Here is a 47,815-nt window from a genome sequence, read left to right on the forward strand (position 1 = left end):
TAGCATCCTTGACAGGAATCTCGCACATGATGTTTTATCAACAAGCGGCTGATGAAAGAAAATGCCCCGGAAAAAATCCAGGGCAAATATTTCAATTATTTTGGGACATTTTCAAAAATGGTTGACATCCTTTTTTGATTTTTAATTTTCTTCTTTTAAAAAATGTAGATTTGGTGTATAGTAAGAAAGTACATTTGTTTTTATCATGGAGAAATAGTATGAAAAGTAAGATTGTTTTGATCGATGGTCACAGCATTTTGAACCGTGCATTTTATGGTTTGCCGGATCTCACAAATGCGGATGGTCTTCACACAAATGCTATATATGGATTTCTGACGATTATGTTCAAGCTTCTGGAAGAGGAGACCCCGGATTATCTTACGGTGGCCTTTGATGTACATGCGCCGACATTTCGGCACGAGATGTATGCGGAGTATAAGGGCACCCGAAAACCAATGGCCGATGAATTAAGACAGCAGGTTCCGGTGATCAAGGAAGTTCTGAGGGCAATGGGAATTAAGATCATTGAAGTAGCAGGACTTGAAGCAGATGATCTGATCGGAACGCTTTCAAAGAGATGTGAGAATCAGGGAATGGAAGTATCTGTGATATCCGGAGACAGGGATCTTCTGCAGCTTGCTACAGAGCATGTCAGGATCCGGATTCCGAAGACAAAGCAGGGACGGACAGAAGTGGAAGACTATTATGCATCGGACGTAAAGGCGCGATACCAGGTGACGCCGACAGAATTTATCGATCTGAAGGCACTGATGGGTGATACATCTGATAATATTCCGGGTGTCCCAAGCATTGGTGAAAAAACAGCAACAAAGATTATTACGGAATATCATTCAATAGAAGATGCATATGCACACGTAGATGAACTGAAACCGCCAAGAGCTGCAAAGGCACTCAAAGAACACTGGGACATGGCGGTGATGAGCAAGGTACTTGCAACGATCAATGTGGATGCGGATTTCGCTTATGAACTGGAAGAGGCAAAACTTGGTAATATCTATACAGAAGAAGCATATGCGTATTTTCAGAAACTGCAGTTTAAAAATCTGCTGTCAAGATTTGATGTAACTGCACCTTCCAACCAGATCGAAGATTCATTTCAGATAGTCACGGATCAGAAAGAGGCGCAAAAGGTATTTGAAAAGGCCAGGACATCAGTATGTACAGGTGCGTGTATCTTCAAAGACACCAGTAATGTACTGCCACTTTTTATTGATCAGGCCGGAATCGGAGGAATTGGAATCTGCTTTTCTGAACGCGAGATTTACTGCATCCGGACGGGCAATGGCATTGAACAGAGATGGCTTTTGGACGAACTTTCTGATGTAGCAATGAAGACAGAGCGTTTTGCTATGTTTGATCTGAAGCAAGCGATGGAATATGTGCAGATTCACAGGCAGGATAACTGCTTTGATACAGCTGTGGCGGCATATCTTCTGAATCCTTTAAAGAGTAATTATACGTATGAAGATGTAGCCAGAGAACAGTTGAATCTGATGATAGATGAAAAGCTGGAGAAAGAAATACGGGTATGTTATGAAGCGTACACGATCTATGCGTCCGTCGAAAAGCTGCTTGAAAAACTCAGAGAGTTCCAACTTGAGAGTCTGTTTACAGAAATAGAGATGCCGCTGGTATTCACTTTGTATGATATGGAACAAAACGGTATCCTTGTGGAGGCGGAGGCATTAAAGATCTATGGAGATCAGCTTGCGGTCAAGATCGTTGAACTTGAGAAAGATATATATGAAGAAGCGGGAGAGATATTCAACATTAATTCTCCAAAGCAGCTGGGAGTGGTTCTCTTTGAACATATGAAGCTTCCGGGTGGAAAGAAGACAAAAACAGGATATTCGACAGCGGCAGATGTGCTGGACAAGCTTGCACCGGATTATCCGATCGTCGCAAAGATTCTGGAGTATCGGCAGTATACAAAGCTGAAGTCCACGTATGCAGATGGGCTTGCGAATTATATAGGAGAGGATGGAAGAATCCACAGTAAGTTTAACCAGACGATCACAGCGACCGGGCGAATCAGCAGTACAGAACCAAATCTGCAGAATATTCCGGTACGGATGGAACTGGGAAGGCTGATCCGGAAAGTATTTATTCCGGAAGAAGGGTATGTGTTCGTGGATGCGGATTATTCACAGATTGAATTGCGTGTTCTGGCGCACTGCTCGGGAGACGGTCATCTGATTGATGCTTATAAAGAAAAAAGTGACATTCACAGAATCACTGCTTCTCAGGTGTTCCACGTACCGTTTGAAGAGGTAACAGATCAGCAGAGAAGGAATGCCAAGGCGGTGAATTTTGGAATTGTCTATGGAATCAGTTCCTTCGGACTGAGTCAGGATCTGAGTATTACCAGAAAAGAAGCTGCCAGATATATCGATGATTATTTTAAGACTTATCCGGGAATTAAGATATTTCTGGATGATACTGTGAAGCACGCGAAGGAAACGGGGTATGTAGTTACATTGTTTGGAAGACGTAGACCAGTTCCGGAACTGTCTTCCAGTAACTTTATGCAGCGGTCTTTTGGAGAACGTGTTGCGATGAATGCTCCGATACAGGGAACTGCAGCGGATATCATTAAGATTGCAATGGTTCGTGTCAACAGGCGGCTGAAGGAACAGAAGATGAAGTCAAGGCTGATTCTTCAGGTTCATGATGAACTATTGATTGAAGCATATAAGCCGGAGCTTGGCAGGGTGCAGGAGATTCTGAAAGAAGAGATGGAGCATGCGGCGAATCTGGATGTGCCGCTTGAAATAGATATGCATACAGGAGATAACTGGTACGAAGCAAAGTAAGAGGTGTGAAGGATGAAAATTATTGGAATTACAGGTGGAGTAGGAGCAGGAAAGACACAGATACTGGAGTATCTGAACAACAGATACGGAGCAACGGTCTGCCAGGCAGATGAAGTTGCAAAGAAGCTCCAGAAAAAGGGAACAGATTGCTTTGAAAGAATTGTAGAACATTTCGGTGATGGAATTCTGGATGCAAAAGGAGAACTCAACAGATCAGATCTTGCAGAGATCGTATTTGCCGACAAAGTGGAATTATCGGTGCTGAACAGTATCGTTCATCCGCTGGTCAAGGAAGAGATCCTGAAGAAGATCGCGAAAGAGGAAAGAAAGAATACGAATCTTATGATTATTGAAGGAGCGCTTCTGATTGAAGATCATTATGAAGAGATCTGTGATGAGCTATGGTATATCTATGTAGAAGATTCAATCCGTAAGAAAAGGCTGAAATATGCAAGAGGGTATGAGACGAAAAAGATTGATGAGATGTTTGCGGCTCAGCTCCCGAAAGATATGTTCATGAGACATTGTGACAGGGTGATTGATAACAGCGGTGTGTTCGAAGAGACGAAGATGCAGCTGGATAAGATTATTGCAGATTTATAAGAAAGGCAGATTACGAATAATATGAGATTATGCAGCATTGCCAGTGGAAGCAGTGGAAACTGTATCTATGTGGGAGATGATCACACCCATCTGCTGGTGGATACCGGTATCAGTAAGAAGAGGATTGATCAGGGTCTGACAACGCTTGGAATCAAGGGAGAGGACGTAGATGGAATACTGATTACCCATGAACATATTGATCATATTCAGGGACTGGGAGTATATTCCAGAAAGTATCAGGTTCCAATCTATGCGACCAAAGGTACGATTGCAGGAATCCGTGCCTGCAGATCACTCGGAAAGCTTCCGGATGGATTGCTTCATGAAGTGGATGTAGATCAAAGATTTACCATTGGAACACTTGATATTATACCGTTTGCAATATCCCATGATGCGAATGAACCTTCCGGGTATCGAGTGGAAAATGAGAAAAAGGCAGTTGCTGTTGCGACAGATCTTGGAAAATACGATCCATATATCGTGCAGAATCTGCGTGATCTTAATGCAGTTGTGCTGGAGGCAAATCATGATATACATATGCTGGAGGTAGGACCTTATCCTTATCCTCTGAAGCGAAGAGTGATGGGGGATAAGGGGCATCTTTCCAATGAATCATCAGGGAAGCTTTTATGTGATATTCTGCATGATGATCTGCAGTATGTAGTGCTCGGACATCTCAGCAAAGAGAATAATTATGAAGAACTGGCTTATGAGACAGTAAAGCTGGAGGTCAGCATCGGGGACAATCCTTACAGAGGAGATGATATCCCGATGATGGTTGCTAAGAGAGATCAGATATCTGATATCATTACACTATAATTTAATAACACAGACAGCGACAGGAGGATCATGCTATGAAGAAATGCGTAATTACAGTTGTAGGAAAAGATACCGTAGGTATTATTGCAAAGGTATGTACTTATCTTGCAGAGACGAATATCAATATTCTTGATATCTCACAGACCATCGTCGGTGGCTACTTTAATATGATGGCTATCGTTGATGTTACAGATGCAAACAAAGAAATTGTAACTGTTACAAAGGAACTGGAAGTACTCGGGATTTCTATCGGAGTCACCATCCACTGTCAAAGAGAAGAGATCTTTGAAAAAATGCATAGATTATAGCAGGATGAATCCAGAAAGGCCGGGTGTACAGTATGATTAACAGATATGAAGTCTATGAAACAAACCAGATGATCGAGCAGGAAAACCTGGATGTCAGAACGATAACCCTTGGAGTTAGTCTGCTCGACTGCATTGATTCGAATTTGGATCAATTGAATGAAAACATTTACAAAAAAATTACTACGGTGGCTGAGAATCTTGTAGCTACCGGAGAACAGATCGAAAAAGAATTTGGTATCCCGATTGTCAATAAACGAATTTCTATTACCCCGATCTCTCTGATCGGAGGGTCTGCATGTAAGAAACCGGAAGATTATATTACAATTGCACAGACACTCGATAAGGCCGCGAAAAAAGTAGGTGTTAATTTTATTGGCGGTTATTCTGCGCTTGTGTCCAAAGCTATGACGAAGAGTGAAGAAAATCTGATCCGATCTATCCCGGAGGCACTGGCATGTACAGATCGAGTTTGCAGTTCTGTGAATGTGGGCTCCACGAGAACTGGTATCAATATGGATGCTGTAAGGCTGTGTGGAGAGATCATAAAAGCAACTGCAGAAGCTACCAGGGACAATGATTCCCTTGGTTGTGCCAAACTGGTGGTGTTCTGTAATGCGCCGGACGATAATCCGTTTATGGCAGGGGCATTTCTGGGTGTTACCGAAGGAGATGCTGTGATCAATGTCGGTGTCAGTGGGCCGGGTGTTGTAAAGCATGCCATTGAGCAGGTAAGAGGAAAAGGATTTGAAGAATTGTGCGAAACCATCAAAAAGACGGCATTTAAAGTAACAAGAGTTGGACAGCTCGTTGCCGGAGAGGCGTCAAAACGTATGGGAATTCCTTTTGGTATTGTAGATCTGTCGCTTGCGCCGACTCCTGCAGTCGGAGACAGTGTGGCTGAGATTCTGGAAGAGATCGGCCTGGAGCGTGTGGGAGCGCCGGGGACAACGGCGGCACTTGCGATGTTGAATGATCAGGTGAAGAAAGGCGGTGTTATGGCATCTTCCTATGTTGGAGGCTTAAGTGGAGCATTTATTCCCGTCAGTGAAGATCAGGGAATGATTGATGCCGTCAACATCGGAGCATTGACGATTGAAAAGCTGGAAGCTATGACTTGTGTATGTTCTGTCGGATTGGATATGATCGCAATTCCGGGAAAGACAAAGGCATCAACCATATCCGGAATCATTGCTGACGAGATGGCAATCGGTATGGTCAATCAGAAGACAACGGCTGTTCGTCTGATCCCGGTTATTGGAAAAGATGTTGGGGATACCGCTGAATTTGGAGGACTTCTGGGCTATGCGCCAATCATACCCGTCAATGAGTATGACTGCAGCGCATTTGTGAACAGAAAGGGAAGAATTCCGGCTCCGATACACAGTTTTAAGAACTAGAATCTCAGATTCGCAGAATCTGCTGCTGATATTCGGTGCAGAAAGGAATCTGATATCTGTCTGTTCTGACACTTTCATACAGATCAGAAGCAAAGATATCCTGCTTCAGCATATGAAGTGCATATTCATCTAATTCCTGGCATTGCTTAAGCTTTGTCAGAAGAGGAATGGAAGAATGTTTTTTTATATATGAGAGAGATGCGGTGCTGTCGTTGCGAAAGCCAAGAATACGGGCATATCGACAGCCACCGCTTTTTTTGAATGTAACAATATCGTTTTTGGTAATTCGAAGAAGAATGTGAAGCAGGCTTCGGCTGATCCGACTGTATGTCAGTTCTTTGGTTTTCAGGAGTTCGCAAAATTGTTCGAATGCCTGAAAGTAGTTGCGGTTATTCCAGATGCGGTTGGCAAGATCTTCAGACACATCCTGATAACGACATAAAGTTTCCGGAGTTTCCTGTAAAAGTGCATATTTTAGCAGAAGTGAAAAATCATCCGCACAGATAAACTGCCGGTTTTGGATACTTTCCTGCATGAGGTCGCTGCATACGGGTGGAATCTGTGTCAGAACATCACAGGAACTGCCATAAAACAGTTCTTTGCGGATGGCGGTAGCAGAACTGAAACATTCGGTCAATTCTGTGTCGTGATACTTCGAATCTTTTCGGGCAATGGTATATGCTCTGATCTTACTGTTTCGGCGATACAGTGCCTTCAGGTATTCTATTCCAAGGATGTTATTCGGTTTTTCGAGTACCTGGCCGGATGATTCGCCCAGACATTGCACAAGTGCCATCTGTCTGGCTTTTGGATATGCATGTCCCTGATGAAGGGCTTCTTTTAAAGAGTTTCGATAATCGTCCGGTTCTTCAGCAAGGAGTCCGGCAAGTTCTTCTAACAAGGCAATATCGCCACATTCACTTCCAAAGCAGATTGAATCAATACAGCCTAACTGATCAAGAATAGAGACCGCTCCTTCGGCAAAGTATTCTGCGCTTCCGGCCGCATATGCAACAGGCAGCTCAATGACGACGGATACCCCCATATGCAGTGCCATTGAGGCGCGAAGACGCTTGGGTAGTATTGCAGGTGCACCCCGTTGGACATAGTTGCCGCTCATGACTGCAATTACGCTGTCGGCACCAGTCAGTCTGCGTGCTTCCTCAATGTGGTATAAATGTCCGTTGTGAAACGGATTATATTCCGTAATTAAGCCGACTATTTTCATAAGATTCTCCTCTTGTATATCTTTTTTAAATTGATTATACTATAGAGGGATTCTGGATGCAAATAAAGGGTAACAGATAAAAAATATAGAAATATTGGAAAGGGGGTACATGTTATGGAAAAAGAAACGAATATAAAAGAAGAGCACATGGAAAAGTCAGAAATTGAAGAAGTGATGGATTCTGAATGTGCGCCGGAAGAAGAGGAGTATGATTATCTGGAAGAACGGGAAGAACTGACAGAAGAACGTATTATGGATATGCTCGATGCCCGGCAGTACAAAGAACTGAAAGAAGAACTGGAGAATAACATGTATCCGGTCGATCTGGCTGAGATTCTGGAAGAATTTGATCAGAAACATATGGTAATGGTGTTCCGTCTGCTGGCGAAAGAAGAAGCGGCAGAGACCTTTACCTATATGAACAGCGATATGAGAGAACTTCTGATTAATGCACTGACGGACTCTGAGCTGGAAGAGGTCATGGAAGAAATGTATCTGGACGATACAGTCGACGTATTGGAAGAGATGCCGGCGAATGTTGTGGATCGTCTGTTGATGGCAACAGATGTAGAGAAGCGTGTGCAGATTAATCAGCTGTTGCAGTATCCGGAAGACAGTGCCGGAAGTGTCATGAATGTGGATTATATCGCACTCCGCAAAGAGATGACGGTAGCGGAATCCATATTGAAGATCCGACAGGTGGGTCTGAACCGCGAGACAATCTATACCTGTTATGTCACGGAAAAAAGGCATCTGATCGGCCAGGTGGATGTAAAGGAACTGCTGACAACCGGTGAATCCAAGACGATCGAAGAGATTATGGACACGAATCTGCTGTATGCACATACAACGGATGACCAGGAAGACGTGGCAAGAACGATTACCAAATACGGTCTGATTGCATTGCCGATTGTAGATCATGAGAACTGTATGGTCGGAATCGTTACGGTTGACGATGCCATGCAGGTATTGCAGGAAGAGACGACGGAAGATATCAGTATCATGGCCGGTGTTTCTCCGAATGAAGAATCGTATTTCGGAACGACGGTGTTTGAACATGTAAAAAGCCGTCTCCCCTGGTTATTGTTTCTGATGTTGTCAGCTACGGTTACACAGATGATCATGAACAGTTATGAAACGGCTCTGGCGGTTATGCCGCAGCTTGCCGGATTTGTCCCGATGCTGACCGGTACCGGAGGAAACTGCGGTTCCCAGAGTTCTACACTGGTTATTCGGGGGCTGGCAGTCGGAGAGATCGAGTTCCGGGATCTGTTTAAAGTGATCTGGAAAGAAGTCCGGATTGCAGTATGTATCAGCATGATTCTTTCTGTAGTCAATGGAATTCGTATTGTTCTGATGGGACAGGGAGATGCAACAATGGCATTTACCATCGGACTGACAATGGCATGTACCGTTATCATTGCGAAGGTAGTTGGCTGTACACTGCCTCTGATAGCAAAGAAGGTAGGACTTGATCCGGCAATCATGGCGACACCACTGATATCGACTCTGGTGGACATCAGTACGATCAGTGTGTACTTTGCAATTGTTAGCTATGTATTTCGGCTTTAACCGGGAATTGTATCCAAAAATAGACACAAGATTCCAAGAAGAGACCTTGTCTGCAAGGTCTCTTTGTATTATAATAAAAATACTGAGATTATATGGAAAGGAGTCTATCAATCATGGGATTTATAGATGAAATTAAGGCAAAAGCAAAGACTTGTAAAAAGACAATCGTTCTTCCGGAGACAGAAGATATCAGAACTTATGAAGCTGCAGAAGCTGTATTAAAAGAAGGCACTGCGAATCTGATTCTGATCGGAAGCGAAGAAGAGATTGCAAAGAACAAAGGGGATTTTGACATCAGTGGCGCTACAATCGTAGATCCTGCAACATATGAAAAGACAGATGCATACATCGCAAAACTTGTTGAATTAAGACAGAAAAAAGGTATGACAGAAGAACAGGCAAGAGAGCTTCTCCTTACAAATTACCTGTATTATGGTGTTATGATGGTTAAGCTGAAAGACGCTGACGGAATGGTATCAGGAGCATGCCACTCAACAGCCGACACATTAAGACCATGCTTACAGATCCTGAAGACAAAACCGGGTACAAAACTGGTATCTGCTTTCTTCGTAATTGTTGTACCGGATTGTGATATGGGAGCAGATGGAACATTTGTATTCGCAGATTCTGGTCTGGAACAGAATCCGGATCCTGAAAAACTGGCTGCAATCGCACTTTCATCTGCAGAGTCTTTCAGACTGTTGACCGGAAAAGAACCAATCGTAGCTATGTTGTCCCACTCTACAAAGGGAAGTGCAAAGCATCCTGACGTAGACAAAGTAGTTGAGGCAACACGTATTGCAAAGGAAAACGCACCGGAAGGACTTCTTCTGGACGGAGAATTCCAGCTGGATGCAGCGATCGTTCCGGAAGTAGGAGCATCCAAGGCACCTGGAAGTCCGGTGGCAGGAAAAGCAAACGTTCTTGTATTCCCGGATCTGGATGCGGGAAATATCGGATACAAACTTGCACAGAGACTTGGAAAAGCAGAAGCTTACGGCCCGTTAACACAGGGTATTGCAGCTCCTGTCAATGACCTGTCCCGTGGATGCAGCGCAAAAGATATCGAGGGTGTTGTAGCAATTACAGCTGTTCAGTGCATGACAGAAGAATAAGTTTCATGTTCATAAACAACATATAATGGAGAGGTAACAAAAATGAATGTATTAGTAATTAACTGTGGAAGTTCATCATTGAAGTTTCAATTGATTAATTCTGAGTCCGAACAGGTACTGGCAAAAGGTCTCTGTGAAAGAATCGGAATTGACGGAAGTCTTACTTATCAGCCGGCCGGCGGAGAAAAAGTAAAATCTGAAAAAGCTATGCCGACACATACAGAGGCAATCCAGTTTGTAATTGATGCATTGACAGATGCAGAGACTGGTGTTGTTAAGAGTCTGGATGAGATTGGTGCAGTTGGACATCGTGTTGTACATGGCGGAGAAAAGTTTGCACAGTCTGTAGTAATTACAGATGAAGTCAAGAAGGCAATTGAAGAGTGTAATGATCTTGCACCACTTCACAATCCTGCAAACCTGATCGGTATCAACGCATGTCAGGAATTAATGCCGGGGACACCGATGGTTGCTGTATTTGATACCGCTTTCCATCAGACAATGCCTGAAAAAGCATATATGTACGGACTTCCATACGAATACTATGAGAAGTATAAAGTAAGACGTTATGGGTTCCACGGAACCAGCCACAGCTTCGTATCCAAGAGAGCTGCAGAACTTGCCGGAAAGCCATATGATCAGTTGAAAACAATCGTATGCCACCTTGGAAATGGTGCAAGTATCTGTGCAGTAGAAAACGGAAAATCAATCGATACTTCCATGGGCTTGACTCCTCTGGAAGGACTTGTAATGGGAACACGTTCCGGAGATATTGACCCGGCAATTCTTGAATTCATTGCAAAGAAAGAGGATCTGGATATTGCAGGTCTTATGACAATGCTGAACAAGAAATCCGGTGTGTATGGACTTTCCAATAACTTATCCAGTGATTTCCGTGATCTGGATGCGGCTGCAACAGAAGGAAACAAAGAAGCAGCAATTGCTCTTGATGTATTCTGCTACCGTGTTGCAAAATACGTAGGAAGCTATGTAGCAGCAATGAACGGTGTAGATGTGATTGCATTTACAGCAGGTATCGGTGAGAATGCCGGAAATGTTCGCGAGAAAGTAGTAGCATATCTTGGATATCTGGGTATCGAACTGAACAAAGAAGCGAATGGCGTTCGTGGAGAAGAAATTACCATCTCTACTCCGGATTCCAAGGTAACTGTAATGGTAATTCCTACAAATGAGGAATTAGCAATTGCACGCGAAACAGTTGCATTAGTTTAGAAGATTTTTGTTGACAAGATCATAATATGTGATATAATAGTCTAGTGTGTGAATAGGAGTAATTAGATATGATATTAAACCTATCCGACGTTCTGTCTGAACAGCATAAAGCGATCGAGGAGTCTGTTCCTGTTGAAATGACGAGGTTTCGTTCAGAGATGGGAAGCTTTGATATTATCAAAAAGACACCGCTTGCTATTAAGATTGAATATGCAGGAGAGAAAAAACTGAAAGTCTGTGGACAGGCTGAGATTACAGCCGTTGCACCATGCGACAGATGTCTGACGGACGTAGAAGTAGTGGTTCCGATGATATTTGATCATGAAGTAAGTACAGATCCGGAAGCTTTGGAACAGGCAGATGAATTAGACGAGAATAACTATATTGACGGATATAGCTTAGACGTAGAGCAGTTGATCTACAACGAGTTATTGGTAGGGTGGCCGACGAAGATTCTATGCAGCGATGACTGTAGAGGTATTTGCAACGTATGTGGTCAGAACCTGAATGAAGGTACCTGTAATTGTGAAGATACGGGGCTCGACCCTAGAATGTCAGTTATCCGCGATGTATTTAAGAATTTTAAGGAGGTGTAACCTATGTCAATTTGTCCAAAGAATAAATCTTCAAAAGCAAGAAGAGACAAAAGAAGAGCAAACTGGAAAATGAGCGCACCAAACCTGGTAAAATGCAGCAAATGTGGTGAATTAATGATGCCTCACAGAGTTTGCAAAGCCTGCGGTTCTTACAACAAAAAAGAAATCATCCCACAGGACTAATTATGAAAATGAATTGAAAGTAAGGCCTGCCGAATGTTGGCAGGTCTTATTTTATTTAAAGATATTGATTTTTGAGAAGATGTCTAGTAGAATGAACCTAGTAATGCTAGGAGGAGTTAAAATGTCAGAAATTACAAAAATAGCATTGGATGCCATGGGCGGAGACAACGCCCCGGGCGAAATGATAAAGGGCGCGATCGATGCACTTGGCCGCGAAAAAGATATCAAAGTATTTTTGATTGGCAAAGAAGAAGTAGTAAATGCAGAATTGAGCCAATATACTTATGATAAAGAAAGAATAGAAGTGGTGAATGCAACGGAAGTGATCGAAACTGCGGAGCCTCCGGTGAATGCCATCCGAAAAAAGAAGGATTCATCAATTGTAGTTGGAATGAAGATGGTAAAAGAAGGAAGGGCGGATGCATTTGTATCTGCAGGAAGTTCCGGAGCAATTCTGGTAGGCGGTCAGGTCATCGTCGGCAGAATCAAAGGTGTGGAGAGACCACCACTTGCACCGCTGATCCCTACTGAAAAAGGAGTCAGCCTTTTGATTGACTGCGGAGCCAACGTAGATGCAAGACCGTCGCATCTGGTACAGTTTGCCAAGATGGGATCCATATATATGGAACATGTGCTCGGTGTTCAGAATCCAAAGGTTGGAATTGTCAATATCGGGGCAGAAGAAGAAAAGGGTAACGCACTGGTAAAAGAGACGTTTCCACTTCTGAAGGAAGCAAAAGATATCAACTTTATCGGAAGTGTAGAGGCAAGAGAGATTCCGCATGGTCAGGCAGATGTTGTAGTCTGTGAAGCGTTTGCCGGAAACATCATTCTGAAGTTATATGAAGGTGTTGGATCTGTATTGATCAGCAAGGTGAAATCAGGATTGATGACCAGTCTGCGCAGTAAGATCGGAGCACTTTTGATCAAACCGGCACTTCGGTCTACTTTGAAGTCATTTGATGCAAGCGAATATGGCGGCGCACCGCTGCTTGGTCTGAACGGTCTGGTCGTAAAGACACACGGAAGCGCAAAAGCAAAAGAAGTGACAAATACGCTGATTCAGTGTGTGACATTCAAAAAACAGAAAATCAATGAAAAAATCAGAGAGAGTATTCAAGCAGAAGTAAAAGCTGCTGAATAATACATTACTAACTATTAGAAAAGGAGAACGGGTTATGGAACTGGAAAAATTAAAGGAAATCATTGCAGATGTATTGAATGTGGATGCAGATGATATTACAGAGGACACAACATTTGTGGATGATCTGGGAGCTGACTCTCTGGACATCTTCCAGATTATAATGGGAATAGAAGAAACATTTGATATTGAAATTGATAATGACGATGCAGAAAATATTGCAACAGTGGGAGATGCTGTTGAACAGATCAAGAACGCAACAAATAACTAGGCAAAATACAAAGAAGAACGAAAGAGCCCGGTTGGGCTTTTTCGCTTTTCTGATCGCATAAGAAAGGCAAGAACATGTAGATGGTGCATGGTATGGGAAGAGACTTAAGAATATTAGAAAAAAATATCGGATATAAATTTCAGGATTTTCAATTACTCAAAAAAGCGATGATACACAGTTCTTATGCAAATGAGATGCATCTTCCTAAGTATGAGTGCAATGAACGTCTGGAATTTCTGGGAGATGCTGTGCTGGAATTGGTATCCAGTGAATTTTTATTTTATCATGATCATAAGATGCCGGAAGGAGAGCTTACAAAAACGCGGGCAAGCATGGTATGCGAGCCGGCATTGGCTTTTTGTGCCCGGGATATTGAACTGGGCAGATATCTTTTCCTGGGAAAAGGGGAAGAGGCAACCGGAGGACGAAAGAGAGAATCCATCACATCAGATGCAATGGAAGCATTGATCGGAGCGATATATATTGACGGTGGTTTTGCTAGTGCAAAAGAGTTTATTCATCGATTTATACTTCAGGATCTGGAAAATAAAAAGCTCTTTTATGATAGCAAGACTATCTTGCAGGAGATTGTTCAGGCGAATTTTAAAGATACCATCTCTTATCATTTGATTGGAGAAGAAGGTCCGGATCATAATAAGTCTTTTCAGGTGGCATTATTTATCGGAGAGACGGAATATGGAGTCGGTACCGGTCGTACAAAAAAGGCGGCAGAACAGGATGCGGCTTATCAGAGCATCTTGAAACTGCATGCACAGAATATAAAGTAGGTGAAGAATGTATTTAAAAAGCATAGAAGTGCAGGGATTTAAATCATTTGCCCATAAGATCAAGTTTGACTTTCACAATGGAATTACCGGGATTGTAGGACCCAACGGAAGCGGGAAAAGCAATGTTGCTGATGCAGTTAGATGGGTTCTGGGAGAACAGAGAATAAAACAGCTGAGAGGCGGCACCATGCAGGATGTCATATTTTCGGGAACAGAGAATCGCAAACCTCTAAGCTATGCCTCTGTTGCGATTACACTGGATAATTCGGATCACAAACTTCCTATTGAATATGAGGAAGTAACGGTAGCAAGAAAACTCTATCGTTCAGGGGAGAGTGAGTATCTGATCAATGGAAGCCCCTGCAGATTAAAAGATGTGAATGAGCTGTTTTATGATACGGGAATCGGAAAAGAAGGATACTCGATCATCGGGCAGGGACAGATCGATAAGATCTTAAGTGGTAAACCAGAAGAACGCAGAGAGTTATTTGATGAGGCGGCCGGAATTGTAAAGTTTAAGCGGCGGAAGAGTATGTCTGTGAAAAAGTTGGAAGAAGAAAGACAGAATCTTCTTCGAGTGAATGATATTCTGGCGGAACTTGAGAAACAGGTTGGTCCATTGGAGAAACAGGCGGAGACCGCAAAAGAATACTTAAAGAAAAAGGAACAGCTGAAAACTTACGATATCAACATGTTCCTTCTGGAAACAGAAAGAATTCAGGATCAGATCCGAAGTGCAGAAGAGAAGCTGAACATCACCAGGCAGGAACTGGCGGATACCAGTTGCCAATATGATGATATGAAAGCCGAATATGAGGCAATTGAAGAACAAGTTGACAGTATTGATGCACTGATCGAAAAGTCCAAAAGTCAACTCAACGAAACCACGATATTAAAACAACAGCTTCAGAATCAGATTGAACTTCTAAAAGAGCAGATTCACAGTTCCCGTATGAATGATGAACATTATGACCAGCGTGCAAGGACCATTGATTCTGAGATACGTGTGAGGGAAGGTCAGCTCGATAACCTGCAGGGCGAACAGAGAACAATCCGCCGGAAGATGGAAGAACATCTTCAGAAAGAGAATCTGGCGAGGGAAGCGTTGATTGATGTTCAGACAAGGATTGCAGGTGTTACAGATTCTGTTGATCAGAAAAAGAATGACATCATGGAAATTCTGAATAATCGGGCTTCTACCAAGGCAAAGATTCAGAAATATGATACCATGCTGGAACAGATTCAGGTTCGTCGGGCGCAGATCAGCCGTCAGATCATCGAAACTGAAAGTGATGCAGACAAAGAGAATGCAGAACTGACAAGATATCGTCAGGAATTAAAAGAAATATCCTGCAGAATCATCGCATTAGCAGAACAGAATACACAGTATGAAGAAAAGATAAAGAAACTGCAGGAGATCATATCAAAACAGACAGAACAGTTCCGTCTGGGACAGACGGCATATCACAGGGAGCAGTCCAGACTGGATTCTCTGAAAAACATCACCGAGCGATATGACGGATATGGGAACAGTATACGTAAGGTCATGGATAACAGAGACCGAGAAAAAGGTCTCCTGGGTGTTGTTGCTGATATTATAAAGGTCTCCAAAGAGTATGAGATTGCAGTTGAGACCGCTTTGGGCGGAAATATACAAAATATTGTAACCGCGGATGAAGAAACTGCAAAACGGATGATTCAGTTTCTGAAGAAGAATAAACATGGACGTGCGACATTCCTTCCGCTGACATCCATCAGAGCGAATGCAGGAATCAGTCATCCGGAAGCTTTGAAAGAGACAGGAGTGATCGGAGCTGCCAATCAGCTGGTAAAGGTCGAAGAAAGGTATCAGATTCTTGCGGATTATCTTCTTGGTCGTACGCTGGTGGTGGATCATATTGATCATGGAACCGCAATTGCAAGAAAATATCATCAGACGATCCGGATTGTAACGCTGGAAGGTGAGCTGATTAACCCGGGTGGTTCCATGACAGGAGGAGCATTTAAAAATACCAGTAATCTTTTGAGCAGGCGGCGGGAGATTGAGGAGTTTGAAAAAACAGTCCGTAAGCTGAAGCAGGAAATGGATGAGATGGAAGTTTCCACAGAGAAACTTCGGAAAGAGCGTGCCGGGTATTATGAAAAGATAGATGGAATCAGCAGTGAATTACAGAAGGCATATGTGATTCAGAACACGGCAAAAATGAATGCGGATCAGGCGGAATCCAGAATCAGAAATGCAAAAGATACAGAGCGGAATCTGAAAGAAGAAGATGAAAAGCTGATTGCGCAGATTGCCGATATCATGGATAATCAGGAATCGATCAATGTAGAACTGGATACTTCGGAAAGTCTTGAGAAGGAACTGACGAAAAAGATTCAAGATGAGCAGAAATTGTTGGATGCAGAGCATGAGGAAGAAACAAAACGCATAAAAGCGGCAGAAGAGATTCATCTGATCTATGCAAATCTGGAACAAAAATTAAATTTCGTAGTAGAAAATATAACTCGTATTCGTGAAGAAAATGAAAAGTTTCATGCAGAGCTTGCAAAGCTGGAAGAAAATAAAAGTGATACTTCCAGAGAAATCGAAGAAAAAGAAGCACAGATCGCTGAACTGAGACAGACCATAGAGGATTCCAAGGATCTGTTTGATGAGATTCAGAAAGAGATCGACAAATCCAGGAGGCAGCGTGAAGAACTGAATAATCAGCATAAAGTATTCCTGCAAAAGAGAGAGGATCTTGCAAAGCACATGGCAGATCTCGATAAGGAAGTTTATCGTCTGGAAAGTCAGAAGGCGGGATATGAAGAGGCCGCTGAAAAGCAGATCAATTATATGTGGGAAGAATATGAGATCACCTACAATCATGCAAAAGAGCTAAGAGATATGAATCTGACAGATCTTGCCAAAATGAAAAAACGTATTCAGGAGCTGAAGTCGGAAATACGTTCTCTGGGAAATGTCAATGTGAATGCAATCGAAGAATATAAACAGGTTTCTGAACGCTATGAATTTCTGAAAAATCAGCATGACGATCTGGTAGAGGCAGAGGCAACACTGGAACAGATTATTGCAGAACTTGACGAAGCCATGCGCAAACAGTTTAAAGAGCAGTTTGCAATGATTGCAGAAGAGTTTGATGCAGTATTTAAAGAATTATTCGGTGGTGGCAAGGGAACACTGGAACTGATGGAAGACGAGGATGTTCTGGATGCGGGAATCCGGATTATTGCACAGCCGCCGGGAAAGAAGCTTCAGAATATGATGCAGCTCTCAGGAGGCGAGAAAGCCCTTACGGCGATTGCCTTATTATTTGCAATTCAGAATCAGAAGCCATCGCCATTCTGTCTTCTGGATGAGATTGAGGCTGCACTGGACGATAATAATGTAGTCAGATTTGCACAGTATCTGCATAAGCTGACGAAAAATACACAGTTTATTGTGATTACACACAGGCGTGGTACAATGACCGCGGCAGACAGACTGTATGGTATTACTATGCAGGAGAAAGGCGTTTCAACGCTGGTATCTGTAAGTCTTCTGGAAAATGAACTGGAACAATAGGAGGGTGTCATGGCAGAAGAACAAAAAGAAAAGATAGGATTTTTTAGGAAACTTGTATCAGGACTCAGTAAGACAAGAGACAATATTGTTTCCGGAATGGACAGTATCTTTCATGGATTTTCACAGATCGATGATGATTTTTATGAAGAACTGGAAGAAGTTCTGATTATGGGAGATCTGGGAGTACAGGCAACTGACGATATTCTGGAAGATCTGAAGGCAAAGGTAAAAGAGCAGCATATCAAAGAACCAGTTCAATGCAGAGAAATCTTAATTGAAAGTATCAAAGAACAGATGGATGTCGGTGAAGCAGCATATGAATTTGAGGAGAAGACATCTGTGGTTATGGTGATCGGTGTCAACGGTGTTGGAAAGACAACGACGATCGGCAAACTTGCAGGCAAACTTCGTGCCCAGGGAAAGAAGGTAGTTCTTGCAGCTGCAGATACTTTCCGTGCGGCTGCAGGAGAACAGCTGAAGGAATGGGCTCATCGTGCACAGGCTGATCTGATCGGAGGTCAGGAGGGATCTGATCCGGCTTCCGTGGTATTTGATGCAGTGGCATCCGCAAAAGCAAAGCATGCGGATGTTCTCCTGATTGATACTGCCGGAAGACTGCACAATAAAAAGAATCTGATGGAAGAACTTAAGAAGATGAATCGGATTATTGACAGAGAATATCCGGATGCACATCGGGAAACGTTGGTGGTTCTTGATGCAACTACGGGACAGAATGCACTTCAGCAGGCGAAAGAATTTAACGAAGTGGCAGATATTACCGGAATTGTTCTGACTAAGATGGATGGAACCGCCAAAGGAGGCATTGCTGTCGCAATACAGGCAGAACTTGAAATTCCGGTAAAATATATCGGTGTTGGAGAGACCATTGATGACCTGCAGAAGTTTGATTCGGATACTTTTGTAAATGCATTATTCAACGTGGAATAAAATGGCATATGATACGAGAAGAGGAGATATGAAGGATGTTGACATTAGAAAAGTTTGAACAGGCAAGTGAAATGGTGAAAAACGTTACACTTCCGACCAAGCTGGTATACAGTGAATATCTGAGCCAGCAGACCGGCGGCAAGATCTATCTGAAACCGGAAAATATGCAGTATACAGGAGCATATAAAGTAAGAGGATCCTATTATAAGATCAGTACAATGACAGAGGAAGAGCGAGAAAAGGGACTCATCGCGGCTTCTGCAGGAAACCATGCACAAGGTGTTGCATACGCTGCGCAGAAATTCGGGTGTAAGGCAACGATCGTTATGCCAACGGTTACTCCGCTTATTAAAGTGAATCGTACGAAGAATTATGGAGCAGAGGTTATTCTTCATGGAGACGTCTATGATGACGCCTGCGCATATGCACAAAAGCTTGCGGAAGAAAGAGGGTGTACCTTTGTTCATCCGTTCGACGATCTGGATATTGCGACAGGACAGGGAACGATCGCAATGGAGATTGTACAGGAGCTTCCTACTGTAGACTATATATTTGTACCGGTTGGAGGCGGTGGACTGGTAACGGGTGTATCTACACTTGCCAAGATGCTGAATCCAAAGATTAAAGTTATCGGGGTAGAACCGGCTTCTGCAGCGAGTATGACAGCAGCTCTTCAGATGGGAGAGCCGGTTACGCTGGAAAGTGCTAATACGATTGCAGATGGCACAGCCGTAAAACGTGTTGGAGAAAAGATCTTTCCGTACGCACAGGAGAACATTGACCAGATTCTTACGGTAGAGGATGATGAACTGATCGGTGCATTCCTGGATATGGTGGAGAATCATAAGATGATCGTTGAAAATTCCGGTCTTCTTACGGTTGCCGCTTTGAAACAGATGGATCTGAAAGGAAAAAAGGCAGTCGCTATATTAAGCGGCGGAAATATGGATGTCATCACGATGTCATCGATTGTACAGCATGGACTGATCCAGAGAGACCGTATCTTTTCTGTATCCGTACTTCTTCCGGATAAAGCAGGTGAGCTTGTACGTGTAGCAACAACGATTGCAAATGCAAATGGCAATGTTATTAAACTTGAACATAACCAGTTTGTCAGCACCAATCGTAATGCCGCAGTGGAGCTTCGTATTACAATGGAGGCATTTGGCACGGATCACAAGCATCAGATTTTAAATGCACTGGAAGAGGGAGGATTCCGTCCGAGAGAAATCGGTGCAAAACTGTATTAAAAATAAATTGACAAAGGGGTCATGATTTTCATTGAGTATTATGAAAGTCATGGCCTGTTTCTATTTTCTGTAAAAAACTTGTTGACACTGAATGTATAATTGTATACAATTATACATGTTTAGTTTAGTGCTTTATCTTACTAAAATATTGGAAAGTGAGCGAGTAAAATGGATAATAGAAAAGTATATCTGAATGAGCATACAAATTTATTGCAGCTGGAGGAGCATATGTATCCATTGGTTGATGTGGATACACCAAACGTATTCAGGAATCTTTTTCATTACGATGAGATTCCGAAAATTGCATTTAATGATCGAATTGTGCCGCATCACATGCCGGATGAAATATGGATCACGGATACGACATTCCGCGATGGTCAGCAGTCACGGGCACCTTACAGTACGGAACAGATTGTAAAAATATATGATTATTTCCATCGCCTTGGAGGCCCAAACGGAAAGATCCGCCAGTGTGAATTTTTCCTGTATAGTAAAAAAGACCGGGATGCAGTATACAGATGTATGGAAAAGGACTATAAATTTCCAGAGATTACAAGCTGGATCCGGGCAAGTAAAAAAGATTTTGATCTGGTAAAAGAGATTGGAATGAAGGAAACGGGTGTGCTGGTCAGCTGTTCGGATTATCATATTTTTTATAAATTAAAAATGACGCGCCGTCAGGCAATGGAACACTATCTGTCTATTGTCAGAGAGTGTCTCGAGACTGGAATCAGTCCAAGATGCCACCTGGAAGATATTACCAGATCCGATATCTATGGATTTGTGATTCCGTTCTGTCTGGAACTGATGAGACTGATGGACGAATATAAGATTCCTGTGAAAGTACGAGTATGTGATACAATGGGCTATGGCGTGAATTATCCGGGTGCAGTGATACCGAGATCCATTCCGGGAATCATCTACGGAATCCGGGTACATGCAGGAGTACCAAGCGAATTGATTGAATTCCACGGACACAATGATTTTTATAAGGCAGTAAGCAACTCTTCAACTGCGTGGCTGTATGGAGCAAGCGGTGTGAATTGTTCCATTTTCGGAATCGGAGAGCGCACCGGCAATACTCCGTTGGAGGCAATGGTATTTGAGTATGCACAGCTTCGCGGTACGCTGGATGGCATGGATACACGCGTGATCACGGAACTGTCAGAATATTATGAAAAAGAGATTGGCTATGAGATCCCGTCAAGGACTCCGTTTGTCGGTAAGAACTTTAATGTTACAAGAGCGGGAATACACGCAGATGGACTGCTGAAAAATGAAGAAATCTACAATATCTTTGATACAGGAAAGTTTCTGAATCGTCCGCCGCTAGTGGCAGTATCCAATACTTCAGGGCTGGCAGGGATCGCACACTGGATCAATTCCTACTTCAGTCTTCCGGAAGAAAAACAGGTGGATAAGAACTCAGAACTTGTATGTCGTGTAAAAGACTGGGTAGATCATGAATATGAAGATGGACGAGTTACCGTTTTGACAGACGAAGAACTATTACAGGTGATTGAAGAAAATTGTAAGAAGCTCGGAATCAGTCTGGTCAGATAGAGGTGAAAATATGGAGGAATATCGTGATGGATCTTTACGGGGAAAGGTTTTTCAACGATTAAGAGAAGATATTTTAAATGGAGTTTATCAGGAACACGAAGAATTAAGAGAGATTACGATCGGAGAAGAGCTTGGAGTGAGCAGGACTCCGGTCAGGGAAGCACTCAGGCAGCTTGAGCTGGAAGGACTTGTTACGATCATCCCGAATAAAGGAGCCTACGTAACAGGAATTACCGCAAAAGATGTGGAAGATATCTATAAGATTCGTTCCCAGCTGGAGGGATTATGTGCAAGATGGGCTACGAAAAACATTACAGATGAGCAGATAGAAGAACTGGAGGAGATCATACTCCTGTCGGAATATCATTTGCACAAAAAAAAGAATGGACAGGCGGAACAGGTGTCAGAGATGGATGGGAAGTTCCATAAGATCTTGTATGAAGCGTCCGATAGTCGTATACTGGAACATGTATTAAAAGATTTTCACAAATATGTACAGATGGCCAGGACGATGTCGGTAGAAGCACCGACACGCGCCCGGCAGTCGATTGAAGAACATCGCGAAATATTAAATGCGATCAGAGAAAAGGATGCAGATCTGGCAGAAAAGCTTGCAAATCAGCATATCATCAATGTCATGAAGAATCTGCATCTGAATGAAACATAGAACTATCAGCCTACGGAAACAGCAACTAAGATTCAAACAGGAGGAAGATGTAAAGATGGCAAAAATTAAGATGACAACACCTATTGTAGAGATGGACGGAGATGAGATGACCAGAATTCTCTGGAAAATGATTAAAGAAAATCTGCTGGAACCATTTATTGAACTGAATACCGAATACTATGATCTTGGTCTTGAATGTCGTAATGAGACGAATGATCAGATTACTGTTGATGCGGCCAATGCAACAAAGAAGTATAAAGTTGCTGTAAAATGTGCAACGATCACTCCAAATGCAGCACGTATGACAGAATATAATCTGAAAGAGATGTGGAAGAGTCCGAATGGTACGATTCGTGCGATTCTGGATGGAACGGTATTTCGTGCACCAATCGTAGTAAAAGGTATTGAACCATGTGTAAAGAATTGGAAGAAACCAATTACAATCGCAAGACATGCGTACGGTGATGTATATAAAAACACAGAGATGAAGATTCCAGGACCTGGAAAGGTAGAGCTTGTATATACGGCAGAAGATGGAACTGAGACCAGAGAACTGGTACATAACTATGCAGGTGCCGGAGTGGCGCAGGGAATGCATAATCTTTGTGGTTCCATTGAAAGCTTTGCAAGAAGCTGTTTTAACTATGCGCTGGATACCAGACAGGATCTGTGGTTCGCTACAAAGGATACAATATCAAAGAAATATGACCATACATTCAAAGATATTTTCCAGGAGATCTATGATGCAGAATATGCTGAGAAGTTTGAAAAAGCAGGTATTGTATACTTTTACACATTGATTGATGATGCGGTAGCCCGTGTCATGAAGTCCGAAGGCGGATATATCTGGGCCTGCAAGAACTATGACGGAGACGTTATGAGTGATATGGTGTCTTCAGCGTTTGGTTCACTTGCCATGATGACTTCTGTACTGGTATCACCGGAAGGATATTATGAGTATGAAGCTGCACACGGAACGGTACAGCGCCATTATTATAAGCATCTGAAAGGGGAAGAGACATCAACCAATTCTGTTGCAACGATCTTTGCATGGACAGGTGCACTGAGAAAACGTGGCGAGCTGGATGGCAATCCGGAATTGATGGAATTTGCCGATAAGCTTGAAAAGGCAACGATTGATACGATTGAAGAAGGAAAGATGACAAAAGATCTGGCACTGATTACAACGCTGGAGAATCCAACTGTATTGAACAGCGAGAACTTTATCAAAGCAATTGCGGAAAAATTACAGTAAATTATGCAATAAATATAATTTGTTATAGGACGAATCCCTGTATGACAACATGCAGCCTCGCACCCACTTCGCTGAACTATGCATCAACTACAACCAAAGCCGCTCACGAAAGCGTTCGCGTCTGGTTAAAGTAGATGCAGGATTTCAGCTTGTATCTGTGCGAAATGTCTGCAGTTGTGATACAGGGATTCTGCCTATATAACAATTTAAGTTTTATGCATATATTTTGTGACGTTATCCTGGAATTTCGAAGATGTTTTTAGACTTTTGATTTGTTTGCAGATGTGTTATACTGGTTCCCATGAAAGGAGTCGTGTGGTATGAAAAGTAATTGTGAGTCCTGTGCACATTATGAATATGATGAAGATTATGACTGTTACGTCTGTCAGATGGATCTGGATGAGGACGAGCTATATCGGTTTGTGACAAATACATATCGGGATTGTCCGTATTACAGTTATGGAGATGAGTATACGGTGGTCAGGCATCAGATGTAAATTTATATAATAATATTATCCACAAGAAAAGCTGAGATAAGCGAATAAGTATCAGGGAGCGTTGCTTGTACATGAAAAACCAGGATATCATATCCGGAAAGATGATATCCTGGTTTTTATAATGTTTCCTTTATTTATTCTGCAAGTTCTTCCCACTTTTCATATAATTCTGTGAGTTCTTCTGCGATGGAAGCTTTTTCCTTTGCCAGTTCCTGACATTTTACTGAGTTCGTAAAGATCTCTTCCTGCATCATTAATTCATTGATTTCGGCATCGCGTTCTTCGAGATCAGAGATGCGGTCTTCCGTCTTTTTTAATTCATTTTTTCGTTTTCGTTCCCGCGCCTGAGCTTCTTTTTGTTCCTGCCAGCTGAGTTTGGAATCTGTGATGGAATTCGCGGAAGATTTTGCTGCAAAAGAAGCGGCTTTTACACTTCCGGGAATTGGAGTTGAAGCAGTGCTGCCGGCATAGATGGCTGTCAGTTCTTCTTTTTTCTCCAGATAATAATCATAATTACCAATATAATTGACAAATGTCTGATTTACCAGATCCAGGATTCTTGTTGCGGTCTGGTTGATAAAATAACGGTCATGAGAGACGTACAATACGGTTCCGGTATAATCATTTAATGCCTTTTCCAGAATTTCTTTGGAGGTGATATCCAAATGGTTGGTTGGCTCATCCAGGATCAGAAAATTCGCTTCTGAAAGCATCAGCTTTGCCAGTGAAACACGTCCGCGCTCCCCGCCGCTCAGAGAACTGATCTGTTTGAAGACATCCTCTCCGGTAAAGAGAAAGGCAGCAAGAACATTGCGGATCTGAGTGTTTGTCAGTGTCGGATAGTCATCCGATATCTCATCGAAGATTGTTTTTTCCATATGAAGGACGTGATGTTCCTGGTCATAGTATCCGATTTTTACATTCGTTCCAAGCGAGAAGGTTCCGCTGTCAGCTGAAACCACCTGATTCAGGATTTTCAGTAATGTAGTTTTGCCAGTCCCATTGTCGCCGATGATTGCAACATGTTCTCCTCGCTTTATTTCGAAGCTGATGTCAGAAAATAAAGTCTGACCCGGAAATGATTTGCTTAAGTGTTCTACCGTCAACACATCATTTCCGCTGACACAGGAAGGCTCCAGCGTCAGATGAATCTCCGCATTCAGCTCCTGAGGCTTTTCTACAGGCTTCATTTTTTCCAGCATTTTTTCGCGGCTTTCCGCACGTTTAATGGATTTTTCACGGTTGAAAGAACGCAGCTTTTCGATGACAGCCTCCTGGTGTCTGATTTCCTGCTGCTGGTTCAGATATTCTTTCAGGCGTGCTTCCCGAAGTTGCTTTTTCTTGGCAGCGTAATCGCTGTAATTGCCCTGATAGGTCATCAAAGATCCCTGCTCAATTTCAAGTACCTTTGTGACAACTTTGTTCAGAAAGTACCGGTCATGAGAGACGATCAGAACAGCCCCTGGATAGTTGAGAAGGTAGGTTTCAAGCCATGAGATGGAATTCAGATCCAGGTGGTTGGTTGGCTCATCCAGCAGGAGAATATCCGGTTTTGTGAGGAGCAGCTTTCCAAGAGATACACGCGTTTTCTGTCCGCCGGAAAGTGTGTCAACCGGCTTGGAGAAATCAGTTTCTGTAAATCCAAGCCCCTTAAGAACGCCCGTAATTTCGCTTTCATAGGCATATCCATTGGCGCGTTCGAAAGTGGCAGTCAGGCGATTATAGGTGTTCAGACGTGCTTCCAGTTCCGCGCCGGAGAGATGTTTTAATTCCAGTTCGATAGAACGAATCTGTTGTTCCATGGAGATGATCTCTGACTTGGCAAGCTTCACTTCCTCATAGATGGTATTGCCACTTTGCATCATCTGGTGCTGCGCAAGATAACCGAGTGTCTTCCCTTTTGTGAGAATGACACTTCCGCCGTCAGAAGGCAGTTCTCCGACGATCATCTTCAGGAGAGTAGACTTTCCTGCGCCGTTTGGTCCAACCAGTGCAGCCTTTTCATGATCCTCTATGTGAAATGACCCATCGGCGACAATGACGTTTTCACCGAAGGATTTGTTGATTCCGTGGCATGCTAATATCATGGTATTTCCTCCTTTACATACGATATAATTATAACGGAAATGGTGTAAATTACAACTATTGTTTGACATTAATCTTCCGATTTTATATAATATCTTTAGACTATAACAGGAAGGTGAATACATTGGAAGGAAGAGAGATATCGCAGGCGGTAATACGACGGTTGCCAAGATATTACAGATATTTGGGAGAACTTTTAGAAAATGGAGTAGAACGAATCTCTTCAAATGATCTCAGTAAACGAATGAAAGTGACTGCATCACAGATTCGTCAGGATCTTAATAATTTCGGAGGATTTGGTCAACAGGGATATGGATATAATGTAAAGTATCTGTATACAGAGATTGGTAAGATTCTTGGACTTGAAGAAGATCACAATATAATTATTATCGGAGCAGGTAATCTGGGACAGGCACTGGCTAACTATGCAGCATTTGAAAAACGTGGTTTTATTTTAAAGGGAATCTTTGATGTGAATCCACGGCTGGAGGGTGTGGCAATCCGGGGTGTTCCGGTACGTATGATGGATGATCTGAAGTCTTTTGTACAGAATAATAATATAGACATTGCTGTTCTTACGATTCCAAAGGAAAAAGCAATTGAGGTTGCGAATATGCTGGTTGAAAACGGGGTACGTGCGATCTGGAATTTTGCACATACAGACCTGAATCTTCCAGAGAATATTATTGTGGAAAATGTGCATTTGTCTGAAAGTCTTATGCAGTTATCCTATAATATAAGTCGTTATAACGAAGAACACAAAAAATAAAGATAATGTAGACGTGTAAGGTCCGGTATGTACAGACATGCCTGTTCTTACACGTTCTTTGATATGGGGGTGAGACAATGCGATATCTGGTGGATGGCAGTCAGATGAAGGCAGAAGATCAATATACGATCCAGACAATAGGTACTCCGTCCCTTGTATTGATGGAACGGGCTGCCAGATGCTGTGTGCAGGTAATGACGGACAGATATCTGGATCTGTCCAGGGTCTGTGTTGTATGTGGCTCCGGTAATAATGGCGGAGATGGTCTGGCAATTGCGAGAATTCTTACAAAGATGGGATATCCGGTTACCGCGTGTTTTATTGGCAATAAGGAGCACTGTACAGAAGAGACAAAAGAACAGATACGTCTTCTTAAGGAAGCCGGAGGAAGGATTATATCTGGATACGAAGAGGCAGAATACAGCGTTCTGATCGATGCGATCTTTGGCGTGGGACTGAGCAGAAAGATTGAGGGTCATTATCGTGAGATCATCGATCAGATGAATCGTTCAACAGGAATAAAGGTTGCAGTTGATATTCCGTCCGGAATCTCTTCCGGGAATGGTGCGGTGCTTGGAATCGCATTTCATGCAGATATTACGGTTACTTTTCAGCTTGAAAAACTGGGTCTGCAGATGTATCCGGGACGGGAATACGCCGGAGAGATCTATCCTGTTGACATAGGTATCTGCACAGACAGGATCAAAGATGACATATCTGTGGCATATACGTATGAGAGAAGAGAATATAGCCGTCTGCTGCCAGTCAGAAAGGCGGATTCACATAAAGGAACATACGGAAAGCTTCTGGTGATTGCCGGAAGCAGAGGAATGTCAGGAGCAGCATATCTGAATGCCAAAGCAGCATATCGGACCGGAGCGGGACTGGTGCAGATCTATACTCCGGAGGAGAATCGTGTCATTCTTCAGACTCTGCTGCCGGAAGCAATTATTACTGCCTACGAGACCTTTGAAGAAGAAAAACTGTGTTCGCTTCTTGCGTGGGCAGATACTGTATGCATCGGATCCGGGCTTGGAACGAACGGTCTGTCGAAGCAGATCTTACAGACAACACTGAAAAATATAAAGGTTCCGTGTGTGATTGATGCGGATGGACTGAATCTGTTATCAGAGAATATGGAAGCACTGAAGCAGATATCGAACGGAGAGATCGTGCTGACTCCTCATATGAAAGAGATGGAACGATTGTCCGGCAGAATGGTATCAGAGATCCGGGAACACCGGACAACTGTTCTGAGAGAATTTACGGAACAATATCCGGCAGTCGTGGCGTTGAAAGACGCCAGAACGATGGTTGCATCTTCAGAATCCCGCATATATGTGAATCTGTCCGGCAATTGTGCGATGGCAAAAGCCGGATCAGGAGATGTCCTTGCGGGGATAATCGCAGGTCTGATGGCACAGAAAGTAAACGGATATGATGCAGCAGTTCTGGGAGTCTATCTGCACGGCTGCTGCGGAGATTATGCCCGAAAGATAATGGGAAGCTATAGCGTTATGGCAGAAGATCTTATTGAGAGTTTAAGCAAGGTATTAATAGATCAGGAGGAGTTGGCTTATGAAGAAATATAGCAGAGTTATGGCCAGAGTCGATTTGGATGCAGTTGAATATAATATAGAGATGATGAAAAACAATATTAAAGAGGGTGTTCAGATCATGGCCGTCATTAAGATGGACGGGTATGGGCACGGAGCTGCACAGATTGCAAAAGTGCTGGATCCGAAAGAGTATATCTGGGGATTTGCAGCAGCAACGCTTGACGAAGCTGTTCACCTGAAGAATGCAGGAATCAGAAAGCCGATACTTGTTCTTGGCTGTATCTTTCCGGATCAATGGGAAGACATGATTGAGAATGAGGTTCGCATGACAATATATACAAGAGAGATGGCTGAAGAAGTCTCTGAACTTGCACAGCGTATGGGAAGAAAAGTATATGTCCATATTAAGCTGGACACGGGAATGGGACGTCTGGGCTTTCAGATCACAGAAGAAAATGCAGACATCATTGCCGCCATCAGCAAACTTCCCAATCTGGTTATGGAAGGAATGTTTACACATTTTTCCAAAGCGGATGAAACGGATAAGACGTATACACAGGAACAGATCCATCAGTATCTGTGGATGAAACGGGCACTGGAAGAAAGAAAGGTTGTATTTTCTTATTATCACTGCTCCAACAGTGCAGGTATCATTGATATGAAAGAAGCCAATCTGAATCTGGTACGTGCAGGTATATCGACCTACGGAATGTATCCGTCGGATGAAGTGGAAAAAGAAAATGTTCCTCTTAAGCCTGCAATGGAGCTGATCAGTCATGTGGCTTTTGTAAAGTGGGTAGAAGAAGGCAGAAAGATTAGTTACGGAGGAACATATACGACAGTTCATCTGACGAAAGTTGCCACGATTCCGGTTGGATATGGAGATGGATATCCCCGCAGTCTGTCTAACCAGGGATATGTTCTGATTCATGGACAGAAAGCACCGATTCTCGGAAGAGTATGTATGGATCAGTTCATGGTTGATGTTACAGGCATAGATGATGTTAAATTCGGCGACAAAGTGACGTTGATCGGGAAGGACGGGAATGAGGTCATTCCGGTAGAAACCCTGAGTGAGCTTTCAGGAAGATTTAATTATGAATTTGTATGCAATCTCGGAAAGAGAATTCCGAGAGAGTATATCCGGCATGGAGAAATCGTGGAACAGGTAGATTATTTCCTCTGATTCTGCAGGTTCCTGCATTTTGAAGAATACATCCGAAAAAGATGGAGATACTTATGTTATCATGTAAAATCGGAGCGTGAATGAAAAGTGCAGGTAAGGCGTGGAGATATATATTATGCAGATCTTAGTCCGGTTGTCGGATCCGAACAGGGAGGCATTCGTCCGGTACTGATCATACAGAATGATATGGGCAACCGTCACAGCCCGACTGTGATCTGTGCAGCGATTACTTCCAGGATGAATAAGGCAAAATTGCCGACACATATTGAGATAGATGCAAGGAGATATCAGATTGTGAAGAATTCTGTAATTCTGTTGGAACAGATTCGGACAATAGACAAACAACGACTGAAAGATCTGGTATGCCATTTGGATAAAGAGATAATGAACAAAGTAGATGAGGCTCTGAAAGTCAGTTTGGAGCTTCATACATAGAAAAGGAGTTTGAGGATAGTTAATTATGATAGAAGGAAGTTTGTTTGGCAGAATGAAGCAGATATTCCAGCTGGAAGATGAGATGGATGAGGACACTCAGAAAGAAGCCGCAGAGCTGATTCGCAATATTTTCCGGTATATGGATAAAGATGCAAAGGATATCATGACGCATCGGAAAAACATTGTTGCAATCGATGGGAATGAAACGCTTGAAGATGCTCTCAGGTTTATTCTGGAAGAGAATTATTCCAGATTTCCAATCTATGAAGAAGATATAGATGAAATTACCGGAATCATACATCTGAGAGAAGCAACAGCTTGTTATCTGGATGAGAACAACCGGAAAAAACGGGTAAAAGAGTTGAAAGAATATATAAGACCGGTTACATATATCCCTGAAACGAAAAGTATAGATACACTTTTTAAAGAAATGCAGGCGAAAAAAAATCATATGGTGATCGTGCTGGATGAGTATGGGCAGACTTCGGGACTCGTAGCAATGGAAGATATTCTGGAAGAAATCGTCGGAAACATTCTGGATGAGCATGACGAAGAGGAGGAGATGATATCACGGCAGGCAGACGGAAGCTATCTTGTGAATGGAATGACCGAACTGGAAGATCTGGAAGATCTTATACCGCTGCAGTTTGAAAAGGAAGAGTTTGAGACTCTGAATGGATTCCTGATCGATCAGCTTGACAGAATCCCATCGGAAGATGAGCATTGCGAGGTTGATTATCAGGGATATCGATTTACGATTCTTCTTGTGGACAATAATACAATACAGAGAGTTAAGATTGAAAAACATCCGGAAGCGTGATAGAATTAAAAAGTGCGAAAATAGAGATAAAGAGAGGGTTAAAAAATGTCAGGACATTCAAAATTTGCCAATATTAAACATAAGAAAGAAAAAAATGATGCTGCAAAGGGAAAGATCTTTACAAAGATCGGAAAGGAAATTGCAGTTGCGGTTAAAGAGGGCGGAAGTTCAGATCCTGCCAATAACAGTAAGCTGCGCGATGTAATCGCAAAGGCAAAATCCAACAACATGCCGAATGATACGATTGAAAGAAATATCAAGCGTGCAGCAGGAGATGCAAATGCTGCCAATTATGAACATATTACATATGAAGGATATGGACCGAACGGGACTGCCATCATTGTTGAGACACTGACAGATAATAAGAATCGTACCGCTTCCAATGTAAAAAATGCGTTTACAAAAGGCAGTGGTAATGTGGGTACTCCGGGATGCGTTTCATTTATGTTTGACAAAAAAGGTCAGATTGTGATTGATAAAGAAGAGTATGAGGGAGACGCAGATGAGCTGATGATGCAGGTACTGGATGCAGGTGCAGAGGATTTTGTAGAGGAAGAAGACAGTTATGAGATTCTGACGGATCCTGATGATTTCAGCACGGTGCGTCTTGCGATAGAAGAAGCAGGAATTCCGATGGCTTCTGCAGAGGTGACAATGATCCCTCAGACATATGTGGAACTTACGGATCCAAAGGATATTGCCAATATTCAGAAGACGCTGGATATGCTGGATGATGATGACGATGTACAGGACGTATATCATAACTGGGATGAATAATCTCTCTGTGATACAGGAGGAGAAGGATGGCAGAATGCAAAGCTGAAGCTGGACTGAAAAAGTTATTTGATGATTCACTGGACCTTCTGCATATGTTCAAAAGAAAAACATATGCAGAAACATTTCAGATATTGTACCGTGGCAATCAGGAATGTCTGAATGTACTGGCAGATGCATGCAGCGAAGATACTGATCGGGAAGAACTGGAATCATACGCCAAAGTCATTCCCAGGTATGCGAAAGAAAAGCTGGAGGATATCTCTTCAAAGAGACAGAAAGATCGTTTCTCTGCAGATTATAATATGACAATGGCAGTATATGTGATTCCTCTGGTGAATTACAGTGTTTTTCATAATAAAAGGGACCAGGGCAATCCATTGACAGTGAGGATGATTGAAATCTGGAATGAGCTGCCGGTTACAGGTTACACGCTCTCGGAATCATCGTATGATCTGATCCAGAGCGGCTTTAAAAACAGACTCTGCTATATTACGACTGCGGTATGTTCCAGCCGCAATCAGCCGGATGACTGCTATGAACTGGAAACCCTTCGCAGGTATCGGGATGATTATCTGGCACAGACAGAATCGGGAAGACAATTGATAGAGGAGTATTACGATATTGCTCCCGGAATCGTAATGGCAGTAGGTATGCGCCCGAATGCACCGGAGATATATGAAGGGCTGTATAAGAATTATCTGCATCCATGTATTCGGCTGATTGAGAAAGATAAAAAAGAAGAATGCAGGGATTTATATATCGATATGGTTCGGGAATTACAAAAGAGATACTTTTATTCATAAGGAGAGGGAACATGAGCAATTATAAGATTGAAACAAAGTGTGTACAGTCAGGATACACACCGAAAAACGGAGAGCCAAGATCTCTGCCGATCTATCAGAGTACAACATTCAAATATGATTCCAGTGACCAGATGGGACGACTGTTTGATCTGGAAGACAGTGGTTACTTCTATACCCGTCTTCAGAATCCAACCAACGATGCAGTGGCAGCAAAGATCTGTGATATGGAAGGCGGAGTTGCGGCAATGCTGACTTCTTCCGGACAGGCGGCAAGTTTCTATGCGATCATGAATATTGCACAACAGGGAGACCATATCGTGTGTGTGTCTGCAATATATGGCGGAACTTATAATCTGTATGCACACACGATTAAAAAAATGGGGGTAGATGCTACGTTTGTTGATCCGGACTGTACAGAAGAGGAATTAAACGCAGCATTTCAGGAGAATACCAAGGCAATGTTCGGAGAGACAATCTCGAATCCATCCCTTGCTGTTCTGGATTTTGAAAAATTTGCAAAGGTTGCACATGCACATGGGGTTCCGTTTATTGTGGATAATACTTTTGCAACACCGGTTAACTGCCGTCCGTTTGAATGGGGAGCAGATATTGTGACACATTCTACAACAAAGTATATGGACGGACACGCATCAGCGGTAGGTGGAGCAATCGTTGACAGTGGAAACTTTGACTGGGAAGCATACGCAGATAAATTCCCGGGACTGACAACACCGGATGAGACCTATCATGGAATTGTATATACACAGCGTTTCGGGAAAGGCGCTTACATAACAAAGGCAACTTCCCAGTTAATGAGAGATCTGGGATCCATACAATCTCCTCAGAATGCATTTCTTTTGAATCTGGGGCTGGAATCTCTGCATCTTCGTATGGAAAGACACTGTGAAAATGCATTGGCTGCAGCGCAGTATCTCCAGAACCATGAAAAAATTGCATGGGTAAATTGTCCATCACTTCCAGGTGACAAGTATTATGATCTTGCAAAGAAATATATGCCAAATGGAACCTGCGGCGTTATTACGTTTGGTGTAAAGGGCGGAAGAGATGCCTGCGTACGCATGATGGACAGCCTGAAGATGATCTCTATCGTAACTCATGTTGCAGATGCAAAAAGCTGTGTACTTCATCCGGCAAGTCATACACACCGCCAGATGAACGATCAGGAGCTTCTGGAAGCAGGAGTACAGCCGGATCTGATCAGATTCAGCGTGGGAATTGAACACATAGATGATATTATTGCAGACCTCAAGCAGGCTCTGGAACAGGTATAAAATTATCTGAATACCTCCATACTAATTGAAAAAGTATGGAGGTATTTTTAGTATGCAGAGCGATAATACAGATTCACGGAAAAAAACACAGAATGAAGAAGAAAAGACGGAGCAGATCCGGGAAACAGGTAGTCTGAATCTGGAAGAAGGAAAAGACAAACACAGAATCAAATTACTGACGGTCATTGGAGAAATTGAAGGTCATGAAGCAGTATCCGGAAATACAAAATCAACAAAATATGAACACCTTCTTCCTATGCTTGCGGAAGTCGAAGACAGCGAAGAGATTGATGGAATACTGATACTTCTCAATACACTGGGAGGTGATGTAGAGGCCGGACTTTCCATTGCGGAGATGATCGCATCACTCAGTAAACCGACCGTATCACTGGTGTTGGGCGGAAGTCATTCTATCGGAGGGCCGCTGGCCGTCTCCGCACAATATTCCTTTATTGTTCCGAGTGGTACGATGATCATACATCCGGTTCGGTCTAACGGAATGTTTATCGGCGTTCCCCAGAGTCTGCATAATATGATACGGACGCAGGATCGCATTACAAAGTTTTTGGCGGATCACTCTCATATGAAGAAAGAGAGAATTGAGGAACTGATGCTGAATCCTACGGAACTTGTAAAAGATGTGGGAACACTTCTGGAGGGGGAAGAGGCAGTAAAAGAAGGTCTGATAGACGAGGTGGGAGGATTAAACAGTGCATTGCATAAATTGCACGAAATGATTGATATATGGATACGGAAAAAGAGTGAAAATGTGTAATGACAGCTTATTGAAATAATGGTATACTATAAGATAGTATCGCCATAAATAAGGGGGAGATTACATGGCTGGAAAGTCAAAAAAGCGTAAAACTGTGCGAAAGGCGAAAAATAAAACTACGCAGTCAAGTTTTGTAAGAGATGAGATCATTGTATGGGTGACACTTGCAGTCAGTATTCTGATATTGATCAGTAATTTTGGAATTGGCGGGTTCGTAGGGGAGACGATCTCGGAAATTCTTCTAAAGATATTTGGATGGATTGCATATGCGGTGCCTTTCCTTTTATTTGGAATGGTTGCATTTCTTATATCGAATAAAGAAAATGGGATTGCATATATGAAAGTTACTGCAGGTCTGATATTTACCGTATCAGCAGGGATGCTTCTTCATCTGATCAATGAACTGGGTGGACTCATTGGTGAGAAACTGACATCTGTACTGGTGCCGGCGATCGGAACCGCAGGAACATATGTTGTAACGATCATACTGATGATTATCTGCATGGTTCTTATCACAGGAAAGTCTGCACTTAAGGGTGTCAGGAGCGGAAGTGAAAAAGCCTATGACAGGGCCAGAGAAGACGCAAGAAAGAGGCGTGAACATGCAGAAGAAAAGAAAAAGCAGAAAGAAGAAAGAATAAAGGCAGAAACCGGTCGAACCTCTGATGACAGAGAGGGAAAAGGAAGAAAGAGAAGTGACAGACACGTAGAGGGTGTGTCATTTGATACTACGATTGCTCAAAAATCTCCGGAAGTTAAGGAACTTCCTGTTGATCCTAAGGAAGCAAGAGGTCCTGAAAAACCAGATTTTGTGATCAATCGTGCGGAGCCTTATGAAGAGGATGAAATCGAGACGGAGGCACAGGAAGGTGTGTCAAAAACGCCGGAAGATGATGTGGCAGATGTTCCAAAGAAAAAAAGCAAAATGAGCGAAGAAGGAATTGCAGGAGAGGTTGCGAATGTTGCAGCAAGTGTTGCAGCAGAAGCGGCAAAACCGAAAAAACCGTATAAATTCCCCCCGATATCTCTGCTAAAACGGGGAAAAAGGACTGCCGGGGAGTCAGATGCTCATTTACGGGAAACTGCAATGAAGCTTCAGCAGACACTGCAGAACTTTGGTGTAAATGTTACAATTACGAATGTCAGCTGCGGACCATCTGTGACACGATATGAGCTTCAGCCCGAAATGGGAGTAAAAGTAAGCAAGATTGTCGGGCTTGCAGATGATATTAAACTGAACCTTGCGGCTGCGGATATTCGGATCGAGGCACCGATCCCCGGAAAAGCGGCTGTCGGTATTGAAGTGCCAAATAAAGAAAATACTGCAGTCAGACTCAGAGACCTTCTGGAAACGAATGAATTTAAAAACTGTACTTCGAAGGTCGCTTTTGCAGTCGGAAAGGATATTGCAGGCAACACGGTCATTGCAGATATTGCAAAGATGCCGCATCTTCTGATCGCAGGAGCAACAGGTTCCGGAAAATCGGTCTGCATCAATACACTGATCATGAGTATCTTGTATAAGGCCAGGCCGGAGGAAGTAAAATTGCTCATGATCGACCCGAAAGTAGTAGAATTAAGTGTATATAATGGAATTCCACACCTTATGATTCCGGTTGTCACAGACCCTAAGAAGGCTGCAGGTGCACTGAACTGGGCGGTTGCAGAGATGACAAGAAGATATAAGGAATTTGCCGACAACCAGGTGCGTGATATGAAGGGATATAATGAGAAGATCAGGGGCATGCAGGATGAAAACGGAGATCCGTTAAAACCGATGCCACAGATCGTGGTGATCGTGGATGAGCTTGCAGATCTGATGATGGTGGCACACGGAGAAGTGGAAGAAGCAATCTGCCGTCTGGCGCAGCTTGCCAGAGCAGCAGGAATCCATCTGGTTCTTGCGACGCAGAGACCATCTGTAGATGTTATTACTGGCCTGATCAAGGCAAATATGCCATCTCGTATTGCGTTTTCTGTATCATCAGGAGTCGATTCCAGAACCATCATTGATATGAATGGTGCAGAAAAACTTCTCGGTAAGGGAGACATGCTCTTTTATCCTGCCGGCTATCAGAAGCCGGCACGCGTGCAGGGATCCTTTGTGACGGATTCTGAAGTTCAGGAAGTCGTTGATTACCTGATCAGGCAAAATGGAGATGCTACATATAATGATGAAGTGGTGCAGCATGTTAATACGTGTCAGAGCGGAGGTATTACTTCTGCTTTAGAAGATGATGGAAGAGACGTATATTTTACAGAAGCCGGAAGACTGATCATTGAGAAAGAAAAAGCATCAATCGGAATGCTTCAGAGAGCGTTCAAGATTGGATTTAACAGAGCGGCTAGGATTATGGATCAGCTGTTTGAAGCGGGAGTTGTCGGACCGGAAGAGGGGACAAAACCAAGAAAAGTACTGATGACTTCTGAAGAATTTGAACAGTATACGAATCAGCAATCAGGCAGGAGGAACTCGGAAGATGAAATGTAGGTACTGTGGACACATAATACCTGAGGGAATATTATATTGCAGTCATTGCGGAAAAGAAGTCTGTATTGTCCCTGACTACAATCCGCTGGATGATATGCTGACGGCGCAGATCAAGGGCGCCATCACCGGAGATAACAGTTACGATGCGGAAGAAATCTATGATTCCATCCGAAATACCGGTGATTTCCAGAAAAATGACAACAGGAGAACAACCGGAAGAACCAGAACTTCCACCAGAACGACTGGCAGACAGATGTCCGAACGGGAAAGACGAAGAAGACAGGCAGAGCGTAGAAAAGCGATCAGACGCAGAAAAAGAAAACGAGCTCTTCTGATTATTGGCAGTCTTCTTCTGATTATCCTGATTGTAGGTATTGCGGCATATCAGACTTCCTATCTTGGAATGATCAATAAAGGAAATAAAAATCTGAATAATAAAGACTATAACCTTGCAGAATCTTATTTTGAAAAGGCATTATCCAAAGATGAAAAAAGAGCAGATGCATATATCGGACTGTCAAAGGTATATCTTGCGCAGAAGAATGAAGATAAGGCAGAAAGTGTTTTCCTGAATGCAATCGATAAGCAGAAAGATAATGTTGACCTGTATAATGCATGTATTCAATATTACATGGACACGGATCAGAAAGAGGAGATCCCGATTCTCCTTGAAGATGCCGAGGACAGTGTAGTTGATGCATTATCGGAATATGTGATCAGCAAACCAGAATTCAGTCTTGATTCAGAAACAGTATATGATGATGTACAGGAGCTGACACTGACTGCAGAGGAAGGTTATACGATCTATTACACGACAGATGAAAAGAATCCGACTACGAACAGTGAAAAGTATTCTTCCCCGATCCAGATTAAAGAGGGAGAAACAGTAATCACAGCAATTGCGGTCAACAAGGATGGAATTCCAAGTCTTCCGTCAAAGAAGACGTATACAGTGGAGCTTCCTGTGGAAGATGCTCCGGCAGTATCACCTTCAACAGGGCAATATGAATCTGCGATGCAGATTGAGATAAAAGTTCCGGATGGATATGAAGCATATTATACAATGGACAAGAGTGATCCAACGACTGCATCTACGAAGTATACCGGCCCGATTCCAATGCCGGAAGGTGAGACAATATTTAAAGCAATTCTTGTCAATGCAAAAGGACGGACCAGTGATATTACAACAAGAAACTATGTATATAATAGTGGTAATTAATGAAAGGCTACTGTAATAAGCAGTAGCCTTTTTTGTACTGAAAAAAATACAATTTTCTATGAAATATATATTGCGTTAAATATTTAACGGGTTTATAATTTTGATAAAGATTTAACAAAACATCATTTTAAAAGGAGAGATTGTACAATGGCAAGATTTACTTTACCAAGAGATGTGTATCACGGAAAAGGATGCCTTGAAGAGCTGAAGAATTTAAAAGGGAAAAAGGCAATCCTTGTTGTCGGCGGTGGTTCTATGAAACGTCAGGGATTTTTGGACCGGGCAGTTAACTATCTGAAGGAAGGCGGAATGGAAGTGGAATTATTCGAGGGTGTAGAACCAGATCCGTCTGTTGAGACCGTTATGAAAGGTGCGGAAGCAATGCGCGCATTTGAACCGGACTGGATTGTTGCAATGGGTGGAGGATCTCCAATTGACGCTGCAAAAGCAATGTGGGCTTTCTATGAATATCCGGATACCACATTTGAAGATCTGTGTATTCCGTTTAACTTCCCGGAATTAAGACAGAAAGCAAAATTTGCGGCAATTCCTTCTACTTCCGGAACTGCAACAGAAGTAACCGCATTCTCAGTTATCACAAACTATCAGACAGGTGTAAAATATCCGCTTGCAGACTTTAATATTACACCGGATGTAGCCATTGTAGATCCTGATCTTGTTATGGGTCTTCCTGCGAAACAGGTTGCTTATACAGGTATGGATGCACTTACACATGCGATTGAGGCTTATGTGTCTACATTAAATTGTCCATTTACAGATCCACTTGCACTGCAGGCAATTGAAATGGTACTTGATTATCTTCCGGCTTCTTATAATGGCAATATGGAAGCCAGAGAGCAGATGCATTATGCGCAGTGTCTGGCAGGAATGGCTTTCTCTAACGCACTGCTTGGTATCGTGCATTCTATGGCACATAAGACAGGAGCAGCATTCTCTACCGGACATATTCCTCATGGATGTGCCAATGCAATCTACCTTCCATATGTAATCAAATACAATGCCAAGGATCCGGTTGCCGCATCACGTTATGCTGAGATTGCACGCAGAATGGGACTTGCAGGAACGTCAGAAAAAGCTTTGATCAACAGTCTGTGTGAGAAGATTGACGAATTTAATGTAAAATTAAACATTCCAAAAACACTGAAAGACTTTGGCATTAATGAAGACGAGTTCAAAGAAAAACTTGATAAGATTGCAGAACTGGCAGTTGGTGATGCTTGTACAGGATCCAATCCCAGAGCAATTGATCCGAAGGCAATGGCAAAATTATTCACATGTACATATTACGGAACAGAAGTTGATTTCTAGAGGATTAAGATATGAAAAAGCAGGTGCATCATGGCATCTGCTTTTTTTCCCTCATTTTTAGAAAAAAATTTTCAATATTGATAATTAAATAACGATAATCACTTGCGAAAATCCTGCAGGGGTATTATTATAGAATTAATATCGCAAAATAGGAGGAAATAAGATGTATAAGATATTAAGAGCAGAACAATTGACTGCTAACATCTTTCTTATGGATGTAGAAGCTCCTCGTGTAGCAAAACATTGTGAACCTGGACAGTTCGTAATCGTTAAGATGGATGAAAAAGGGGAAAGAATCCCGCTTACGATCTGTGACTATGACAGAGAAGCTGGAACAATCACAATCATATTCCAGCCGGTAGGTGCATCTACCATGAAGATGAAAGAATTACAGGCAGGAGATTATTTCCGTGATTTCACAGGACCACTGGGAAATGCTTCTGAACTGATCGAAGAAGACATTGAAGAATTGAAAAAGAAAAAAATTCTCTTTGTCGGCGGCGGAGTAGGTGCGGCTCCGGTATACCCGCAGGTAAAATGGATGCATGAACATGGAGTAGATGTGGATGTTATTATTGGTTCTAAGACGAAAGATCTCCTGATTCTTGAAAAAGAGATGGAAGCTGTTTCTGGTAATTATTATCCTTGTACAGATGACGGATCATATGGACATGCCGGTATGGTTACAACCATGATTGAAGAACTGGTAGAAAAAGGCAATAAATATGATATCTGCGTAGCAATCGGACCTATGATCATGATGAAATTCGTATGTCTTCTCACAAAGAAGCTTGAGATTCCAACGATCGTCAGCATGAACCCGATCATGGTTGATGGAACCGGAATGTGCGGTGCATGTCGTCTGCATGTTGGAGATGAGATAAAATTTGCCTGTGTAGACGGACCAGAATTTGACGGACACCTTGTCAATTTCGACGAGGCAATGAAGAGACAGCAGATGTATAAGACACAGGAAGGTCGTGCTGTTCTGAAATTACAAGAAGGCGACACCCACCATGGTGGATGCGGACATTGCGGAGGTGACGAGTAATGGCAGACGTATTAAAGAGAGTACCTGTTAGAGAACAGGATCCAAAGGTCAGAGCAACAAACTTTGAAGAAGTATGTTATGGATATAACAAAGAAGAAGCAATGGAAGAGGCAACGCGCTGCCTGAACTGTAAAAACGCGAAATGTATCCAGGGATGTCCTGTATCCATTAATATTCCGGGATTTATTTCAAAAGTGAAAGATGGAGATATCGAAGGCGCATATCAGGTAATCGGTGAGTCTTCCGCTCTTCCGGCTATCTGCGGACGTGTATGTCCACAGGAATCTCAGTGTGAGAGCAAATGTATCCGCGGAATCAAGGGTGATCCGGTATCCATCGGAAAACTGGAAAGATTCGTAGCAGATTATGCACTTGAGAATGATATTAAGCCGGCAAAAGCAGAGAAAACCAATGGTCATAAGGTAGCAGTCATTGGTTCCGGACCGTCCGGACTTACCTGTGCAGGTGATCTGGCAAAACTCGGCTATGAAGTAACTGTTTTCGAAGCGTTACATGAACTGGGAGGAGTATTGGTATACGGTATTCCGGAGTTCCGTCTTCCAAAACAGAAAGTCGTTAAGAAAGAAATTGAAAAAGTAAAAGAACTGGGCGTAAAATTTGAGACCAACGTAGTAATCGGAAAGTCTACCACCATCGATCAGTTGATGGAAGAAGAAGATTTTGAAGCGGTATTCATCGGTTCAGGTGCTGGTCTTCCGATGTTCATGGGCATCCCTGGAGAAACCGCAAACGGTGTATTCTCTGCAAATGAATACCTGACAAGAAGTAATCTGATGAAAGCGTTTGATGACTCCTATGATACACCGATCGCAGCAGGCAAGAAAGTTGCTGTCGTTGGCGGCGGTAACGTAGCAATGGATGCTGCAAGAACAGCACTTCGTCTCGGCGCAGAGGTACATATCGTATATCGTCGTAGTGAGGCAGAACTTCCTGCCAGAGTGGAGGAAGTACATCATGCAAAAGAGGAAGGTGTTATCTTTGATCTTCTGACCAATCCAAAGGAAATTCTCGTCGATGAAAATGGTTGGGTAAAAGGCATGAAAGTCATCAAGATGGAACTTGGTGAACCTGATGCTTCCGGAAGAAGACGTCCGGTTGAGATTGCCGGATCTGAATATGAGATCGAAGTTGATACTGTTATCATGTCTCTTGGAACTTCACCGAACCCGTTGATCTCTTCTACAACCAAGGGTCTGGAAGTAAATAAGAGAAAATGTATTGTAGCAGAAGAGTCCAATGGACAGACCTCCAAGGCATGTGTATTTGCAGGTGGTGACGCTGTTACAGGTGCAGCTACGGTAATCCTTGCCATGGGTGCAGGAAAAGCCGGTGCAAAAGGTATTCATGAACTGTTATCAGCAAAATAATAATGTAATATAATAAAGCATACAAAGTCCCTGTTCTGTAGATACTGATTATCTACGATACAGGGACTTTTTCTGTACCAAATGGAATAGATATGGTATGATAATATATAATGTTTTGGAAAGAGAGAGGATATATGACAATATTTACAGGTTTAATCATTCCATTTATTGGCACTACACTTGGAGCCGCATGTGTGTTATTTATGAAAAATGAGCTGAGGCCGGCAATTCAAAAAGCACTTCTCGGATTTGCTGCAGGTGTCATGGTAGCTGCTTCCGTGTGGTCACTTCTGATCCCTGCCATGGAGATATCAAAAACGATGGGGAAGTTTGCGTTTATTCCTGCCGCGTCCGGTTTCCTTCTGGGTATCATATTCTTGTTAGCCCTTGATCGTCTGATTCCACATCTTCATCTGGGATGTGAAGAGGCAGAAGGACCAAAGTGTTCCCTGAAAAAATCTACGATGCTGATTCTGGCAGTCACGATTCATAATATACCGGAAGGAATATCCAGTGGAGCCGTGTTTGCCGGATTGCTTACAGATAATGCCAATGTTACACTGGCGGGTGCTTTTGCACTGTCGATCGGAATTGCGATTCAGAACCTTCCGGAAGGATTTATTGTATCACTTCCGATTCGAAGCGAAAGAGGACGTGGAAAGGCATTCATGTCCGGAATGCTGTCCGGAATCGTAGAACCAATTGCAGGAGGAATCACTGTGCTTCTTGCCGCATATATTACACCTGTGCTTCCGTATCTTCTTGCATTTGCTGCAGGAGCCATGATCTACGTAGTCGTGGAGGAATTGATTCCGGAGTCTGCGGAAGGCGAACACAGTAACATAGGAACCATCGGATTTGCCATCGGTTTTGTAATCATGATGATTCTGGATGTAGCACTCGGGTAACCTTGTAACGGGAATTTACTAATAATACGAATAATCAGAAGGGATACATGTAAAAGTATGGAAAGCAGTCATGGAGAGTTATTTCTGAAGGAAGTAACAGGAAAAATTAAAAAACGCATCGAAGAAGTAGACCTTTCCCTGGAAGCCGGACAAAAAGAGATACAGAACATGCATGAATATTACTGGGAAAATTATACGGAGATGGATCAGTATGGTTATGAGGATTTTGATAATCAACAGGCACTGCTTCATCAGGTTAATGATAACCAGGAGAAGCTGAAACTGCTTCATCGATTGAAAAAGATGCTGGATGCTCCGTTTTTCGGACGTGTGGACTTTATCTATGAAGGAGATGTCGAAGCAGAGACATTTTATATCGGAATCGGAAATTTTGCACCGAGAGCCGGCATGCAGCCATTGATCTATGACTGGAGAGCTCCGGTCAGTGGCCTGTTTTATGATTATGACAAAGGAGCGGCATCCTATGAAGCACCGGTCGGCATCATGACAGGTGAGATTGCCTCCAAGTGGCAGTACAAGATCAAAAACGGAAAGATGATCTATGCATTTGAAAGTGATACAAAGATCGATGATGAGATTCTGAAGCAGGAACTCGGCACCAACAGTGACGTTCAGCTGAAAAATATCGTGCGTACCATACAGAAGGAGCAAAACATGATTATTCGCAATACGAAAGATAGAATCCTGGTGATCCAGGGAGCTGCGGGGAGTGGGAAAACTTCCGTTGCACTTCATCGTATTGCCTATCTTCTTTATCATGAACGAGAACGTTTAAAATCATCCAATATTCTGATTCTGTCTCCAAACAGTGTGTTTTCGGATTACATCTCACATATTCTTCCGGAACTTGGAGAGGAAAATGTAAAAGAGATGAGTTTTGATCTGTTTGCTTACCGGGAACTTAAGAGTGTGGTTGCGGATTGTGAAGATCGGTATGATCATCTGGAACGAATGATGAAGTTCCCGGATCCGGTAGTGCAGAACAGATTTGCAGCAAAACAGTCTGCAGGATTTGTGGGACAGATGGAAGGTTTTCTCGCTTCTCTGGAAGATGAACTGATGGATTTCAGAAAGTTTGAATATAAAGGGATCAAGAAAACGGAAGAAGATCTGATTCATCTGTTTTATTTTAAATTCCCGAATACTCCTCTTCTTAAGCGTATGGACGCAGTCATGGAATACTGCGTTGATGAATACGAGACATTATGTGGACGTGATCTGAGTGAAGAAGAACGAAACGTTATTCAGGAAAAATTTGACCGGATGTACGTAACGAAGGATATCTATTCTATCTATAACTGGCTGATGGAATACTGCGGTTATCAGAAGCTTCCGGAGACGGAATATGAAAAACGGATTCTGGAATACGAAGATGTATATCCGATGCTGTATCTGAAGTATCGCCTGACGGGAATGGCAGTACATCGGAATATCAAGCACCTGGTAATTGATGAAATGCAGGATTATTCTTACCTCCAATATGTAATCCTGAATCAGATCTTTCAGTGCCGCATGACGATCCTTGGCGACAGGGCACAGACGATGGATACGAAACAGCAGGATGTATTAAAGTTCCTGTCGAAGATATTTGACGTCCCTATACAAAAGATTATCATGAACAAGAGTTACCGCAATACGATAGAAATTGCAAAATATGCCGAAAAAATCGGCAAAGTAACAGATCTGGAACTTCTAAATCGTCATGGAAAAGAAGTGCAGGAACAGAAGTTTATTTCCATAGATCAGCTGCTGGATGAAGTACTGAAGCAGAGAAATCTGGGAGAGGCAGGCTATGAAACGGCTGCTATCATCACGATGACAAGAGAAGAAGCCGATGATATCTGTCGATTGTTACAGCTTCGCGGGGAAGAAATCCATTATATTGACCGTGATAGCCGTACATTTCGGAAAGGACTGACTGTTACTACGTTCTATCTGGCGAAAGGACTTGAATTTGATCAGGTGTTCGGTGTGTTTCATGAGACTGAGCATCCGATGCATGCACGGGCAAAATATATCTGTGCGACCAGAGCGCTGCATGAATTATACATGTATGAATTGAATTCGTAAAATATGTGAGGTAATTATGATAAAAAATATAATATTGGATATGGGAAATGTACTTCTGGATTATAATCCGGATGTCTGCCTGGATCATTTTCTGGAGAAAAAAGAAGAAAAAGATATCATAAAAAAAGAATTGTTTGAAGGGCGGGAGTGGGTCGATGCAGATCTTGGAAATATAACAGAGGCAGAGTTATATGACCGTGTAAAACTGCGTGTACCAGAATATCTCCACCCGGCATTGAAAAACTGTACTCTCCACTGGTCCATGTGCATGAAACCGATCAAAGGAGCAGAGGAATTCTGTAAATATGCAAAGGAAAAAGGATATAAACTCTACGTACTGTCGAATGCAAGTGCATCTTTTTATGACTATTTTCCTTCCTTTTTACCGCTTGCGTTTTTTGACGGAGTTGTGGTATCCAGCGATATTCACATCATAAAGCCGGATCAGAAAATCTACGAATATCTTCTGGAACGCTACCGGCTGACGGCGAAGGAATGCTTTTTCATTGATGACAGGGCAGATAATATTGAGGCTGCAAAAGCTGTCGGTATGGAAGGAATGGTATTTCATGGAGATTATGAAGCGGTCAAAGGAGTACTCTAATATATGAAGATCACGATTATTACAGTCGGAAAGATGAAAGAAAAGTATCTGAAAGAAGCAATTGCGGAATATAGCAAAAGACTCAGCAAATATTGTAAGCTGGAGATTGTAGAGGTGGCTGATGAGAAGACTCCGGAGAATGCCAGTGAAACGATTGAAAATGGAATACGCGAAAAAGAGGCAGAACGTATTTTGAAACACATAAAAGAAGATGCTTATGTCATTACGCTGGAGATCGGCGGTAAATTGCTGTCTTCCGAAGAACTTGCAGAAAAGATAGAAAAACTGGGCATTCAGGGAACCAGTCATATCATCTTTATTATCGGCGGTTCTATCGGACTTGGAACATCCGTGCTAAAAAAATCAGATTATGCCCTCAGCTTTTCCAGAATGACCTTCCCGCATCAGTTGATGCGGGTGATTCTGCTGGAGCAGGTGTACCGGAGCTACCGGATCATCAATGGAGAGCCATATCATAAGTAAGTGAAAGAATTCTGTAAAACACTACTTACATAAAAGAAAATATAATGATATGATATAAGGGATTATTACAAAAGTATTTGTAACAGTCCCTTATTTTATATGGAAAAGGAATGCGATGAAGTGAAAAAAACAAATATTTACCGGGGTTTCTTTTATCTTGGCGGTCTTCTTGTGCTGGCTCTGGGAATTATACTAAATACAAAAGCGGGGCTTGGAGTATCGCCGATTATATCGGTTTCCTATAGCATATCAACAATTTTAAATACAAATTTTGGAAATATGACATTGCTCCAGTATTCTTCATTTATCGTTGTGGAGATGCTCTTACATATCAGAGAACATTACAAGACCGGAAACTGTAATCTGAAGCTGAAACTTTTGAAAGATGTGCTTCAGTTCCCGCTGAGCCTGATATTTACCCGCTTCATGAATCTGTTCTCCGCCTTGATTCCGGCCTATGATACACCTGGTGTAAGTGTATATTACAGTAGCTTTCCGGGACGTATTATGACTCTGATCGCCGCGATTATCCTTACCGGAATCGGAGCTGCTGTTTCACTGAATATGCGCATCATCCCGAATCCAGGAGACGGAATTGTACAGGCAATCTCAGACTGCGTAAAAAAAGAAGTAGGCTTCACCAAGAATTGTTTTGATCTGTTTAATATCACGATTACGATCTGTGTCGGGCTCCTGTTTGCAGGCAGGCTGATCGGAGTCGGAATCGGAACCGTCATGGCAGTCATTGGCGTGGGACGGGTAATTGCAGTATTCAATCACTTTTTCAAGAAGAAGATGGCAAAGCTTTCCGGAACTGAGAATCTGAATTAGATTATGACTGAGGTACACAATATGCAGAAGAAAAAAGCAGTATTTTTTGATATAGACGGAACCATATGGGACAGGAATAATTACATACCGGACAGTACGATTGATACCATTCACAGGTTACAAAAGAATGGACATCTAACCTTTATCTGTTCTGGACGGACAAAGGGATATATACGTAATCCAGAACTTCTGAATATTGGATTTGACGGAATCGTGTCCGGATGTGGTACGATGATCGAATATCACGATGAGACGATACTATATGAGAAGATGGACGTAGATCTGACTGCAGATACCATACGGACAGCAAGAAAGTATGGATGTCGGCCAATATTGGAGGGAAGAACTTATCTGTATATGGATCCGGATGAATTTGCAGAAGATCGCTATGGGCAGAAACTGATCCGGGAGATGGGAGATTATCTGAGAACGATTCAGGGAGAATGGGGCAGATGGGAGATCTCCAAACTGTCCTGTGCAACGGATCATGCAGATCGTGAGAATTGTTTTCGGGAGCTTTCTCCCTATTATCATTTTCTGATTCATAATCCATATGTAGTGGAGATGGTTCCAAAGGGTTATGATAAAGGAACCGGAATCCGGAAAGTATGTGAGATGCTTGACATGGATCTTGCCGATACGATTGCATTCGGAGACAGTGCAAATGACATTGGAATGTTACAAACAGCAGGAATCGGTGTTGTAATGGGGAACGGTTCAAAAGATGCAAAACTTGCAGCCGATTATATTACCACTTCTCTGGCAGAAGATGGAATCAAAAACGCCTGCATATATCTTGGAATCATATAAAAGAGTACCATATTCCGGGAATGGAAATATTACATCTATTTCCTTGGATATGGTTTTTTTATGTCTGTAAGCCCAACCATATAATCAAGATTAACTTCGTATAAAGTGGATAATTTCATTAACAAATCAATGGGAATCTGACGGGTTCCTTTTTCATATCTGCGATACACTTCACGTTGACATCCCAAGTAATCTGCAACTTCAGACTGTGTCTTGTCATGGTCAATTCGTAAATCTTCTAACCGTTGAAAATGCATATCATCACCTCAAAAA

General features: G+C 42.6%; 43 protein-coding genes. 40 read left to right on the plus strand and 3 right to left on the minus strand.

What is annotated here, in order from left to right; all coding sequences use genetic code 11:
• Positions 1 to 218: 218 nt before the first annotated feature.
• Genes polA through JQM82_RS01750 form a run of 5 tightly spaced genes read left to right on the plus strand, consistent with a single transcriptional unit; the run spans position 219 to position 5,961 of the window.
• Positions 219 to 2,834: a DNA polymerase I gene (gene polA, locus JQM82_RS01730; protein ID WP_235248202.1), complete on the plus strand. Its 2,616-nt coding sequence runs from the start codon at positions 219 to 221 to the stop codon at positions 2,832 to 2,834.
• A gap of 12 nt (positions 2,835 to 2,846) precedes the next feature.
• The gene (gene coaE, locus JQM82_RS01735) at positions 2,847 to 3,437 is read left to right on the plus strand and encodes a dephospho-CoA kinase (RefSeq protein ID WP_235248204.1); all 591 of its coding nucleotides are present in this window, start codon (positions 2,847 to 2,849) and stop codon (positions 3,435 to 3,437) included.
• Between the two features lie 21 nt (positions 3,438 to 3,458).
• Positions 3,459 to 4,256 carry an MBL fold metallo-hydrolase gene (locus JQM82_RS01740; protein ID WP_235248205.1) on the plus strand — a complete coding sequence of 266 codons (798 nt, stop codon included), beginning with the start codon at positions 3,459 to 3,461 and terminating at the stop codon, positions 4,254 to 4,256.
• Positions 4,257 to 4,291: 35 nt separating this feature from the next.
• Positions 4,292 to 4,564 carry an ACT domain-containing protein gene (locus JQM82_RS01745; RefSeq protein WP_235248206.1) on the plus strand — a complete coding sequence of 91 codons (273 nt, stop codon included), beginning with the start codon at positions 4,292 to 4,294 and terminating at the stop codon, positions 4,562 to 4,564.
• A gap of 32 nt (positions 4,565 to 4,596) precedes the next feature.
• The gene (locus JQM82_RS01750) at positions 4,597 to 5,961 is read left to right on the plus strand and encodes a PFL family protein (protein WP_235248207.1); all 1,365 of its coding nucleotides are present in this window, start codon (positions 4,597 to 4,599) and stop codon (positions 5,959 to 5,961) included.
• A 4-nt stretch (positions 5,962 to 5,965) separates the two neighbouring features.
• Here the strand turns inward: JQM82_RS01750 and JQM82_RS01755 are convergent, their stop codons facing one another.
• On the minus strand, positions 5,966 to 7,189 hold the full coding sequence (locus tag JQM82_RS01755; RefSeq protein WP_235248208.1) for a nucleotidyltransferase: 1,224 nt from the start codon (positions 7,187 to 7,189) through the stop codon (positions 5,966 to 5,968).
• A 234-nt stretch (positions 7,190 to 7,423) separates the two neighbouring features.
• On the opposite strand from JQM82_RS01755, the gene mgtE reads away from it, so the two are divergent.
• The 15 genes from mgtE to JQM82_RS01830 all read left to right on the plus strand — a co-directional run bounded on the left by mgtE (position 7,424) and on the right by JQM82_RS01830 (position 23,836).
• Complete coding sequence (gene mgtE, locus JQM82_RS01760) at positions 7,424 to 8,761, plus strand: magnesium transporter (protein ID WP_420370599.1); 1,338 nt, start codon at positions 7,424 to 7,426, stop codon at positions 8,759 to 8,761.
• Positions 8,762 to 8,874: 113 nt separating this feature from the next.
• Positions 8,875 to 9,876 carry a phosphate acetyltransferase gene (gene pta / locus JQM82_RS01765; protein ID WP_235248209.1) on the plus strand — a complete coding sequence of 334 codons (1,002 nt, stop codon included), beginning with the start codon at positions 8,875 to 8,877 and terminating at the stop codon, positions 9,874 to 9,876.
• A gap of 42 nt (positions 9,877 to 9,918) precedes the next feature.
• Positions 9,919 to 11,109 carry an acetate kinase gene (locus JQM82_RS01770; protein ID WP_235248210.1) on the plus strand — a complete coding sequence of 397 codons (1,191 nt, stop codon included), beginning with the start codon at positions 9,919 to 9,921 and terminating at the stop codon, positions 11,107 to 11,109.
• A gap of 68 nt (positions 11,110 to 11,177) precedes the next feature.
• Complete coding sequence (locus JQM82_RS01775; protein ID WP_235248211.1) at positions 11,178 to 11,705, plus strand: YceD family protein; 528 nt, start codon at positions 11,178 to 11,180, stop codon at positions 11,703 to 11,705.
• Between the two features lie 3 nt (positions 11,706 to 11,708).
• Positions 11,709 to 11,888 carry a 50S ribosomal protein L32 gene (gene rpmF / locus JQM82_RS01780; RefSeq protein ID WP_004606185.1) on the plus strand — a complete coding sequence of 60 codons (180 nt, stop codon included), beginning with the start codon at positions 11,709 to 11,711 and terminating at the stop codon, positions 11,886 to 11,888.
• Positions 11,889 to 12,009: 121 nt separating this feature from the next.
• Positions 12,010 to 13,032: a phosphate acyltransferase PlsX gene (gene plsX, locus JQM82_RS01785; RefSeq protein ID WP_235248212.1), complete on the plus strand. Its 1,023-nt coding sequence runs from the start codon at positions 12,010 to 12,012 to the stop codon at positions 13,030 to 13,032.
• A gap of 34 nt (positions 13,033 to 13,066) precedes the next feature.
• Positions 13,067 to 13,300 carry an acyl carrier protein gene (gene acpP, locus JQM82_RS01790; RefSeq protein ID WP_235248213.1) on the plus strand — a complete coding sequence of 78 codons (234 nt, stop codon included), beginning with the start codon at positions 13,067 to 13,069 and terminating at the stop codon, positions 13,298 to 13,300.
• Positions 13,301 to 13,392: 92 nt separating this feature from the next.
• Entirely contained in the window at positions 13,393 to 14,088 is a 696-nt protein-coding gene (gene rnc / locus JQM82_RS01795; protein WP_235248214.1) for a ribonuclease III, read from the plus strand.
• Positions 14,089 to 14,095: 7 nt separating this feature from the next.
• Positions 14,096 to 17,656: a chromosome segregation protein SMC gene (gene smc, locus JQM82_RS01800; RefSeq protein WP_235248215.1), complete on the plus strand. Its 3,561-nt coding sequence runs from the start codon at positions 14,096 to 14,098 to the stop codon at positions 17,654 to 17,656.
• 9 nt (positions 17,657 to 17,665) lie between these two features.
• Positions 17,666 to 18,604, plus strand: coding sequence for a signal recognition particle-docking protein FtsY (gene ftsY / locus JQM82_RS01805; RefSeq protein ID WP_235248216.1), 939 nt, complete (start codon positions 17,666 to 17,668; stop codon positions 18,602 to 18,604).
• Between the two features lie 35 nt (positions 18,605 to 18,639).
• Positions 18,640 to 19,854, plus strand: a complete 1,215-nt coding sequence (gene ilvA, locus JQM82_RS01810; RefSeq protein WP_235248217.1) for a threonine ammonia-lyase — start codon at positions 18,640 to 18,642, stop codon at positions 19,852 to 19,854.
• Positions 19,855 to 20,022: 168 nt separating this feature from the next.
• Positions 20,023 to 21,417: a 2-isopropylmalate synthase gene (locus tag JQM82_RS01815; protein WP_235248219.1), complete on the plus strand. Its 1,395-nt coding sequence runs from the start codon at positions 20,023 to 20,025 to the stop codon at positions 21,415 to 21,417.
• 10 nt (positions 21,418 to 21,427) lie between these two features.
• Positions 21,428 to 22,084, plus strand: a complete 657-nt coding sequence (locus JQM82_RS01820; RefSeq protein ID WP_235248220.1) for a GntR family transcriptional regulator — start codon at positions 21,428 to 21,430, stop codon at positions 22,082 to 22,084.
• Between the two features lie 55 nt (positions 22,085 to 22,139).
• Positions 22,140 to 23,339, plus strand: a complete 1,200-nt coding sequence (locus JQM82_RS01825; RefSeq protein WP_235248222.1) for an NADP-dependent isocitrate dehydrogenase — start codon at positions 22,140 to 22,142, stop codon at positions 23,337 to 23,339.
• Between the two features lie 320 nt (positions 23,340 to 23,659).
• Positions 23,660 to 23,836, plus strand: a complete 177-nt coding sequence (locus JQM82_RS01830) for a DUF6472 family protein (protein ID WP_235248223.1) — start codon at positions 23,660 to 23,662, stop codon at positions 23,834 to 23,836.
• Positions 23,837 to 23,970: 134 nt separating this feature from the next.
• On the opposite strand, the gene JQM82_RS01835 is transcribed toward JQM82_RS01830, so the two are convergent.
• The gene (locus JQM82_RS01835; protein ID WP_235248224.1) at positions 23,971 to 25,923 is read right to left on the minus strand and encodes an ABC-F family ATP-binding cassette domain-containing protein; all 1,953 of its coding nucleotides are present in this window, start codon (positions 25,921 to 25,923) and stop codon (positions 23,971 to 23,973) included.
• Positions 25,924 to 26,045: 122 nt separating this feature from the next.
• Here JQM82_RS01835 and JQM82_RS01840 point away from each other — a divergent pair, with 122 nt between their 5' ends.
• From JQM82_RS01840 to JQM82_RS01935, 20 genes are all read left to right on the plus strand, one after another.
• The gene (locus JQM82_RS01840) at positions 26,046 to 26,690 is read left to right on the plus strand and encodes a redox-sensing transcriptional repressor Rex (protein WP_235248225.1); all 645 of its coding nucleotides are present in this window, start codon (positions 26,046 to 26,048) and stop codon (positions 26,688 to 26,690) included.
• 77 nt (positions 26,691 to 26,767) lie between these two features.
• Positions 26,768 to 28,282, plus strand: coding sequence for an NAD(P)H-hydrate dehydratase (locus JQM82_RS01845; protein ID WP_235248226.1), 1,515 nt, complete (start codon positions 26,768 to 26,770; stop codon positions 28,280 to 28,282).
• On the plus strand, positions 28,269 to 29,435 hold the full coding sequence (gene alr / locus JQM82_RS01850; protein WP_235248227.1) for an alanine racemase: 1,167 nt from the start codon (positions 28,269 to 28,271) through the stop codon (positions 29,433 to 29,435). The genes JQM82_RS01845 and alr overlap by 14 nt, the downstream gene beginning before the upstream one ends.
• 87 nt (positions 29,436 to 29,522) lie before the next feature.
• A complete protein-coding gene (locus JQM82_RS01855; protein ID WP_235248228.1) occupies positions 29,523 to 29,870 on the plus strand; it encodes a type II toxin-antitoxin system PemK/MazF family toxin in 348 nt (115 codons plus the stop codon).
• A 25-nt stretch (positions 29,871 to 29,895) separates the two neighbouring features.
• Positions 29,896 to 30,690 (plus strand): hemolysin family protein, encoded by a 795-nt coding sequence (locus JQM82_RS01860; RefSeq protein ID WP_235248230.1) that lies wholly within the window; start codon positions 29,896 to 29,898, stop codon positions 30,688 to 30,690.
• Between the two features lie 45 nt (positions 30,691 to 30,735).
• Positions 30,736 to 31,467, plus strand: a complete 732-nt coding sequence (locus JQM82_RS01865; protein ID WP_235248231.1) for a YebC/PmpR family DNA-binding transcriptional regulator — start codon at positions 30,736 to 30,738, stop codon at positions 31,465 to 31,467.
• 26 nt (positions 31,468 to 31,493) lie between these two features.
• On the plus strand, positions 31,494 to 32,270 hold the full coding sequence (locus tag JQM82_RS01870; RefSeq protein WP_235248232.1) for a CFI-box-CTERM domain-containing protein: 777 nt from the start codon (positions 31,494 to 31,496) through the stop codon (positions 32,268 to 32,270).
• Positions 32,271 to 32,281: 11 nt separating this feature from the next.
• Positions 32,282 to 33,562: an O-acetylhomoserine aminocarboxypropyltransferase/cysteine synthase family protein gene (locus tag JQM82_RS01875; protein ID WP_235248233.1), complete on the plus strand. Its 1,281-nt coding sequence runs from the start codon at positions 32,282 to 32,284 to the stop codon at positions 33,560 to 33,562.
• A gap of 52 nt (positions 33,563 to 33,614) precedes the next feature.
• The gene (locus JQM82_RS01880; protein WP_235248234.1) at positions 33,615 to 34,337 is read left to right on the plus strand and encodes a ClpP family protease; all 723 of its coding nucleotides are present in this window, start codon (positions 33,615 to 33,617) and stop codon (positions 34,335 to 34,337) included.
• A gap of 64 nt (positions 34,338 to 34,401) precedes the next feature.
• Positions 34,402 to 36,828: an FtsK/SpoIIIE family DNA translocase gene (locus tag JQM82_RS01885; protein WP_235248235.1), complete on the plus strand. Its 2,427-nt coding sequence runs from the start codon at positions 34,402 to 34,404 to the stop codon at positions 36,826 to 36,828.
• On the plus strand, positions 36,818 to 38,047 hold the full coding sequence (locus JQM82_RS01890; protein WP_235248238.1) for a chitobiase/beta-hexosaminidase C-terminal domain-containing protein: 1,230 nt from the start codon (positions 36,818 to 36,820) through the stop codon (positions 38,045 to 38,047). Before JQM82_RS01885 ends, JQM82_RS01890 begins: the two co-directional genes overlap by 11 nt.
• A gap of 147 nt (positions 38,048 to 38,194) precedes the next feature.
• Complete coding sequence (locus JQM82_RS01895) at positions 38,195 to 39,376, plus strand: iron-containing alcohol dehydrogenase (RefSeq protein ID WP_235248239.1); 1,182 nt, start codon at positions 38,195 to 38,197, stop codon at positions 39,374 to 39,376.
• A gap of 163 nt (positions 39,377 to 39,539) precedes the next feature.
• The gene (locus JQM82_RS01900) at positions 39,540 to 40,427 is read left to right on the plus strand and encodes a sulfide/dihydroorotate dehydrogenase-like FAD/NAD-binding protein (RefSeq protein WP_235248241.1); all 888 of its coding nucleotides are present in this window, start codon (positions 39,540 to 39,542) and stop codon (positions 40,425 to 40,427) included.
• Positions 40,427 to 41,815 carry an NADPH-dependent glutamate synthase gene (gene gltA, locus JQM82_RS01905; RefSeq protein ID WP_235248243.1) on the plus strand — a complete coding sequence of 463 codons (1,389 nt, stop codon included), beginning with the start codon at positions 40,427 to 40,429 and terminating at the stop codon, positions 41,813 to 41,815. The genes JQM82_RS01900 and gltA overlap by 1 nt, the downstream gene beginning before the upstream one ends.
• A gap of 134 nt (positions 41,816 to 41,949) precedes the next feature.
• Positions 41,950 to 42,723, plus strand: coding sequence for a ZIP family metal transporter (locus JQM82_RS01910; RefSeq protein ID WP_235248245.1), 774 nt, complete (start codon positions 41,950 to 41,952; stop codon positions 42,721 to 42,723).
• 57 nt (positions 42,724 to 42,780) lie between these two features.
• On the plus strand, positions 42,781 to 44,814 hold the full coding sequence (locus tag JQM82_RS01915) for a HelD family protein (RefSeq protein ID WP_235248246.1): 2,034 nt from the start codon (positions 42,781 to 42,783) through the stop codon (positions 44,812 to 44,814).
• A 16-nt stretch (positions 44,815 to 44,830) separates the two neighbouring features.
• Positions 44,831 to 45,418 (plus strand): HAD family hydrolase, encoded by a 588-nt coding sequence (locus JQM82_RS01920; RefSeq protein ID WP_235248247.1) that lies wholly within the window; start codon positions 44,831 to 44,833, stop codon positions 45,416 to 45,418.
• Positions 45,419 to 45,421: 3 nt separating this feature from the next.
• The gene (gene rlmH / locus JQM82_RS01925; RefSeq protein ID WP_235248248.1) at positions 45,422 to 45,901 is read left to right on the plus strand and encodes a 23S rRNA (pseudouridine(1915)-N(3))-methyltransferase RlmH; all 480 of its coding nucleotides are present in this window, start codon (positions 45,422 to 45,424) and stop codon (positions 45,899 to 45,901) included.
• A 120-nt stretch (positions 45,902 to 46,021) separates the two neighbouring features.
• The gene (locus tag JQM82_RS01930) at positions 46,022 to 46,732 is read left to right on the plus strand and encodes a DUF6198 family protein (protein WP_235248249.1); all 711 of its coding nucleotides are present in this window, start codon (positions 46,022 to 46,024) and stop codon (positions 46,730 to 46,732) included.
• Positions 46,733 to 46,753: 21 nt separating this feature from the next.
• Complete coding sequence (locus JQM82_RS01935) at positions 46,754 to 47,542, plus strand: HAD family hydrolase (RefSeq protein WP_235248250.1); 789 nt, start codon at positions 46,754 to 46,756, stop codon at positions 47,540 to 47,542.
• Positions 47,543 to 47,577: 35 nt separating this feature from the next.
• On the opposite strand, the gene JQM82_RS01940 is transcribed toward JQM82_RS01935, so the two are convergent.
• Positions 47,578 to 47,799 (minus strand): helix-turn-helix domain-containing protein, encoded by a 222-nt coding sequence (locus tag JQM82_RS01940; RefSeq protein ID WP_235248251.1) that lies wholly within the window; start codon positions 47,797 to 47,799, stop codon positions 47,578 to 47,580.
• Between the last annotated feature and the right edge of the window lie 16 nt (positions 47,800 to 47,815).

This window comes from Faecalicatena contorta, assembly GCF_021531995.1.
GTDB classification, from domain to species: Bacteria; Bacillota; Clostridia; order Lachnospirales; family Lachnospiraceae; genus Dorea_A; species Dorea_A contorta_A.

Excerpts from the sequence above, each read along its gene's own strand:
- polA (WP_235248202.1), top strand. The coding sequence starts at position 219 with ATGAAAAGTAAGATTGTTTTGATCGATGGTCACAGCATTTTGAACCGT.
- coaE (WP_235248204.1), top strand. The coding sequence starts at position 2,847 with ATGAAAATTATTGGAATTACAGGTGGAGTAGGAGCAGGAAAGACACAG.
- JQM82_RS01740 (WP_235248205.1), top strand. The coding sequence starts at position 3,459 with ATGAGATTATGCAGCATTGCCAGTGGAAGCAGTGGAAACTGTATCTAT.
- JQM82_RS01745 (WP_235248206.1), top strand. The coding sequence starts at position 4,292 with ATGAAGAAATGCGTAATTACAGTTGTAGGAAAAGATACCGTAGGTATT.
- JQM82_RS01750 (WP_235248207.1), top strand. The coding sequence starts at position 4,597 with ATGATTAACAGATATGAAGTCTATGAAACAAACCAGATGATCGAGCAG.
- JQM82_RS01755 (WP_235248208.1), bottom strand. The coding sequence starts at position 7,189 with ATGAAAATAGTCGGCTTAATTACGGAATATAATCCGTTTCACAACGGA.
- pta (WP_235248209.1), top strand. The coding sequence starts at position 8,875 with ATGGGATTTATAGATGAAATTAAGGCAAAAGCAAAGACTTGTAAAAAG.
- JQM82_RS01770 (WP_235248210.1), top strand. The coding sequence starts at position 9,919 with ATGAATGTATTAGTAATTAACTGTGGAAGTTCATCATTGAAGTTTCAA.
- JQM82_RS01775 (WP_235248211.1), top strand. The coding sequence starts at position 11,178 with ATGATATTAAACCTATCCGACGTTCTGTCTGAACAGCATAAAGCGATC.
- rpmF (WP_004606185.1), top strand. The coding sequence starts at position 11,709 with ATGTCAATTTGTCCAAAGAATAAATCTTCAAAAGCAAGAAGAGACAAA.
- plsX (WP_235248212.1), top strand. The coding sequence starts at position 12,010 with ATGTCAGAAATTACAAAAATAGCATTGGATGCCATGGGCGGAGACAAC.
- acpP (WP_235248213.1), top strand. The coding sequence starts at position 13,067 with ATGGAACTGGAAAAATTAAAGGAAATCATTGCAGATGTATTGAATGTG.
- rnc (WP_235248214.1), top strand. The coding sequence starts at position 13,393 with ATGGGAAGAGACTTAAGAATATTAGAAAAAAATATCGGATATAAATTT.
- smc (WP_235248215.1), top strand. The coding sequence starts at position 14,096 with ATGTATTTAAAAAGCATAGAAGTGCAGGGATTTAAATCATTTGCCCAT.
- ftsY (WP_235248216.1), top strand. The coding sequence starts at position 17,666 with ATGGCAGAAGAACAAAAAGAAAAGATAGGATTTTTTAGGAAACTTGTA.
- ilvA (WP_235248217.1), top strand. The coding sequence starts at position 18,640 with ATGTTGACATTAGAAAAGTTTGAACAGGCAAGTGAAATGGTGAAAAAC.
- JQM82_RS01815 (WP_235248219.1), top strand. The coding sequence starts at position 20,023 with ATGGATAATAGAAAAGTATATCTGAATGAGCATACAAATTTATTGCAG.
- JQM82_RS01820 (WP_235248220.1), top strand. The coding sequence starts at position 21,428 with ATGGAGGAATATCGTGATGGATCTTTACGGGGAAAGGTTTTTCAACGA.
- JQM82_RS01825 (WP_235248222.1), top strand. The coding sequence starts at position 22,140 with ATGGCAAAAATTAAGATGACAACACCTATTGTAGAGATGGACGGAGAT.
- JQM82_RS01830 (WP_235248223.1), top strand. The coding sequence starts at position 23,660 with ATGAAAAGTAATTGTGAGTCCTGTGCACATTATGAATATGATGAAGAT.
- JQM82_RS01835 (WP_235248224.1), bottom strand. The coding sequence starts at position 25,923 with ATGATATTAGCATGCCACGGAATCAACAAATCCTTCGGTGAAAACGTC.
- JQM82_RS01845 (WP_235248226.1), top strand. The coding sequence starts at position 26,768 with ATGCGATATCTGGTGGATGGCAGTCAGATGAAGGCAGAAGATCAATAT.
- alr (WP_235248227.1), top strand. The coding sequence starts at position 28,269 with ATGAAGAAATATAGCAGAGTTATGGCCAGAGTCGATTTGGATGCAGTT.
- JQM82_RS01860 (WP_235248230.1), top strand. The coding sequence starts at position 29,896 with ATGATAGAAGGAAGTTTGTTTGGCAGAATGAAGCAGATATTCCAGCTG.
- JQM82_RS01865 (WP_235248231.1), top strand. The coding sequence starts at position 30,736 with ATGTCAGGACATTCAAAATTTGCCAATATTAAACATAAGAAAGAAAAA.
- JQM82_RS01870 (WP_235248232.1), top strand. The coding sequence starts at position 31,494 with ATGGCAGAATGCAAAGCTGAAGCTGGACTGAAAAAGTTATTTGATGAT.
- JQM82_RS01875 (WP_235248233.1), top strand. The coding sequence starts at position 32,282 with ATGAGCAATTATAAGATTGAAACAAAGTGTGTACAGTCAGGATACACA.
- JQM82_RS01880 (WP_235248234.1), top strand. The coding sequence starts at position 33,615 with ATGCAGAGCGATAATACAGATTCACGGAAAAAAACACAGAATGAAGAA.
- JQM82_RS01885 (WP_235248235.1), top strand. The coding sequence starts at position 34,402 with ATGGCTGGAAAGTCAAAAAAGCGTAAAACTGTGCGAAAGGCGAAAAAT.
- JQM82_RS01890 (WP_235248238.1), top strand. The coding sequence starts at position 36,818 with ATGAAATGTAGGTACTGTGGACACATAATACCTGAGGGAATATTATAT.
- JQM82_RS01895 (WP_235248239.1), top strand. The coding sequence starts at position 38,195 with ATGGCAAGATTTACTTTACCAAGAGATGTGTATCACGGAAAAGGATGC.
- JQM82_RS01900 (WP_235248241.1), top strand. The coding sequence starts at position 39,540 with ATGTATAAGATATTAAGAGCAGAACAATTGACTGCTAACATCTTTCTT.
- gltA (WP_235248243.1), top strand. The coding sequence starts at position 40,427 with ATGGCAGACGTATTAAAGAGAGTACCTGTTAGAGAACAGGATCCAAAG.
- JQM82_RS01910 (WP_235248245.1), top strand. The coding sequence starts at position 41,950 with ATGACAATATTTACAGGTTTAATCATTCCATTTATTGGCACTACACTT.
- JQM82_RS01915 (WP_235248246.1), top strand. The coding sequence starts at position 42,781 with ATGGAAAGCAGTCATGGAGAGTTATTTCTGAAGGAAGTAACAGGAAAA.
- JQM82_RS01920 (WP_235248247.1), top strand. The coding sequence starts at position 44,831 with ATGATAAAAAATATAATATTGGATATGGGAAATGTACTTCTGGATTAT.
- rlmH (WP_235248248.1), top strand. The coding sequence starts at position 45,422 with ATGAAGATCACGATTATTACAGTCGGAAAGATGAAAGAAAAGTATCTG.
- JQM82_RS01935 (WP_235248250.1), top strand. The coding sequence starts at position 46,754 with ATGCAGAAGAAAAAAGCAGTATTTTTTGATATAGACGGAACCATATGG.
- JQM82_RS01940 (WP_235248251.1), bottom strand. The coding sequence starts at position 47,799 with ATGCATTTTCAACGGTTAGAAGATTTACGAATTGACCATGACAAGACA.